Below are 57,671 nucleotides of genomic sequence, written 5' to 3'. Positions count from 1 at the left end.
CACAGAGTTTGTAAAGCTTGTGGTTCATACAATAAAAAGGAAATCATTTCTGTTGAGTAATTAGCAGATTATAGAGAAACCATCATGTGCTGGATTTGCACATGGTGGTTTTTTTATTTGACAGGAAAGTCCTCTGCGAGTCCTTCCCTATCAAATAAAAAGTGCCCTGAAAAAGAAGGGCACAGAATGCACACAGATGGGTAAGGAAGATAGTCGCTAAAATGCAGCGACAGCGAAAAGACAGCGACACCCGTCTGGCGTGGCAAAGCCTGCGTTCCTTCGAGTACATTCCAGTCGTGAGAGTCTGAGGAACTCACACTTTGTTCTTTCCCAATTAAATTTTTTTAATTGTATGCAGCAGATGCTGTAATAATATAAAAGCATACTGACAACATAAGCCTGAATCAGAAAGAAAACGTTCGCTTGCTTGGATATAGCTTTGCTTATCCTTATAATCGGCTCGAAATGCAGGTTCTAAGTTTCCATGAAATTGTGGCAAAAAAAAGCCGGTTTTTCTGGTATAACAGTTTGAAGCTTTTGCTTTCTCACGAAATTTTTTATCTACGAACTCAGCTACGCTTTTATGCATAGCGGTATCTTCCGATGGAAGATAATAATAGTCTTTGTAGTTTGCATAATAATATTTTAATTCGCCTTGTATAAAGGAAACTGTTATTTGTGCATTATTTTCAAAAGCGTGAAAGCCAATTTGCGGGATTTGTAAATGGATTGGTTTTAATAGTGTATTCCGGAGTGGAATTTCAAATGTTACACTGTTTTTGCAAGCAGTCACTTTGCAGGAGTCTGGCTTTTTTTCGAATAAATCCGTATATGCCATTAGTGATGTTAACCAAATTAAGCCGGTAACGTCCTCTTCGTTATGAAGAAGGAGTTTATTCTGTTCAATTTCTGTATCCTCTTTATGGCCAAATTTATCTTTCATATAAGCTGCATAAACGTCAATCAGTTCTCTTCCAGTGTAGGAGTCTATACGAGGCAGGCTAAGAAAACCTTCCACAGTTTTCTGTTTTAAATCTGGCAGTCCTAAAATCTTTTTGTAAGGATGAATTTTTTTATATAAATCAATTTGCAGGAAAGAATCAAAGGAAAACGTCATATTGTAATGTATAAGCTTTTTTTGCAGATAGGGTATGTCGAATCTGCTTCCATTAAAATGAATCATTGTTTTATAGTCAGTGGCGAAATCGCAAAAGCTTTGCAAAAGCACCGGTTCACTTATATAGTCATCGGCAAAAAACTGAATAAGATTCCAGCAGTTATTTTTATTATAACAGCATCCAATTAGGTAAATACTTGAGATATCAGGCAAAAAGCCAGTGGTTTCAATATCGAAAAACAGTACTTCAGTTTCTTTGATTGACTTGTCAGAGGAAAACTGATAAGGTATGGATATTGAAAGATTTTTTTGAAAGATTTGCATAAGGTACCTCCTGTAATATATGTATTATAGCATAAATGAGGTAAGATGGCATGTTAAAAAGGAGTGCTTCATGAGAGATAGAGAAAGTAGGATAGCTGGTTCAAAAGAATATCATAATAAAATTAGAGAAGAACTTACAGGACGTTTTAAGAGTAACCTAAGCGGTTTTTTCAGTGTGTGCCTTGTAGGATTTCTGGTTCTGTTCCAGATAGGAATTATCATACTGCTTCCTTTTGTGCTGCAGAATATTACGGTATATTTCTATGTTGTTTTAGAGATTTTTAGTATTGTACTGATTCTGAATCTGGTAAATGACAATAGAAGTCCATCCTATAAAATTTCGTGGATCTGCATTGCATTAGTACTTCCCATATCGGGGCATATTATGTATCTTTTGTGGGGTGGACGGGATTCTACAAAACGCTTAGATGATAATATTAAGCATATTATGCGGCATGGACAGATGTTTTTAGAACATGACAATGGCCTGGCTGAGGAATTTTATAATAAGAAACCGCTGGAGGCAAGGGTATCAAAATATATGACTTCGCAGAATTTTCCCTTGTATGCTAATAACCAGATAGCATATTATTCTATGGGAGAGGATGCATTTGAAGCAATTTTTAATGAGCTGGAAAAAGCAGAAAAGTTTATTTTAATTAATTTTTTTATTGTGGCAGAAGGTGCAATATGGGATACCCTTCATGAAATTCTGTTAAAGAAGATTAAAGAAGGCGTAGAAGTGAAATTTATGTACGATGATTTTGGGGCGAAAATCCGGACGGATAAACATTTTCGAAAAAAGCTGGAACAGGAAGGATTCCAGGTTCAGATATTTAATCCAATTCATAAGTACACAGATAAATTATATATGAACTACCGTAGCCATCAGAAAATTGTTGTAGTAGATGGAAATGTGGGCTTTACAGGTGGATATAATATTGCAGATGAATATGCGAATCTGATTAACCGGTTTGGTACATGGAAGGATAATGGAATTCGAGTAGAAGGCGACGCTGTATGGGGAATGACGGTGACGTTTTTACAGATGTGGGAAGTGTGTCAGGGAACGGCACAAATAGATTATGAGAAATACAGGCCGTCCAGAGCATTTCCAAAAAGCGATACATTTTGCCATGTAGTTTCGGATGGCCCCGCCTATAACCGCTCCAATCCTATTGAAAATATATACCAGCAGATGATACAGTATTCGGAACAATACCTGGTGATTACGACCCCTTATTTGATTATTGAGGATGATATGAAGAGAGCTTTGATTACGGCTGTTCAAAGTGGCGTTGATGTGCGGATTATAACACCGTACATTCCAGACAAAAAGCATGTGAAACTGCTTACCAATTATAATTATGGGTATTTACTGAAACATGGTGTCCGTATATACGAATATAAACCAGGCTTTATTCATGCCAAGACCATTTTGAACGAGAAAAATGTAATAGTAGGAACTATAAATATGGATTATAGAAGTTTTTATCTTCATTATGAAAATGGAGTCTGGATATCGGATAAGACTGTAGTGGGAAAAATCAAAGCAGATATGGATAAAACCTTAGAACAGTGCGAGGAAGTTAGTTATGAAGAGTGGCTGCAGCGGCCATTGTTCATGAAAATGAAGCAAGTATTTCTGAATATGTTTTCTACGCTTATGTAGAAAAGCTGATTTCCCTTTATATGGGGGTTTTTGAAGGGTTAGGAAATGATGTGTTGAAAACATTTGTTTGACACATATGATAAAATAGAGAAAAAAAGGAAATGTGAGGCGGCATTATGCATAATGAATTAACCCAGAGTGATATTGACAAAATGAAAGAGGAAATTGAATATAGAAAACTAGTGGTGAGGAAAGAGGCACTAGAAGCAGTAAAAGAAGCAAGGGCCCATGGTGATTTAAGTGAAAACTTTGAATATCATGCAGCCAAAAAAGATAAAAACCAGAATGAGAGCCGTATTCGTTATTTGGAAAGAATGATTAAGACAGCAGTAGTGATTTCTGACGATTCTAAAGATGATGAAATAGGGGTAAATAATACGGTTACTCTTTATTTTGAAGAGGATGGCGAGGAAGAAACTTTCAAGTTAGTAACCACTGTGAGAGGAAATACATTGAAAGGTCTTGTAAGTATAGAATCACCTGTTGGAAAAGCCATTTTGGGCCATAAAGAAGGCGAACGTGTTTATGTTAAGATAAATGAGCAGGCAGGATATTATGTTACCATTCGAAAGATTGATAAGACTTCAGATGGCAATGATCAGATTCGGAGGTTCTAATGAAAACGGAGATTCGCAGTGGATGGGTATATAAGGAAGATGGAGGGTTTTGTAAAGGAAATTTAACTATAAAAGGTGAAAAGATTGTTTCTTTTGAGGCTGAAAGGAAGAATCAAGAGGCAGACCAGATAATTGATGCGAATGGATGCTATGTGATTCCAGGGCTGACAGATTTGCACCTTCATGGGTGCAATGGTGTGGATTTTAGTGATGGAACAGTAGAGTCCATTGAAAAAATGGTGGATTATGAAAGAAGGCATGGAGTCACAGCCATTTGCCCAGCGGCCATGACGTTGCCAAGAGAAAACCTGCTTAAAATTGCAGGTGCAGTAAAAAAGTATCAGCAAAAAAATCCAGATGTATTAGGTGGAATGAATCTGGAGGGGCCATTTATTCATCCGGAAAGGTGTGGTGCCCAATCGGAGGAGAACTGCCTTTTGCCTTCTTTATCTTTGTTCCATGAATTGCAGAAGGTGTCTGGAAATGCAGTTAAAATGATTACGATTGCTCCAGAACTGGAGGGAGCTGAAAAATTTATCCGTGAAGCATCAAAGGAAATAGAGGTATCCATTGGGCATTCTATAGCCAATTATCAAGAGGCATGCAGTGGGTTCTTAGCGGGTGCTTCTTGCGTTACTCATCTTTACAATGGAATGAATCCGTGGAATCATAGAGAACCAGGGATTCCAGGAGCTGCTGCAGACAATCCGTCTGTAATGGTAGAATTAATCTGTGATGGGAATCATCTTCATCCTTCTGTTATTCGGGGGGCATGGAAACAGTATGGACGGGAACGGATTGTACTGATTAGTGACAGTACAATGGCAACAGGGCTGGCAGATGGAGAATATACGTTAGGTGGACAGAGTGTCTATTGTAAAGGAAAGAAAGTGACGTTGCGGAGTGGAACATTGGCAGGTTCAGCTTCGAATCTTATGGACTGCGTAAAATATTTATGTAAGGAACTGAATTTTCCATTAGAAGATATTCTGCCTTGTGCGACGATTAATCCTGCAAAAGTGTTAGGTTTAGAGAAAAAATATGGCAGTCTTGCAAATGGGAAGTATGCCAATGTATTGGTAATCGATCAGGATTTTTCACTGCGAGACGTATTTTATAAAGGGAACAGGGTATGAAAGATTCCCATGATATAGTATTGAAATAGTATAAATTATTAAGGAATTATTGCATTGTATTTGCAAGGTTTAGAACAGTATGCTATAATTTCAATATTTAAAAGTGAGAAGAATAGGCAGGTGCCAAAAAGAAAAGCAATGATACGATTGATTACATAATTGGAGTGATGTAATAATGGATGAAAAATCATGTGAACATATTGGTATGGAAGAACTGACTATCTGGAAGAATGAGAACACGTTAATTAAACCAGATAACTATATGGAACCTGAGGAACTGTATACATGCCTGATAGAATGTATCAGGAAATATCATCCCTCTTCCGATCTGACTATGATTGAGCGGGCTTATGCTGTTGCGAAAAAGGCTCATCAGGGACAGGTAAGAAAATCCGGAGAACCTTATATCATTCATCCTCTTTGCGTAGGATTAATTCTGACGGATTTAAAGCTGGATAAGGAATCCATTAGTGCAGGGCTTTTGCATGATGTAGTAGAAGATACAGACATGACGATTGAGGAGGTAAAGGAAATCTTTGGAGAGGAGGTTGCTTTTCTTGTAGATGGCGTGACAAAACTGGGCCAGATTTCTGATTTTTCTGATAAAACAGAAGAACAGGCTGAGAATCTGAAGAAAATGTTTATTGCTATGGCAAAAGATATCCGTGTACTGCTGATTAAATTAGCGGACCGCCTGCATAATATTCGGACGTTGAATTTCAGGAAGCCTGAAAAACAGGTTAAAGTTGCGAGGGAGACCATTGATATTTATGCCCCTCTTGCCCAGAGGCTTGGGATATCAAAGGTGAAAATGGAGCTGGATGATTTATCCTTAATGTATCTTAAGCCAGCTGAGTATCAGGAGTTAGTACGCAGGTTAAATGAAACAAAACAAGAGAGGGACTTATTTATTAAAACGGTTGTGGGAGAGGTAAAAGAGACTTTGGAACAGAATGGCGTAAAAGGTCAGGTTTCAGGCCATTTAAAACATTTGTTCAGCATTTACCGGAAAATGGTAAACCAAAATGATGAACATATTTTAGATGCCTTTTCCATTCAGGTAATCGTGCCGACGGTACGAGAATGCTATCAGGCATTAGGTGTCCTTCACGAAATGTTTACGCCAGTGCCAGGAAAATTTAAAGATTTTATTGCTATGCCAAAACCAAATATGTATCAGTCCTTACACACAACCCTGGTGTCCAGACGTGGAAGGGTATTTAAGGTGCAGATCCGTACGGAGAAGATGCACATGGTGTCTCAATATGGAATTACAGCACTTTGGAAATACCGGGAAGGCAAGGATCAGGCAGGAGAAGAACGCAGAAGCGAAGAAAAGCTTATCTGGTTAAAGCAGATTTTAGAATGGCAGAATCAGATGTCCGATAATAAGGAGTTCATGAGTTCTATAAAAAGTGATTTTGATCTGCTTTCGGAACAGATTTACTGCTTTACTCCGGCAGGAGATGTTAAAAACCTGCCAAGTGGTGCAAATGTCATTGATTTTGCGTATAGCATTCATTCGGCAGTTGGGAATAAAATGGTAGGCGCAAGGGTTAATAATGAGGTTGTGCCAATAGATTATATTATTAAGAATGGAGATAGGGTAGAGATTATTACTTCCCAGAACTCCAGAGGACCTAGTTATGAGTGGACACGGATTGTAAAAACCACACAGGCCAAAAACCGCATTCATCAATGGTATCATGATGTACAGAGGGAAAGTAACATTGAGCGGGGCAAAGAATTGCTAAAGGCTTATTGCAAAGCACGTGGAATTGCAAGAGCGGAAATCTGGGAAGAGCAGTATAAGCGGAAGATTGTACAGAAGTATGGGGTGAAAGACTGGGATTCCATACTGGCATCTATAGGACACGGCGGTTTAAAGGAAGGGCAGATTGTTAATAAACTGATTGAGGAATACGAAAAAGAACACCAGAAAATTCACTTTACGACCTGTGCTGGTGGAGTAGTAGTGAAAAATGTAGGCGGTGCACAAGTCCGTTTCGCAAAATGCTGCTGTCCGGTTCCTTTTGACGAAATTATTGGTTATCAGACTAATGAAAGAGGTGTTACGATTCACAGAACAGACTGTGATAATATTCTGTCATTGCCTGAGGCGGAGAGAAGACGTCTTGTGTCTGTAGAGTGGAAAGAAGGATACAAAGGAGAAAAGGGAAAGTTTTATGCAGCGGATATAACCATGACTGCTAAGAACCGTACTGGCATTCTGGCAGATGTAACGGAGATACTATATAAAAACCGTATAGATGTACAGCTTTTAAACAGTAAAACCAGTTCGGAAGGGGTTGCGACAATACAGCTGTCCTTTCAGGTTGAGAGCAGAGAACAGCTTAATGGAATTATGCAGCAGCTTTCTAAAGTAAACAATATTGTGAAAATTGAGCGAAATTAAAGACTTGTCATGCGCTTCCTTTGTATGCATTTTTGGATTTACATTAAAAAAAAAAGTGATATAATAGTAATGCTGTGCATAGAAAACATTATAAAGGAGTGTAAAAGAAGTGAGTAGGAAAGCGACAAACATGCAGAAAGTCTGGATAGGTATATTGGGCATATTGATGATAGGTACCATTTGTTACTATGCTGCAGTTTTAGAGAAGAACACATTGAATACATGCAATGTAATTATTTCATGCATTATGCTTTTGGCAGCCGTAGAACTGATATACAGACAGATTTCAATAGAGGATGCAAGAAAAAGAATCCGTACGGTTCTTTCTTTTGCGGTTTTTTTGATAGCACCTCTATTAATGGTTGGATTTATATGGAATTATACATATACTTTATATAACTCCATTACGTTTATTCAGAATGCGTTGCTGATTTATATTCTGGAAGGAGTTTTATTTGTTATCCTGTTCCGGATTAAACCAGTGATGTACATTAGCATTTTTCTTAACTGGTTTCTCTTTTTGGGAGATGAAGTTGTACTGGTACTTCGGAAAACGCCACTAGTGCCTAATGATATTTTAGGAATTAATACAGCTATGTCTGTTGCCGGCAACTATAAGTTTACCGTAACATCAAGGCTGATGCTCGCTACAGCATTTAGCATTTTTCTTGTTGTTCTGATTCATAAGCTTCCCTTATGGAACAATCTGATTCAGAAGAAGAAACTAAGTGAAATGATAGGATTTCGAGTAATTATTCTTATTATAACTGCAGTAATCGTATGTTATGTTTCTTCTTTTCAAAGGGATCAGTTCCAAAAAGATAATTTCGATGTGGAGCGTATGAATGAGAATGTCGGAATTTTGCTTACTTTCTATCTGAATTCCAAGGAAGTAATGCTGAAAGAACCTGAAAATTACAGTAAAAAGAAAGCGAAAGAATATTTGAATCAGTACGTGGATGATACGGAGTCAGAGGCAGCAAGTACTCCTGAACCATCTAAGGAAAATCCGAATGTGATTATTATCATGGATGAAGCATTTTCTGATTTGGGTGTTCTGGGGGAACTGAAATTGAATCAGGATCCTTTGAAATTCTGTCATAGCTTAGAAAAAGACCCTAATACCATTTCTGGTAAATTAAATGTATCGGTTTGGGGTGGAAGTACTTGTAATTCGGAATTTGAAGTGCTGACAGGAAATACTTTGGAATTTCTTCCATATGGTTCGATTCCATATATGCAGTATGTTACAAAGAATACAGATTCTATTTGTGACTACTTCCACAAGCTTGGCTATACCAACGTGGCAGTGCATCCGTATTGGGGACAATGCTGGAGACGTGATACCATTTATAAACAGATTGGTTTTGATAAATTTATCGATGCAGAACAGTTTGACCAGGAACATGATACTAAAAGAACGAAAAACATCGCAATTCATAAAGGATGTGATTTCGGAGATCTGGATTATATCCGTGAGTATATTAGTGACAAGCAGTCTTTTAAACAGATTATCCATCAGTTTGAAATTAAGGAAAAGGGAGAAAAACTGTTTCTGTTTAATGTAACCATGCAGAATCATGGCGGTTATTTGTATGATGGAGACAATATTGAATATACTACTAGATCAAAAGTCTATCCTTATCGTACGTTAAGCCAGTATTTAAGTCTGATTGATAAAACGGATGAAGCATTGGAATACCTTGTGAATTATTTTAAACAGGTAGAGGAACCAACGGTAATTATGTTTTATGGAGATCACCAGCCAGGACTGGAAACTGATTTATATGAGAAGATGTTTGGCAGAAGCTATGACTGTTTTACAATAGGTGATTATCAGAAACGGTATACCGTACCATATTATATTTGGGCCAATTATCCATTAAAAGATGTACCATCCCATGAACAGGTAAGTACCAATTATTTATCTGCTATTATGAAGGAAGCAGCAGGAATGCCGATGGATTCCTGGGATAACTTTAGAAAAGCAGTCAGAGCGAAGTATCCTGTTCTGACCTCAAGATTAATTGTCAACGCCAATGGGGAACGTTTTAGCAGAGGTACAGTTGAGGATGAAATATTTGGCCAGTATGCAACGATACAGTATTACCGAATGAAAGAATAATACATGATTTTATATTAAGACCGAGAAAAAGAGACATTCCAGAGATGATAAGATTGGGGGATGTCTCTTTTTTCATTGCACAAGGAAAGTGGTTTTTAGCTGTTTTTTTAGATAAGTTTAGATAGCTTCTTTGGCAGGCATCTCCATTGGACAGTCTACAGTAGTACTATCAGGTGAAGGCTGCCTGATTTCCGGAACCCTGATTACATCTGGAGCAGAAAGTGGCGGGGATGCTGGCTGTTTAGCAGGTGCTGTCATAAAATATACTCCTTTCAAACATAACTCGTTTTTGTAAATACAGTTTTATTAATATAGTTATATTAATATAATTTTATTATGTGAAAGGCAGAGGAAAATATGTATACATAAGGGGGATAACAATTGATTTACATAAGAAAAGCAGAGACACAAGATGCGTCTTTATTAACCGGAATTAAGGTGCGGGCTTTAGGAGAACAATTGAAAAAGTGGTATGGGAAGAGTTACAAAGAAGAAGTTTTATATGAGTTTATGGAAAATGAATTAACACTTATGAAGCAATATGATGTCTATAAGATTCTTTTGAATCATGAAATTATAGGTGGCTTTTTGCTGGATTATTTTGAAAACAATAAAGCAAGAATTGAAGATTTTGTAATAGATCCTATGTTTCAAGGGAATGGTTACGGATTACGGGTGGTTCAAATGATGGAAAAAGCCCATTCTGATATTAAAGAATGGTCCTTATCTACGTTATATACCAGTGAGGATAGCCAGCGGTTTTATGAAAGGGCTGGATATATAGAAGAGAAAAGAGATGCGGAAGAAGTCTGGTATCGGAAAGTCATGAAGAAAGAATAGGAGAAAGTAAAAAGCTTGCCTTGATATGAAAAGGCAAGCTTTTTAAAAGTGAAACGGTAACACAAAAACAGCCTGACAAACAGGCTGTTTTAATAATGCGGATGGCGGGACTTGAACCCGCACGAAGTCACCCCCGTCAGATTTTGAGTCTGATGCGTCTGCCATTCCGCCACATCCGCATGTGGAAAAATAAATCAAAGTTTTTTGATTTTTTATTTCTTAAGGCGAGACTTATTCTAACACATGTGTTAGAATAATGCAAGAGGTTTTTGAAAAAAATATGAATGGAGGGTATTTATGACATGTTATGAAGCACAATGTCTAATTACACCGTTTATAAATGAAGAACTTGACGAGGAACAGATAAAAGGGTTTCTTGAACACATCAAGCATTGTTCAGACTGTAAAGAGGATTTAGAAGTCTATTTTACTTTACTCAATGGTATGAAACAGCTTGACGAAAATAAAAATATCGCTAATAATTTTCATATTGATATGGAAGGCTTTCTACATAAACAAGAAGAGAAGCTGTTATTGGAGCGGTCAAAAAAAATACAAAAGAGAATTATTTTATGTTTGTTTATGTTATTATTAGGATTATGGTTTGCATAAAGGATTGGAGATAATAAGAAAGTATGAGTAAAAAAATAGTTTTAATTGATGGACACAGTATTTTGAATAGAGCTTTTTATGGAATTCCTGAACTCACCAATTCAAAAGGACTTCATACCAATGCGGTCTATGGATTTTTAAATATCCTGTTTAAATTGCTCGATGAAGAAAAAGCGGACTATCTTACTGTTGCATTTGATGTAAAGCATCCAACCTTTCGTCATGAAATGTTCCCAGAGTACAAAGGGACAAGAAAGGGAATGCCAGAAGAATTAAGAGAACAGGTGCCTCTTATGAAAGAGGTTCTCAAAGCAATGAACATACGAATTGTAGAAAAGCCTGGTTTTGAAGCAGATGATATTTTAGGGACAATTGCAAAGAAGAGCGAGGCAGAAGGCTATGAAGTTTCAGTGGTTTCGGGGGATCGAGATTTACTGCAGCTAGCAAGTGACCATATTAAAATCCGTATTCCAAAAACAAAACGGACTGGTACGGAAATTGAAGATTACAATACCAAAGATGTAATTGAGAAAATGGGAATCGAACCATGGCAAGTAATTGAAATGAAGGCCCTAATGGGGGATACAGCAGATAATATTCCAGGGGTTCCAGGCATTGGAGAAAAAACAGCCTTAAAAATACTGGATGCATTTAAGACCTTAGAAAATGCATATGAGCATATCGAAGAGGTTATGCCAAACCGTGCCAGAGAAGCACTTCGTAACAACTATGATTTAGCCAAAATGAGTAAAGCTCTTGCTACTATTAAAACGGATTGTGAATTAGAGTATAAAGTAGAGGAAAGCAAGATTGAAAATATATACAATGAAACAGCATTTCAAATCATGAAGGATTTGGAATTTAAAAGTATTCTAAGGCGTTTTGGCTGTGAGACAGTATCACTGTCCAATGACACCATAGAAGAGAACTTTGTGAAAATAACAAAGCAGGCAGATGCAAAACAGATATGGGACAAGATAACCGGCAGCCAGGGAAAAAAAGACTTTGTGCTTGGATTCTGGTTATTTCAGGAGGATAAGAAAAAAGCATTTTCCATAGCAGAAGATGGCCAGTTTTCTTTTGCTGGTTTAGAAGAAAAAACGGAAGAGACTATTTATGGTGTGGCACTTTCCTTTGAAGGGGATAATGGAATCCAGACCTGCTATATTTCTACAGAAGGAGATATTACGAGTCAAGAGATTACTGCACAGCTTGCCGCTTTGTCATTGGAAGGGGTAGCAGCAGTTCTTGACCTGAAAGAGCTATTATTTAAAATGCCAGAATCTTGTCTTAGCAGTGAAGAACAGGATCCGTTCTTTGACTGCAAAGTAGCTGCATATCTTTTAAATCCATTGAAAGACACTTACGAGTGTGATGATATTGCAAGAGACTACGTGTCTTTGACAATACCATCCTATGCAGATTATTTTGGCAAGGCAGATTTAGGACAGGCGGCAACTATGCCGGATTTTTATAAATATGCCTGTTATAATGCGTATATAGCGAAAATGGCATATGTCACATTGGAACAGGAATTAGAACAGGCTGAAATGACATCCCTTTACTATGACATTGAACTGCCATTAATAACGACTTTATATGATATGGAAGTACGTGGTGTTCATGTAAATAAAGAAGAACTGACACAGTATGGACAAAGGCTTGGGGAGCGCATTGTTACCCTGGAAAGTGAAATATATGAAATGGCAGGAGAGAAGTTTAATATTAACTCCCCAAAACAGCTAGGTGTCATTTTGTTCGAAAAGATGAATATGCCATTTGCTAAAAAAACCAAGACAGGATATTCAACCTCAGCAGATATTCTGGATAAATTGCGCTGCGAACATCCGGTGATTGGAAAGATTTTGGAGTACAGACAGCTTACTAAGTTAAAATCCACCTATGCAGATGGTTTAACAGCCTATATTCAGGAAGATGGCCGTATTCATGGAAAATTCAATCAAACCATAACGGCCACAGGAAGAATCAGCAGTACCGAACCGAATCTTCAGAATATTCCAATTCGGATGGAACTTGGGAAAGAAATCCGGAAGGTATTTGTTCCCAAAGAAGGGTATGTATTTTTAGATGCGGATTATTCCCAGATAGAATTACGTGTCTTAGCTCATATGTGTGGAGATGAAACTTTAATCGAAGCTTATCGTGAAGGAAAGGATATACACCGTATCACAGCGTCACAGGTGTTCCACATTCCATTTGAGGAAGTTACATCGAGAGACAGAAGTAATGCAAAAGCAGTTAATTTTGGTATTGTGTATGGAAGTACAGCATTTGGTTTAAGCCAGAACTTAAACATTTCCAAAAAGGAAGCAGATGAATATATAAAAAAATATTTTGCTACCTACCCGAGGATTAAGGAATTTATGGATGGGTTAATTGAAACTGGAAAAGAGAAAGGGTATGTGGAGACCTTATATCACCGTATTCGTCCAGTTCCAGAATTAAAGTCTTCTAATTTTATGCAAAAGGCAGCAGGAGAACGTATTGCCATGAATTCACCGATACAGGGAACAGCAGCAGATATTATAAAGATTGCCATGGTTCGTGTGAATGAAAAGTTAAAGAATTTAAAAATGAAATCTCAGCTGATTCTGCAGGTTCATGATGAACTTCTTGTGGAAACTCATAAAGATGAGATTGAAACTGTGAAAAAGATTCTAAAGGAGGAAATGTTTCATGCGGCACAAATGGAAGTGCCACTTGAAGTAGATGTGCAAATGGGTGAGAACTGGTTCGAGGCACATTAAGGAACCAAAGAAAATATAAGGGGAGGCAACAGATGAAAGTAATTGGATTGACAGGTGGGGTTGGTTGTGGAAAATCAACCGTTGCCAATATAATAAAAGAAAATTTCCAAGCGTCTGTATTAATTGCAGACGATATTGGAGCTATGTTAATGCAGCCAGGCCAAAGCTGCTACAAGGAAATTGTAGCAGCTTTTGGTGAAAAGGCAGTTTTGGAAAATGGGCAATTAGATCGGAAGGGAATTGCTGCTATGGTGTTTGCGGATGATGTACAATTATCGGTATTAAATGGAATCATACATCCGAAAGTGAAAGAGTATATTAAAAAAGAGGTATTAAAAATTCAGAATGAAAAACTGCACCAGTATGTTTTTATTGAATCTGCCATAATCTTAGAATGCGGTTATGAAGATGTCTGTGATGAGTTCTGGTACGTCAGTGCTCCGTATGAGGAAAGAGTCAGACGTTTGAAAGTGTCAAGGGGATATTCTGATGCAAAGATTCAGGCAATTATGAGTAACCAGAAAGAGGAAAAGCAGTTCCAGCAGCTTTGCAGTGTTGTTTTGGAAAATGATGGTGACCTCGAAAAAATCTATTCTCAGCTAAAAATACTACTAGTTTAGATGGAAATCATATGTTATAATGATAATGTTATGGAATATCGTAACAATTGACAGGAAAAATGGGGGAATCCAGATGCCAAGTAATATAAAATATCCTGAACACCTGGTCTTTGGATTGGATATTGGTACCCGAAGCATAGTAGGTACAGTTGGTTACAAAGACGGCAGTGTGTTTAAGGTTGTAGCACAGGTTTCTCGTTTTCATGAAACTAGAGCTATGCTTGATGGGCAAATTCATGATATTATAAAAGTTTCAGAAACAATTAAAGATATTAAAGATGATTTGGAACATAGAATAGGCAGGCCATTAACAGATGTATGCATTGCGGCAGCCGGCCGTATGCTGAAAACTGTAACGGTACGTGCAGATTGTGAGTTTGGTACAGAAACTGTCATGGAAGACGAACATGTGCAGTCGTTAAATCTTCTCGGGGTAGAAAAAGCATATGATGCTTTGCGGGAGGAAACGAAAGAAGAAGATTTGAAGTTTTACTGTGTAGGCTATTCAGTAATCCGTTATTATCTTAATGACTTTTCCATTACAAGTCTATTAGGTCATAAAGCATCAAAAGCTGGTACAGAACTGATTGCTACATTTCTTCCAGAGGAAGTAATTGACGGCTTATATGCAGCGATTCAAAAAGCAGGGCTTTTTGTAGCAAACCTGACTTTGGAGCCTATTGCAGCAATTAATGTAGCGATTCCTGAAAATTACCGTCTGCTTAATATTGCACTAGTAGATGTAGGTGCGGGTACATCCGATATATCAATTACGAAAGATGGAAGTATTGTGGCATACGGAATGATACCATTTGCAGGAGATGAGATAACAGAGCAGATTGCAAAATCATATCTGGTTGATTTTGCTACAGCAGAAACTATTAAAACTGCCTGTCTGAAAAAGAAAACCGTTTCTTATAAAGATATTTTAGGGATACCCCATAAGCTGGATACGAAGGACATAATCCAGAATGTTTCTGAGACGGTGGATATGATTACGAAAAATGTTGCGGATAAAATCATTGGATTAAATGGTGAAAAAAGTGTCAGTGCAGTTTTTGTAGTAGGTGGCGGTGGAAAAATACCTAGTTTTGTAGAGATGCTGGCACAGCATCTTGGACTTCCCAAAGAACGTGTTGCCCTTCGGGGGCAGGAAGTACTGCAGAATGTCGTGTATTTAGAAGAAGAAGTGAAAAAAGATTCTACGCTGGTAACACCAATTGGTATCTGCCTGAATTTTTACGAACAGAAAAATAACTTTATTTTTATACAGGTAAATGGACAGCGGGTGAAACTATATGATAATAATCATATGTCTATTGCGGATGTTGCTGTGCAGATAGGTTTTCCTAATGAGCAGTTATTTCCGCAGCGGGGAAAAGCTCTTTTTTATTATGTGGGCGAAGAAAAGAGAATGGTCCGTGGAGAGGCAGGAGAATCTGCAGTTGTAAAGCTGAATGGAAAACGTGTTGGAATATCAGCTCAGGTTGAGCAAAATGATAAAATTGAAATTGAGTCTTCCACTGTAGGTAAGGATGCCGTATTGGAAGTACGCAGCCTTCCTGAGTACAAAGAGACCATTTCATTTCAATTCAATAATAAAACAGTGGTGTGTCCAAAGTTTATTAAAGCAAATGATGAACTGGTATCGGGCTATTACGAGATACAAGATGGAGACCGCTTGGAAATTCTTAATTATTATACGCTTGAACAGGTACTGGCTTTTATGGATTTAGAAGTTACAGATGAAATCTATATAAATAACGAGTTAGCTGATTTGGAAGACAAAGTGTATGAAAATTTTTCAATTCGATATATAGTTAATTTATCCAGTGTATCAAATGAAGATAATGAAGATGAAGAAGAAATCAAGGACTCCCAAATTCTGGAGATTACAAAAGAAGAACAAAAAGAACATGAAATTACAGTAATGATAAATGGTGAAGAGGCTGTTCTAAAGGGAAAGAAAGCTTATATTTTTGTGGATATATTAGATGTTTATCCATTTGATATGAGTGCTGCAGCAACTTCACATTTAAGAACAAAGGTAAATGGAAAAGTAGCGGATTTTACTACAAGTCTATCAGATAACGATAACATAGACATGTATTGGGAGGAATAATAATCTTGGATTACGATCAGATTCTATTACTTCAAAGAAAATTTATAGATTTTCATAAGGTATTAACAGTAATTCTTGTCTGTTTTAACCTCCATTTTGCGTTGACAGTTACAGGTTATAATTGTTTTTACCCTGCTTTAGCAATGCTGGCTATCCTAATTATGGAAAATGTTGTAATTAAGATGACACCAGTCCGGCTTAAAGTCCTTATGGGCTTAAAATATCTATATGTTTTTTTTATGGTTATGTTTATAGTAGCCGCCAGCAGTGTGTATGCTTTTGGCATAGGTTTATTGTGCCTGATGCTTTATAATATTGAGTTTTACTTTACGTTGGATTTTAGTGAAAGTTTTGTACGTAAAATTTATGTTGTACTGGTAAGTATTCCAGTACTTGTGGGAATTATCATTGTGTTAATTAAAAGCCATTCTGGAGACTGGATGAAACATTTTGAGATGTTTTGCATTGTCATTTTGTACATAGGGCTTGTATGGTTTTTTTCGGAGATGATTGCACAGGTAATCGGGGAGAATGACCGGAAATTATTTGCTCAGACCAGGCTTATTGAGCGAATTAATGAAACGAACGAGGAGTTAAGGATTCAGCAGCAGAAGGTAAAAAGCACCAATGAACTACTAGGTGTTCAGAAAATAGAACTGCAGGCGACATATGAAAAAATTAATAATGTAAATGAAGAAATGCAGATTCAGAATGATATTCTGAAATATATTTCTTCTTCTCTTGAAATCAGCAAGCTTATGGCACTTATTACAGAGTCTTTTGTAAGCCGGATAGGGGCGGATTTCTGTGCCATTGTATTAAAACCAGGAACTGCTAATAATAAAAAACTTACATATAAGATTCAGGATAATTTAGGCAATGATTTTAAAGAGCATTTAAGTGAGTGCATCCAGAAAAACTGTTTTGAAGAAATTATGGAACAGGAAGAAATCATTGTGGATAATGATGTAGACTTCCGGAAGTATGAATTTCTTGCATGTGATTCTGTAGGTTCTATATTGCTGATACCTTTAGTAAAACAGGAACAGCAGATAGGGCTGCTTTTTGTTGGAACGAAAAGAAAAAATTATTTTGTAGATAATATTGATTTCTTTGAAGGCATTGTTGCACAGTTTTTAATTGCCTTAAATAATGCAAACCTTTATGCAGAAATGCAATCTATGGCTATTTTAGATGGTCTGACGGGAATTTATAACCGCCGTCACCTTACGAAGCTTTTTAATGAATATATGTACGAATCCATTAACAACAGGACGCCAATGTCGGTAGCTCTTTTTGACATTGATTTCTTTAAGCGGATTAATGATACATATGGGCATTTGTTTGGCGATTTGGTAATTCGTACCATTGCAAGCCTGGCAAAAAACATAGCAGATGAAAACGATGGTATTGTTTCCAGATATGGTGGAGAGGAGTTTGTTATTATCTTCCCAAATAAAGGGTTAGATGAAGCATATCCAGCAGTAGAGAGGCTTCATAAGGATGTAAAAGAACTGGGGATTGAACATCATGGCAAACAGGTCAAGGTTAATGTGAGCATAGGGTTTACTTCATTTCCTAAGACTTGTAAAGATCCAAGAGAACTGCTTAACAGGGCAGACTGGTCAATGTATTATTCCAAACAGCATGGTCGTGACCAGATAACAATTGATAGTGATGAGATTCGCAAAGAGGTTTCTTTGGAATAAAAACAAGCAAGCATTGTGCTTGCTGTTTTTATGTTATTCTGTTTGTTATCAATAGGGGTATAGATTAATTGTACAGAGTGTGTTATAATGGGGAAGATTTTATGAAAACAATGCTGGAAAAGGGGAAAACAAATGGAATTATGCAGTATAGCCAGCGGAAGCAGCGGCAATTGTATTTATGTAGGAAATGACAACACAAAACTTTTAGTGGATGCGGGAATCAGTTGCAAAAGAATAGAGAGTGGTTTGGCACAAATTGATATTAATCCAGAAAAAATAAACGGTATTTTTGTAACTCACGAGCATTCCGATCATGTACAAGGTATAGGGATAATGGCCAGAAGATATAAAATGCCTATTTTTGCTACTGCCGAGACATTTAGTGCTATGAACCGCATAAAAAGTTTAGGAAAAATAGATCCATCACTGTTTCAAGTAATTGAGCCTGATGAGTCTTTTGAAATACAAGATATAAAAGTACATCCATTTTCAATTCCTCATGATGCTGCGAATCCAGTCGCATATACTTTTGAACATGATAACCATAAGGTAGGAATTGCAACGGATTTGGGAAAATATAATGAATATATTGTGGAAAATTTAAAAGGTTCAGAACTCTTATTGTTAGAAGCCAATCATGATATTAATATGTTACAGGTAGGAAAGTATCCTTATGTATTAAAAAGAAGAATTTTAGGTGATTTGGGGCATTTGTCCAATGATAATTGTGGAAGATTAATCAATCGTTTGTTACATGGAAGATTAAAACAGATATTTTTAGGGCATTTGAGTAAGGAAAATAATTATCCGGATCTGGCATTTGAAACGGTAAGGTATGAACTGCAGCAATTTGACAGCCCATATAAACAGGTAAAGATTGAAGTTGCCAATAGGGAAGAGCCATCTGCATTCTGCAGATGTTAAGAATATATAGGAGGATTAATTATGAAAAAAACAGTTATTACAGTGGTAGGAAAAGACAGTGTTGGTATTATTGCAAAGGTATGTACTTATTTAGCAAACAACAATATTAATATTTTGGATATTTCTCAGACTATTGTTCAAGGTTTCTTCAACATGATGATGATTGCAGATACCAATGAATCTTTAAAAGATTTTGATGTAATTGCCAGTGAATTAGAGCAGATTGGACAAGAATTAAGCTGTGATATTAAAGTACAGCGTGAAGAGATTTTTGACAAAATGCACCGCATTTAGTTAAAGATTATGGATAGTGCTCGCATAAAGGGAAGGATGTTAGAAAATGATTAATATTAATGAAGTTATTGAAACTAACAGCATGATTGAGCAGATGAACTTAGATGTCAGAACCATTACATTAGGTATCAGTTTACTAGATTGTGCAGATGAAAATTTGGAAAAACTAAATGAAAAGATTTATAACAAGATAACTAAAGTTGCTGGGGATTTGGTTAAGACAGGGAAAGAAATTGAACGTGATTTTGGAATTCCTATTGTAAACAAAAGAATTTCCATTACTCCTGTTTCTTTAGTTGGTGCAGCTGCATGTAAGACTCCAGAGGATTATGTAACCATTGCAAAAACTTTGGATCGTGCTGCAAAAGAAGTTGGCGTAAACTTTATTGGAGGCTATTCCGCTTTGGTTAGCAAGGGAATGACCAAGAGTGATGAATTGCTTATCCGCAGTATTCCAGAAGCAATGAAAGCAACTGACTTTATCTGCAGTTCTGTAAATGTAGGTTCAACCAAAACAGGCATTAATATGGATGCTGTAAAGCTTGTTGGTGAAATGATTTTAAAGACATCAGAGATTACAGATTCACAAGGCTGTGCGAAACTGGTAATTTTGTGTAACGCTCCTGATGATAATCCTTTTATGGCAGGTGCATTCCATGGAGTAACAGAAGCGGATGCGATTATTAATGTTGGTGTAAGCGGTCCTGGTGTTGTAAAAGTTGCTTTAGAAAGTGTTCGTGGAAAAGACTTTGGTACTTTATGCGAAACGATTAAAAGGACAGCATTTAAGATTACACGTGTTGGCCAGTTAGTTGCACAGGAAGCATCAAAACGTCTGGGAATTCCTTTTGGTATCATTGATTTATCATTAGCACCTACACCTGCAATTGGTGACAGTATCGCAGAAATCTTTGAAGTTATGGGATTAGAGCGTGCTGGTGCCCCAGGTACAACAGCAGCCTTAGCCATGTTAAATGATCAGGTGAAAAAAGGTGGTGTTATGGCATCTTCCTATGTTGGTGGGCTTAGTGGTGCCTTTATCCCAGTCAGTGAAGACCAGGGAATGATAGATGCAGTAAAAGACGGTGCATTAACGATTGAAAAATTAGAAGCTATGACATGTGTATGTTCTGTTGGGTTAGATATGATTGCAATACCAGGTGATACAAAAGCAACGACTATTTCAGGAATCATTGCAGATGAAATGGCAATTGGCATGGTAAATCAGAAAACAACAGCAGTTCGTATTATTCCAGTAATGGGAAAAGAAGTAGGGGAAATGGTTGAGTTTGGTGGTTTGTTAGGGTATGCTCCTGTAATGAAAGTAAATCCGTTTTCATGTGATGACTTCATTAACCGTGGAGGAAGAATTCCAGCGCCAATCCACAGCTTTAAAAATTAATTGCAATTAATAAATTAGGTGATAAGGGAGGTTTGTCATGAAGGCAGCCTCCTTTTGCATAATAAAGATATAGAAAGAAAATACTAACGTTATATGATAGGAGGAAATTTGTATGGTATTAGATAAGATTGATTATAAAAAAGTGTTTTCCTATTTTGAGGAAATCAGTAATATTCCTAGGGGGTCAAAAAACAATCGGGAAATCAGTGACTTTCTGTTGGCATTTGGAAAAGAAAATGGATTAGAGTGTTATCAGGATGAAGCACTTAATGTTATTTTGATCAAAGAAGCAACACCAGGTTTGGAAAATGTTCCAGCCATTATGATCCAAGGCCATATGGATATGGTATGTGAAAAAGAGAGTGAAACAGAACACGATTTCTTTAAAGAAGGTTTAGAACTTGCGGTTGAAGGAGACTATGTATATGCAAAAGGAACTACATTAGGTGGAGATGATGGAATTGCACTTGCTATGGCCATGTCTATCTTGACAGATAAGGAACTGGCACATCCTCGTTTAGAGGCAGTATTTACAACTGACGAAGAAATCGGTATGGATGGAGCAGCTGTACTAGATACAAGCAAATTAAGAAGTAAATATTTAATTAACATTGATTCGGAAGTAGAAGGAATTCTTACGGTTGGATGTGCAGGTGGCATGACATCTACACTTACATTGCCGTTGGAAAGAAGCAGTGCAAGTGGTGTAAGAGCGAAAATTTCGATTAAAGGGTTACAGGGTGGCCATTCAGGAATCGAGGTTACCAAGAACCGCACCAATGGAAATATGTTACTAGGCAGACTTTTAAGCACTTTGAAAAAGAAAGTGGATTTTCAAGTGATTACACTCTGGGGTGGTTTGAAGGATAATGCGATTCCAAGAGAATCCTTTGGAGAACTGTTATTAGACAGTGCCAATGTAGAAGTATTTAAAGCGGCAGTGAAAGAACTGGCAGCTGTTTATGGAAAGGAACTGGCATCTAGTGAACCTATGTTAGCTATTGAGTTAGAGCTAGACAAAGATGTGAAAGAATACCCTGTTTTAACAAAGAACACATTCGATAAGGTGCTTGCTATTCTTTTATTTACACCAAATGGTATTCAGGCAATGAGCAGCGATATTGATGGTCTGGTAGAAAGTTCTTTAAACTTAGGAATCTTTAAAATGGGTGATGATGAGGCTGTTTTCTCCTATTCTGTGAGAAGTTCCAAATCTGCTTATAAAGATTTCATGAGTGACAAATTAGAAATACTGGTTACAATGCTAGGGGGAACGTATAATGTTCATGGTGTTTATCCAGCATGGGAACTTATGAGAGAATCCAAATTGACGGAGATTTGTAAGAAAGTTTATAGAGAACAGTATGGAGAAGAAATGGTAGTGGAAGTGATTCACGCAGGATTAGAGTGTGGTATTCTTTCTAGCAAAATGAAAGAACTTGACATTGTATCCATCGGACCAAATATGTTAGATATTCATACACCAAGTGAAAGAATGTCCATTTCTTCTGTAAAACGTGTATATGACTATGTGCTAGGAGTTATTGCTGAGATTAACAGACAGTAGGCTCATAAGAGAAAGGCTGATATGGAAGAGAAAAATACAGAACCGATAGCAGAGGAAACAAAAACCACAGGACAAAAGAAAAAGAAGATCTGGAAAAAGCCAGTTAGGATTGTTTTAATACTACTTCTTTTTTTGGCAGCAGGAGCTTTTATTTACTCAGATTATTTGTTAGATAAGATTCATTATGATAAGGATAATGAACGCAGGGAAGAGTATTTTGATGAGGATGAACATGCCAAAGACTTGGATGAAGTAGATCCTAGTGATGTGCACTGGCAGCAGAATCTTCTTGCCAGACACGAAGATGATGTTATTAATATCCTGCTAGTAGGGGAAGAGGCAATTCTTGATAAAGGCCGAGGCAGAACGGATTCTATTATGATTGCAACGATTAATGTGAAGGAAAAATCATTAAAACTGACTTCCATTATGAGAGATCTGTATCTGCAGATTCCAGGTTATAGTGATAATAAAATCAATGCTGCATTTAACATTGGTGGAATGGATTTGTTAGTGCAGGCTTTGAATCAGGATTTTGCACTTAAGTTAGATGGATATGTAAAGGTGGACTTTGACTCCTTCGAAGATGTAATTGATGCACTGGGAGGTGTTGAGATTACCCTATCAGCAAAAGAAGCTGATTATCTGAACCGGACCAATTATATTTCCAATCCAGCGTACCGTAATGTAAGAGAGGGTACGCAGACGCTCAATGGCAATCAGGCACTAGGGTATTCTCGTGTCCGTTACGTTGCCCATGGTGACCAGGCAAATGATTTTGGCAGAACCCAGAGACAGCGAAATGTGCTCAATGCTATTTTCCAGAAGTACAAGTCAAAGAGTGCTGTGGAACTGATCGCATTGCTGCCTGATATCTTATCTTTTGTTACTACAGATTTGAATCGTACTGCTATCCTGGAGTATTTGTATCTGGCAGTTACGCTGCATCCGCAAGAATTAGAGACTATGCGGATTCCAGTGGAAGAAAAGTATTATTCTGCCCGCATACGTGGTATGGCGGTGCTAGTACCAGATACATTGCAGGATAATATAGATGCATTGCAGGCGTTTATCTTTGGAGATGAGAATGCGGATAATAGGAGTGATGGGAGCCAGAATAGTACAACAGGGGAATAGGATAGAGTGAAAATGGGGAAATTATGGTATGCCATTGAACTTAATAGTAAAAAAGCGTATGTAAAGATTTTAATCTTATGCATACGCTTTTTAAATAAAAACTGTTATTGGCCAACTCAGAGTATCAGCTATATCTGAAAATAAGAAACAAGTTCTTTTAGTTCTTCAGAAACTTCTTTGGTATCCAGTACCTGTTTGTGAATATCCGTCGTGCTTGCACTCATTTCCTCTATGGAAGCATTCGTTTTATCGCAGCTTGAAGCATTTTGCTGGGAAATGGATGTTAAGGTAGATATTTCATCAATTATCACAGCTTTTTGCTGTTCTAGAACCTTTACACGATTATCAATTGAAAAAATTACCTCTGTGGTATCTGAAATTTTGGAACTGACAGTTTCAAAACTTTTATTTACCTGATTTAATACAGAACCTTCTTGATCCGTAGCATTTTTAATCTCTGTTGCAAGTTTTACATTGTTCTCGGATATGTGAAGGATGGTTTCTATAATATTTTGAATTTCCTTTGCTGAATTAGCAGAATCGGTGGCTAAGTTAGAAATATTAGAAGCAACCACAGAAAATCCCCGTCCAGCTTCTCCTGCATGTGCGGCTTCGATAGAAGCATTTAAAGATAGTAAATTAGTCTGATTGGCAATATCAGAGATGGCATTGGTAACTTGTCGGATTTTTTCGGCAGCCTCATTAGCATGAAAAATTCCATTTACAACGTCTTCGGATATGGAAATTGTGTGTGAGTTGGCTTTTATCAGTTCATTTAACATATTTTTAGCATCTTCACTGACTGTTCGTACCGCAACAGAATTTTCATTGGCATCTTCAGTAAGACCACTGATATCAGTTATTTTCTCGTCCATATTTTCAATGGATGTGGAGCATTTTGTTACAGAATGTTCCATGGAGAATGCTCCTTGTGCCAGTTCGTCTACAACTAGCAAGATATCTTTCGATGCCTGGTTATAAAAATTTACGCCATCTGTAACATTGCCCATGTTTGCTTCTAAGGTAATCAGGTTTCGGTTTATATTGGCCGCAATATTTTTCAGATTGGATTGTAAAGTGGCCGCCGAAGTAATTAATGTATGGATTTCTCGGATGCTGCTTTTAATAGATGGTTCTTTTCCTACATTTCCCTTAGCGAATTCATTTATGCAGGTACAGATGGAGGCGATAGGAGTACGGATTTTCATTGCGACTCCGATAACAAGTCCAATCATGAGCAGTATCATGGTGGCCGTCAGTATTAAGAGTACAGAAGAGGAACTGCGGATCTGAGCTCTCACGATTGCTTGAGGTTCTCCAGCAAATGCCATACCGATAACATTATGATTGCCATCAAATACTGGAGTATAGTAAACATAGTATTTCTGGCCTCCAAGCATAACATTATCAGACTGATAATCCTTTCCGCTGAAAACGGTTTTATAAATTGTTTTATCTGCTTTTATCCCTTCATCACGTTTGCCTGTGGAAATGTTTTTTATAGAAGTTATGTAGGAAGTGTCATTTAAGAAAAGTGTCTGTTCAATGCCTTGCTCTAATAAGTTATCTACATAATTATGTTCATATGCTGCTTTTCCAGTATGAATCACATCCCAAGAATAATACATGTCAAGACCTTCTGCAGCAACTTTCAGTTTGTTATAGACATCCCTTTCTAGATTATTGGATAGTTTGTTCATGGAAACAGAACATAGTGTTATGCCTGCTATCAGAAGTGGAAGCACACCAATCAGAATAAGTGTCATTAATAGATTTATTCCCTTTTTCATCTGCAAATCCTCCTTAAAATAATCAAATGATAATGATACTTTTTATTACAAGCAATCATACATGTATTTTCATCTGGTATTGTAAGTTATTCTGGATAAGCCATTTGTGCCTGAGGGGTCAGTCTGCTAATAGAATTGTTATATTATAGCATAATTGATGCAATTTTGCTATATTTTCATGAAAAGCAGATCATAAAAAGTTCTATTTTTCTGAATGTCTGCATATATATTATAGTTCATACTTTGGGAGTGTTAAAGAATGTGGGGATTAATGAAAATCAATAAGAACAAATGGAAGCAAGGAATGCGATTTGCCTGTATTCTTTTTATCAATATTGTGGTCTGTATTATGGAGATTGCCATGATTCAAACTGGTCAGAAAATCAGCAACATAGATAACTTTAGAAACTTTCAGATAGAAAGCAGTTTGTGGTCAAGCTTAGAAAAGGAGTATGGCAGAAAAACCCCAGAATTTTATGACAAACTCACGATTTGTATGTTACAGTCTAATTTCAATCCAGAAAATCACAAAAAGGCAATGCCAGGGTTTATGTACAAAATAGGTCTGCTTGGCAGGTATTATAAGAAATATAGAAATATGTACCGTACTATTTTAGACGATATCGAGTGTTTTCCAGTTGCAGAAGATAGGAAAGGTGGAGAGAAAACAGCATTTGATGACTCTTGGGGTGGCACTAGGACATTTGGGGGGAAAAGGAAACACGAAGGTACGGATATTATGACAAGCAATAACAAACGTGGCTATTTTCCTATTGTCAGTGTGTCTGATGGTGTTGTAGAAAAAAAAGGATGGCTGCCACAAGGTGGATACCGGTTAGGCATCCGAAGCCCAAAAGGAGCATATTTTTATTATGCACATCTTGATTCTTATGCAGAGGGCATAGAAGAAGGAACAAAAGTCAGAAAAGGAGACTATATTGGTCTTATGGGTGATACTGGATATAGCGAAATAGAAGGAACAGTTGGCAATTTTGATGTACATCTGCATATGGGGGTTTATCTGGATTATAAGGGAAAAGAAATGAGTGTAAATCCGTACTATATTTTGAAATATTACGAAAATAAGAAACTGAAATTTTGTTTCAAAAATGAGTAAACTATGGTATAATGCACATGTATGCTTAAATTTAAGGAGAGGTAATAATGGAGATATTATTATGGAGGGAAATCTTAGATCCCTATGTTTTAGCTGTAGACGAACTAGTGGTAAAATTTAATCATATCATTAACGAATACAGAAACGCTGGAGAATACTCTCCGATTGAGCAGGTAAATGGAAGAGTAAAAACAATATCCAGTATTCTGGAAAAGGCACAGAAAAAAGAGATTCCTTTAGAAGAAATCGAAGAGAGAATAGAAGATATCGCTGGAATTCGAATTATATGCCAGTTTGTTGAGGATATAGATAAAGTAGTGGAGTTAATCCGTAACCGTAATGATATGGCAGTAACAAGCGAAAAAGACTACATTCTGCACAAAAAAGAAAGCGGTTACCGGAGTTATCATTTAATTGTGGAATATACCGTACAGACACTGCATGGGCCAAAGCAGTTAAAGGCGGAGATACAGATTCGTACTCTGGCAATGAATTTCTGGGCAACCATTGAACATTCACTGCAGTATAAATATAAACAGAATATGCCAGCTCATATTCGTGAAAGGTTAAGTAATGCAGCAGAAGCGATTATTGTATTGGATCAGGAAATGTCTAGTGTCCGCGGGGAAATTATGGATGCGCAGAACTCATTCCGGATTAAAGCCAATATTGTTGCAGATATTTTAACCAACATCCAGAATCTGTATCGTGTTGCCAATCAGCGTGAAGTTGTGAAGATTCAGACAGAATTCTTTAAAATATACGAAGAAGGTGATTTGGAACAGTTAGAACGATTCAACAAAGAATTAGATATTATTGCAGAAGGTTACCGTGCACAAAGCTTAAAGTAAGCAGGTTGCCAGATTGTGCAGCCAAGAGAGGACGACAAAAAGTGAATTTACCAGAGATTTATTTAAAGAGAATGAAACAGTTATTAGGAGATGAGTTCCCGCAATATAAGGCAAGCTTTGCAGAAACGCCTTTTGCGGGACTTCGTGTGAATACCCTGAAAACTTCACCGGAGGAATTTGAGAAACTGAGTCCATTTGCATTGGAAAGAGTTCCTTGGACAAATAATGGATTTTATTATAATAAACAGGATTCTAATAACTCCAAAGAACAGCCGGGAAAGCACCCATACTATTTCGCTGGATTATACTACATTCAGGAACCGAGTGCTATGACTCCGGCTGCCTTATTGCCAGTAGAACCAGGGGACTGTGTGCTGGATATGTGTGCGGCACCAGGTGGAAAAAGTACAGAACTTGCAGCAAAACTAGCAGGAAAAGGCGTGCTGGTTACCAATGATATCAGTGCTTCCAGAGCAAAAGCACTTTTAAAGAACGTGGAGGTGTTCGGGGTAGCTAACGGGGCAGTCCTTAGTGAAGTGCCAGAGCATTTAACAGAGTATTTTCCAGAGTATTTTGATAAAATTTTAATTGATGCTCCTTGTTCTGGAGAGGGGATGTTCCGTAAAGACAACGCCATTATTAAAAGCTGGGATGAAGAAAGACCAGAGTTTTTTCACAAAATTCAGCTTTCTATTCTGGATGCAGCAGTGAAAATGTTAAAACCGGGCGGCTATATGGTTTACTCAACCTGTACCTTCGCCCCAGTTGAAAATGAAGGAAGCATTCAGTATTTATTAGATCACTATCCAGAATTCGAGGCAGTAGAGGTGAAAGATGCCTATGAAGGATTTGCACCAGGACATCCAGAGTGGATAGAGAATGGTTCTGAACAATTAAAACACACATTCCGTTTATGGCCACAAAACATCAAAGGAGAAGGGCATTTTGTTGCACTTCTGCATAAAAAAGGTGAGCCAGAGCCAGTGAAGGAAACAGGAAAGAAAAAGCTTCCCCAATACCCAAAAGGAACAGAAGAATTTTTGGAACAGGTAAACTTAGATTTAGAAGGCAAGCATTTTGAAGAGTTTGGAGAAAAGGTATATCTGGTACCAGACTTATTGCCAAATCTGAGAGGACTGCGTATTCTAAGAACGGGATTGTATTTGGGAGAAAAGAAAAAGAACCGTTTTGAGCCAAGCCAGTCATTGGCAATGGCACTAAAAGCAGGCGATTATCCGAATACAATCAACTACCCTTGTGATTCTTTGGATTTAAAGAAATATCTAAAGGGAGAGACGGTAGAATTAGAAAATGGTAAATTAAGCGGCTGGCAGTTAGTGCTTGTAGACGGCTACCCGCTTGGATGGGGAAAAGCATCTAATGGAAGGCTGAAGAATAAATATCTTCCAGGCTGGAGGTTATTCTAATGGCAATGCTTCGTTTGGACAAATATCTGGCGGATATGGGACTTGGAACCAGAACAGAGGTAAAACAGTTTATTAAAAAAGGACAGGTTCTTGTAAATGAAGAAATAGTAAAGAAACCAGAATACAAGGTTTCTGCTGTGGAAGATGAAATTGTATGTTGTGGGAAGAAAGTTGGATATACGGAATTTGAGTATATTATGCTGAATAAACCACAGGGAGTGGTATCGGCCACCCAAGATGAGCGGGATAAAACAGTTTTAGATTTAATCACGGAGCATGACAGGAAAGACCTGTTTCCTGTTGGAAGATTGGATAAAGACACAGAAGGCCTGCTTCTGCTAACGAATGACGGAAAATTAGCACATGAACTTCTCTCACCAAAAAAACATGTGCCGAAGACGTACTTTGTTATTGTGGATGGAGTAGTAACCAAAGAAGATGTGGACCTGTTTGCAGAAGGATTCCAAGTAGATGCTGAGCTGTTTTCCAAGCCAGCACAGTTAAAGATCCTTGAAGCAAAAGAACAGTCAGAAGTGTACCTTACCATTACAGAGGGAAAATTTCATCAGGTAAAGAGAATGTTCCAGTCAGTAAACAAACCAGTATTGTACTTAAAGAGAGTACAGATGGGGAGACTTAAACTGGACGAAACATTAAAATTAGGACAATACCGCCAGCTGACAGAAGAAGAACTGGCACTGCTTCGTTAGAGGAAGCATTGGAATGGAGGATATATGTTAGATACAATACAGGCAGTTATATTTGACATGGATGGCACATTAATTGATTCCATGTGGATATGGCGTAATATAGATATCGAATACTTGGGACGTTTTCAGATCCCATTGCCAGAAGATCTGCAGGGACAGATTGAGGGAATGAGCTTTTCGGAAACAGCAGCCTATGTTAAGGAGCGTTTCAGCATTTCTCATTCAGTGGATAAAATCAAACAGGACTGGAACCAGATGGCATGGGACAAATATGAAAATGAAGTACCTGTAAAAGATGGCGTAATTCCATTTTTGAAGTATTTAAAGGAGCGAGGAGTTAAAATGGGCGTTGCAACAAGCAATTCCGTAGAGCTTGCAAAAATGGTATTAGAAAAAAGAGGTCTGGCACCTTATTTTGATGCCATCCATACTTCTTGCGAAGTAGCCCATGGAAAGCCATACCCAGACATTTACGAATTCGTGGCAGAAAAATTAGGAGCAACGCCAGAACACTGTCTTGTATTCGAAGATGTAATTCAAGGTATTATGGCTGGAAAATCGGCAAATATGAAAGTATGTGCAGTGTATGATTCCTACTCAGAAGCACAGGATGAAGAAAAAAAACGACTAGCAGATTATTATATCAATAGTTTTGAAGAATTAAAACCATTGATGCAGTCAGGCAGATAGAAACAGAGGAAAATATGATACAGGATTTTTTACCAATATCCCGTGAGGATATGAAAAAAAGAGGCTGGGATCAATGTGATTTTGTGTATGTCATTGGTGATGCATATGTGGATCACACTTCTTTTGGACCAGCAATTATTAGTCGTGTACTAGAGTCACATGGCTATCGTGTAGGAATCATTGCACAGCCAGACTGGAAAGACGAAAATTCCATTCAGATTTTAGGTACACCAAGATTAGGATTTTTAGTTTCCGGTGGGAATATGGATACTATGGTGAACCATTATACGGTGAATAAGAAAAAACGTCATCAGGATGCTTATACCCCAGGTGGCGTGATTGGAAAACGTCCAGACAGGGCAACCATTGTATACGGTAACCTGATTCGTAAAGTATACAAAAAAGCACCAGTTATTATTGGAGGAATCGAAGCAAGCCTTCGCCGTCTGGCACATTACGATTACTGGAGTGACAAAGTCAAACGTTCAATTTTACTGGATTCAGGAGCAGATATCATTTCATATGGAATGGGAGAACATTCAATTGTGGAGATTGCAGATGCCCTGAATTCCGGAATTGACGTAAAAGATATTACGTTTGTCAAAGGAACGGTGTACAAGGCAAAGGACTATGACAATGTGTACCAGCCCGTTGTGCTGCCTTCCTTTGATGAGATTTGCCAGAGCAAAGAAACTTATGCGAAAAGCTTTTACGAGCAGTATCTGAATACTGACCCATTTACTGCTAAGTGTTTAGTGGAACCTTATAAGGAAAAGGAATATGTAATTCAGAATCCGCCTGCTTTTCCTCTTACAGAACAGGAAATGGATGATGTTTACGCACTTCCTTATATGAGAACGTATCATCCGGTATATGAAAAGGATGGCGGAATTCCTGCAATTCAGGAATTGAAATTCAGCATTACTTCGAATCGTGGATGTTTTGGAGGCTGTAATTTCTGTGCATTAACATTCCATCAGGGAAGAATGATCCAGGTACGAAGCCATGATTCTATAATTGAAGAAGCTAAGGCAATGACTGAGGATAAGGATTTCAAGGGATATATCAACGATGTTGGCGGACCTACGGCTAACTTTAGACATACTTCCTGTACCAAGCAGCAGACCAGAGGGGTATGTGCTAAGAAGCAGTGTTTAGTGCCAACGCCTTGTAAAAATCTGAAAGTGGATCATAAAGATTATGTTACACTCCTTCGTAAACTTCGAAAAATCCCGAAAGTAAAGAAAGTATTTATCCGTTCTGGAATCCGCTTTGATTACTTGATGGAGGATTCAGATAATACCTTTATCAAAGAATTGTGTGAAAACCACATCAGTGGCCAGTTAAGAGTAGCACCAGAGCATATCAGTGATCCCGTTCTGGAACTTATGGGCAAACCAGAAAACAGTGTTTACGAAGCATTTCGCAAAAGATATAAAAAGGTAAATGATTCCGTAGATAAAAAGCAGTTTATCGTGCCGTATTTAATGTCCTCTCATCCAGGTTCTTCTATGAAAGAGGCCGTAGAGCTGGCTGAATATGTTAGGGATTTAGGCTACATGCCAGAGCAGGTGCAGGATTTCTATCCGACGCCATCCACGCTTTCTACTTGCATGTATTATACTGGCTATGACCCACGTACGATGAAAAAAGTATATGTGCCGAAAAAGCCACATGAGAAAAACATGCAGAGAGCGTTGATTCAGTACCGTAATCCAGAAAATTATGATTTGGTAGTAGAAGCCTTAAGGCTGGCACACCGTACGGATTTAATTGGATTTGATGAAAAATGTCTGGTTCGTCCAAGGCAGTTTAAAAAAGAGAAAGCAAACCAAGGAAAGTCTGGAAGCAAGAGTGGAAAGAAAAAAACGCTTCGCAATGTGCATAAGGGGAAAAACAAGCGCTAGGCAGAGACAGCAGAAAAAGGAGGATACCGTATGAAAATAAAACCAGGGCAATATGGATTTTTAAAAAAACAGAAGATGATGTATGTTGTGAAAATGGCAGTTTGCGTAGTGGCTGGACTTTCAATCTTTTTAATTGGTCTTTGGGTAAATAAGGGAAACTATAAAAATATCGGCAGTGTAATCGCCATGCTTTCCGTGCTGCCATTTGCAAAATCTTTGACAGAATTAGTGGTGGTATTTCCATTTCGGGATGTTGCTAAGGAACGATATGAGAAAATAGCAGCTCTTTGCGGTGAGGATGCAAAACTTATGGCAAGTCTGGTTATTACGTCTGATAAGAAAGTGATGTTCCTGGATTTCGCAGTGGTATGGGAAGGAAATGTAATCGTACTGGCTGGGAAACGAGAAACCGATATTCCTTATATCAGTGAGTATTTAACCAAAGGGGTAAGAAACTGGGGATTTGATTATCGTGTTAGAATTGTCAAAGAAGAGAAGGCATTTATACATGCCATAGAAGACAGAAAACCCGTACAGGTTTCAGAAGAAGAGAGAAAACATGTAATCTGTTATCTGGAATCATTAATTGTGAAATAGGTAGGATGGTGTCTGTGAGAGAAATAGAGATTAATAAAAACGAGGCAGGACAGCGTTTAGACAAGCTTCTTGCAAAATATATGAATAAGGCACCAAAAAGCTTTATTTATAAAATGCTCCGAAAGAAGAATATTACCTTAAATAGAAAGAAAGCAGACGGTTCAGAAAAACTAGAACTCAATGACCATGTACAGCTCTTTTTATCGGATGAAACCATAGAAAAGTTTACAGAACTGGATGTAGTAGCCAATGAGGTGGATTTGCAAGTGGTTTATGAGGATGAAAATATTCTAGTGATTAATAAACCAGCTGGAATGCTGTCTCAAAAAGCGAAACCAGAAGATGAATCTTTAACAGAATATGTCATTGCGTATCTGTTAAAAACAAGACAGCTTACAAAGGAAGAATTAATCAGTTTCCATCCAGGCCTTTGCAACCGCTTAGACCGCAACACAAGTGGCATTATCCTTGCAGGAAAATCCCTGACAGGTCTTCAGCAGATGGGGATTCTTCTAAAAGAGAGAAACATCGGAAAATACTATCAGACCATAGTAAAGGGGGTTATCAAAGAGCCTACTTGTATTGAAGGGTATTTGACGAAAGATAAAAGCCATAATAAAGTGGCCATTTCCAAAGAACCAGTGGAAGGTGCTGATTTTATCAAAACCCAGTATGAGCCTTTAAAAACCAACGGAGAGTATACGTTTTTGCGAGTAAAACTTCTGACAGGAAGAAGCCACCAGATCCGTGCCCACCTGCAGAGTATAGGCCATCCTGTTATCGGAGACGGAAAATATGGCGATGTACAGGTAAATAAGTATTTCAGACGGAACTTTAATTTAAGATTTCATTTGCTTCATTCATATGAACTTGATTTTCCAGTCATTCAGGGAGAACTTGGAAACTTGTCTGAAAAACAGTTTAGAGCACCATTGCCAAGCTATTTTGAAGCTATTGTATCTCGTATTTTTAAATAAATGGAGGAAGGAATATGCCAGCATGGAATTCACGAGGCCTTAGAGGGCAGACATTAGAAGAACTGATTAATCTTACCAATCAGAAATATATGGAGAATAAACTGGCGTTGATTCAGAAAATACCGACACCAATTAAACCTATGCGGATTGACTCGCAGACAAGGCAGATAACTCTGGCATTTTTTGAACAGAGAAGTACGGTGGATTATATTGGGGCAGTGCAGGGAATTCCAGTATGTTTTGATGCAAAGGAATGTACACAAGATACTTTTCCGCTTCAGAATATACATGAACACCAGATTGGGTTTATGCAGCAGTTTGAAGAACAGGGAGGCATTTCCTTTCTTCTGATTTACTATTCCTGTAAAGATATTTTTTACTATTTAACATACAAAGACTTAATGAAATTCTGGAAACGGGCAAAAAATGGTGGCAGGAAGAGTTTCTGTTATAATGAACTGGATGCCAGATACCAGCTGTCTACGTATAATGGAGTCTGTGTCCACTATTTAGAAGGAATCCAAAGGGATTTGGAAGAACGGTAAGAAAAGACGATATCCTGATTGAGGATATCGTCTTTTCCTGCAGATCACTTTATTCATGGAACTGTTCTACAATAGTATGGAGCGAGTCTGCATTGTTCTGATTAGAACGTGCCACATCATTGATTGTTTCAGCTGTTAAGTTGGTACGTTCAATCTTTGTAACAATGTCATCTACACTGTTTTCGTTTTCATTGGAAGCGTACTGTACTTTGTCTACCTGTGTCTGGATACCAGTCAAGGACTGGCTGAATTCAGATGTAATTTTATAGATTTCATTAATGGTAATATTTATTTGTTCTACTCCTTCATTGGACTGCTCTGAGATTTTTACGAATTCATGGAATTTTTTCATAACATCCTGTTCCATAAAGGAAAGAATATCATAAAAGCAGTTTCTGATTTGTTCCACATTCTGATTGGTTTCCTTGCAGACCAGCTGGATTTCAGAAGCTGTACGAGAAGAACTTAATGCTAAATTGCCGATTTCGCTGGCAACTACTGCGAATCCTTTTCCAGCGTCTCCAGCTCTGGCAGCCTCAATAGAGGCATTTAAAGAAAGCAGATTAGTCTGTTCCGTAATATCTAAGATCTGGTTTACCATATCATTGATTTTAGAAAGTACACCCAGATTCACTAACGCATTTTCGATATTTTTCTTATTTTCTGAAATCTTTATTTCGGATGCTTCCAAAGAATCATAGGCCAGATTTTTCATGGAATTGGATGTTGCAATAAGCTGCTGGCTTTTGGCATTGCAGTTTTCGGTTTTGCTTAGGAAATGCTGTATAATATTAGTCTGCTGGGTAATCTCATTACAAACTTTTTCAATTGCGAAATTGGTAACATTAATACTTGAAGCTAAAGCCTCTGTTGTAGCAGAATTGTCTTCTACACAAGTAGTTAAGGTTTGGGAAGCATTGCTCATAACATTAGCGGAATTATTTAAAGAATCGGAACACTGGTTTAAAGTGGATACAATGCCGCCAAAAGTCTCATATAGGAAACGAATGGCCTTTGCCATGCTGCTTATTTCATTTTTGCCATTTGCGTATATTTCCAGCTGCTCGGAAGGATGTAAATTCAGTTCTCTTAAGTTAATGATTTCCTTTTCTAAAATATGCAGGGGTTTAATCATTTTGCTGATAAGAAACCAGATGAAAGAAACAATGATAAGAGAACAAAGAAAGCAGAGGATTCCTATTTGGTTAATACTAGAAGATAAAGTGGCAAATACTTCACTTTCCGTATCTGTTAGTACAATTGCCCAGTTTCGTTCCTTTAATATTTTATAAGAAGCAATATAATTCTTTTTATCCGTAGAGGTAAAAGAGAAACAGTGGCAGCCGGAACTGCTGTTTTTTTCTATTCGGTTCAGAATTTTTAAATTATCTTTGTCCTTAATTTCGGTACCAAGAAGAGAAGAATTTTCATTAAAAATGTAAGACTTAGTCTGTAGATTCATTAAAGAAAATTTTGCATTAGGCAATCCTTTGATCTGCAAAGAATCTAGTACCATTTTTAATGTGTCTGCAACAGGACCGCCTCCAACAAAACCTAAAGGTGTTTTGCCGTCTTCATCAAAAACTGGATAGTACATAGAGAGTATCAGCTTTCCTGAAGAGGGAGATGTGATAATTCCAGTATTATAGATTCCGTTTTTTTCAATCATAAGATCTTGAAGTTCCTTTAATTTGGTTCCCTCCCGAAAACGTATGCCGACCGTTTTTTCATTGGAGTGGGCTAGTACATGCGTATCCCATTCTGAAAGATATAGTCCTTCCCATTGATTCAGGTTTTGGAAGAAACTTTTCGTATAAGCTTCTGCCTTTTTCTGTAATACAGGATCATTGGGATTTTTTAAGAGTTCTTTAATACAAGGGGCTTCGCTGTAAGAAATAAGCTGAGATTCTGAATTCGATATGTATTCCTGAATAATGCATTCTTTTGCTTCAAGAGAAGTTTTCATGTTGCTTGTTGCGGAATCTTCAATGATATCGCTTAAGCTGATGCGAGTGAAACCAAACAATAAAATCATGCAGAAAATTACAGCCGACGAAGTTGTAACTGCGATAGCAAAACTTAGTTTACAATTTTTAAACATAATCGTTTTCCTCCGTTTTTATTCACTTGTATCTCTTTTATTATAACAAATATATTAGAAAAGTAAATCATTAAGTGAAAAAAATGTATTTGTAAAACAGACCTGTGAAAACCTGGTTTCTATAGGCAGAAGTAGACACGCCCTAAAAAGTAAGGTAAAATAGAAAACACGAATTACCATGAATGTTTTCTGGTTGACAGCAAAAACGAATTTATATATAATAGCCTTAGATTTTTGATTAGTAGCAAATTATCAAATTAATGTTTTAATGTGATAAAGCGATAAAATGTACTGCATGAATGGAGGTAGCTATGAGCTATAAATTTTCAGAACATAAAATTGAGCAAAGCGTATTACACATTCCGGAAGGTGTTCGAGATATTTATAACGGAGAATGCAAACAGAAACTTTCTATTGAACAGAAAATGCATCAGGTGCTTCACTCTTACGGATTTACAGATATTCAGACTCCAATGTTTGAGTTTTTTGATGTATTCAGCAAAGAAAGAGGTACTATTGCATCCAGGGAAATGTACAAGTTTTTTGACCGTGGCAATAACACTCTTGTACTGCGCCCCGATATGACACCAGCAATTGCCAGATGTGTAGGAAAATATTTCAAAGAAGAAGAACTGCCGCTGCACCTTTGTTATAAAGGAAGCACATTTATTAATACAACCAGTTACCAGGGAAAACTGAAAGAAACTACACAGCTTGGTGCAGAGTTAATTAATGACGGTTCTGTAGACGCAGATGCGGAAATGATTGCATTAACTATCGAGTGTCTAAGAAACGCAGGATTAGAAGAATTTCAGGTGGAAATCGGTCATGCACAGTTTTTAAATGGAATTATTGAAGAAGCCGATTTTGATGAAATGGAAACGGAACAGTTAAAAGAACTGATTCAAAAGAAAAATGTATTTGGTGTAGAAGAATTAGCAGAAGGAAAGAAACTTCCTGAGAACCTGAAAGAACTATTCTTTAAGATTACAGATATGTATGGCAATATCGAAAATATTTCAAATGCAAAGACATTAACTTCCAATGAACTAGCCATTAAGGCAATTGAGCGTCTGGAAGAATTATATGCCATTTTAGACAGTTATGGTGTAAGCGATTACATAACCTTTGATTTAGGGCTTTTAAGCAAGTACAACTACTATACCGGAATCATTTTTAAAGCTTATACCTATGGAACAGGAGAACCAATCGTTAAGGGTGGACGTTACGATAATTTAATGAAACAATTTGGAAAAGAAGCTCCAGCTATTGGACTTGCCATTGTAGTGGACCAGTTAATGACAGCCGTAGATAAGCTTAATGAGAAGGATGCAGTGAAGGAAGAATCCTATCTGGTTCTTTATGAAAATGAGTGCAGAAAGAAAGCAATTGATTATGCGAAAAACTGCCGTTTAGAAGGAAAAGAAATTCAGCTGACCCATAAAGATCCAAACTTTACACTAGAAGATTACAAAGCACATGCAAAACGTATGGGCATTGCGCACATTCTGTATATGAAAAATGAAAGTTCAATGGAACAAATGTAGCAAGAAATGAAAAAACAGAGGTAAAGAACAGGCTGGCAGCCATCAGAAAGGATTGTATTATGGATAGATATTTGACATTTGCCCTGGCAAAAGGACGTATAGCAAAGCAGACAATGGGTTTTTTAGAGCAGGTGGGCATTACTTGCGAAGAAATGAAAGATCCATCTTCAAGAAAACTTATTTTCTGTAATGAGGAGTTGAAATTAAAGTTTTTCCTTGCAAAAGCCACAGATGTTCCAACATACGTAGAATACGGTGCAGCGGATATTGGCGTAGTAGGGAAAGACACTATTTTGGAAGAAGGACGCAAAATGTATGAAGTGCTGGATTTAGGCCTTGGAAAATGCAGAATGTGCGTTGCAGGACCTAAGGAAGCAGAAAAACTGTTACATAGCGGAGAGTTAATCCGTGTAGCAACCAAATATCCTCACATTGCCAAGGATTATTTTTATAACAAAAAGCATCAGACAGTGGAAATCATCAAATTAAACGGTTCCATCGAATTAGCTCCAATCGTTGGATTATCAGAAGTAATCGTAGATATCGTGGAGACAGGTTCCACTTTAAAAGAAAATGGACTTGTAGTTTTAGAAGAAGTCTGCCCATTATCAGCAAGAATGGTAGTAAATGAAGTCAGCATGAAGATGGAACATGACCGGATCAAAGATTTAGTAAATGGTTTAAAACGTGTTATTGACGGACAATAGAAAGGGTGTTAAACATGCGTATCGTTGAATTGACAAAAGAAGCCAAAGAAAATATTCTTGAAAATTTATTAAAGAGAAGTCCTAACAATTATGGACAATATGAAGAAACAGTAAAAGACATTTTAGCAGATGTGAAAGAAAAGAAAGACAAAGCAGTTTTTGAGTATACGAAAAAGTTTGATAAAGCGGATATTACTGCACAGAATATCCGTGTAACAGAAGAAGAAATAGAAGAAGCTTATGCACTAGTAGATGACAGTCTGGTAGAGGTTATCCGCAAGGCACTGGCAAATATCCGTGATTACCACATGAAGCAGAAACAGTACAGCTGGTTTGACACAACACCGCAAGGAACCATGCTTGGCCAGAAAGTAACACCGCTTGAAAAAGTCGGTGTATACGTTCCAGGGGGAAAGGCCGTTTATCCTTCCTCCGTATTAATGAACATTGTTCCTGCAGCAGTTGCTGGTGTAGACAAAATCGTTATGACAACACCTCCAGATGCAGAAGGAAAAGTAAGTCCTAATACCTTAGTAGCAGCAAAAGAAGCTGGTGTTCAGGAAATCTATAAAGTAGGTGGTGCCCAGGCAATCGCAGCATTAGCTTATGGTACAGAATCTGTTCCGAAAGTAGATAAAATCGTAGGACCAGGCAACATTTTCGTTGCACTTGCCAAAAAAGCAGTATATGGCCACGTAAGCATTGATTCTATTGCCGGACCAAGTGAAATTCTTGTAATTGCAGATGAAACAGCCAATCCAAGATTTGTGGCAGCAGATCTGTTATCCCAGGCGGAACATGATGAAATGGCATCTGCAATCCTGATTACCACAAGCAAAGAACTTGCAAAGAAAGTATCTGACGAAGTAGATGGATTCTTAAAGGTTCTTTCCAGAAAAGAAATTATGGAAAAATCTTTAGAAAATTATGGATACATTTTATTAGTAAAAGATTTAGAAGAAGCAGTTGAAGCTGCCAATGAAATTGCTTCTGAACATTTAGAAATCGTTACAAAAGATCCATATAACCTGATGATGAAGATTCGTAATGCAGGAGCTATTTTCTTAGGGGAATACAGCAGTGAACCATTAGGAGATTATTTTGCAGGACCAAACCATGTACTGCCAACCAACGGAACAGCGAAATTCTTTTCACCTTTAAGTGTGGATGATTTTATTAAGAAATCCAGTATCATTTCGTATTCCAGAGAAGCCTTAGAACCAGTCCATAAAGATATTGTTCAGTTTGCAACGTCAGAAAAACTGACAGCTCACGCAAATTCTATTGCTGTCAGGTTTGAATAATGCTATTCTATAAGCATAGTGTTAGAGAATTTTCCGTGAGAAAGGATTTTGGGCATGAACGCAAGATATGCAAAAGTTGTTCGTACAACAAAGGAGACAGATATTTCCCTTGAGTTAAAAATAGACGGTTCCGGTATCGCTGACATAGATACCGGAATTGGTTTTTTTGATCATATGTTAAATAGTTTTGTAAGACATGGTTTCTTTGATATGAACCTGACAGTAAAAGGAGATCTGGAAGTGGATTCCCATCATACGGTAGAGGATACTGGAATTGTTTTAGGACAGGCCATCAAAGAGGCTATTGGAGACAAAGCAGGTATTAAAAGGTTCGGGTCTTTTTTGCTTCCAATGGATGAAAGCCTGGTTATGTGTGCATTGGATTTGTCAGGAAGGCCATTTTTGGTATACGATTTAGATTTGACAGTTGAACGTCTTGGAACAATGGACACAGAACTGGTGAAAGAGTTTTTCTATGCGGTTTCCTATGGCTGCGGAATGAATCTGCACATCAAGCAGATTCATGGCTCTAATAACCACCATATTGTAGAAGCCGCTTTTAAAGCATTTGCAAAAGCGTTAGACGAGGCTACAAAATATGATGACAGGATTGATGGAGTTTTATCAACCAAGGGGGCACTATAGGAGGTAGACTATGAGAGTTATTCCAGAAATCAGCATCATGAATGGACACTGCGTAAAACCGTTAAAGGGCAGTTTTCAATATTCGGAGATTATATCCCATTCCCCACGAAAGGTTGCAAAGATGTTGGAAGAACAAGGGGCAGCTTATATACATATACGGGATCTGGATGGTATTCTGGCAGGCCATATTATGAACCAGGAAGCCATAAGAAAATTAATACAGCAGGTATCCATTCCAGCAGAGTTACATGGTGGAATATCTTCTTTAAAGGAAGTTGAGAATGCAATAAACCTCGGAGCCAGAAAAGCAGTGCTAGAGCTTAACAATGGCAAAATGAATTTTATAAAAGAAGCAGTAAACTGTTTCGGGGCAGACAAGATAGTCGTGGCAATTCCAAATAGGCAGGGAGTGGCAAACAGTCATTCCGTAGAAAAAAACAGCATTGGCCAACTGGAAGAAACTGTGAAAAGGCTTGATGAAATTGGTGTCAGGACCTTAGAGTGTGAAGGTCTGCTGGGAGATGTATATACATTTGCAGCAAATCTTGAATATTTAAGCAGCATCGTGAAAAATTCCCAGCTGAAGGTAGTAGTCAGCGGGGCAATTGGTACTATAAAGGATCTGGAATCGGTACACAATGCAGGATTAAACGGTGTCATTTTAGATGATGTATTATATGAACGGAAAATTGATTTAAAATATGCAATGGAACTATTTGATAGAGGAGCTGGACAAGATGAATAATAAAAAAATAATCCCTTTTATAAATGCAGAAAATGAAATGGAAAGCAGTGTAGTAGAATTAGCATCCCAATATGCATTAAATGGAGCAGATGAACTTTTTATTTATAATTATGCGAAAGATGAAGCAACAAGAGAAGAATTTATCGCAACATTAAAAAAAGCCGGGAAGAATATTGATATTCCATTTATCGCAGGATGCTATGTAGAAAGATTTGAGGATGTGAAAAAAGCACTGTATACAGGTGCATGTGCGGTAGTGGTGAAAAAAGAAATTTTAAAATCACAGGAAGCGGTACTGGAAGCTTCTAAGCGTTTTGGAAAAAACAAACTGTTCTTAGAATTGTCTGAAGAGGAATTCTATGATACTGACGTAAAACAGGATTTAGAAAAAATGGAGATTGGCGGACTTGTATTAAAACATGTAAATACAGGCGATAAGTTAGAGAATGCACTTATGAAACTTGACACACAGGTTATAATAAGAGATAGCTTAGTTCGTAATGATCTGCTTACATTATGCTCCTATGAACAGGTGAAGGGAATATCTACCAATCATTTTGAAAATAAGAGCATTATGAAAGTAAAACGTTCTCTTTTGGCAGAGGGTGTGCCTGTAAATGCCTTTGAAAGTGCCGTTCCTTTTAGCGAATTCAAATTAAACAAGGATGGAATGATTCCAGTCGTTGCACAGGATTATAAGACAAATGAAGTTTTAATGGTTGCATATATGAACGAGGAAGCTTATAATAAAACAGTTGAGACAGGAAAAATGACATACTGGAGCCGAAGCCGTAATGAGCTTTGGTGTAAAGGTGACACTTCTGGCCATTATCAATATGTAATGGAACTGAAGCTGGATTGTGATAAAGACACCATTCTGGCCAAAGTCCACCAGATAGGTGCAGCTTGCCATACAGGCAATCGTACCTGTTTCTTTACAGACCTGGTAAAGAAAGAATTTGATAATGTCAATCCATTGATGGTCTTAAATGAAGAATATGACATTATAGCAGATCGTAAGAAAAATCCAAAAGAAGGTTCTTATACGAACTATTTATTTGACAAAGGTATTGATAAAATCTTGAAAAAATGCGGCGAAGAAGCAACAGAGATTGTAATTGCTGCAAAAAATCCTGAGGCAGAAGAATTAAAATATGAAATTTCAGATTTTCTATATCATATGATGGTTCTTATGGTAGAATGTGGTGTAGACTGGAATGATATTATGAAGGAGTTAGCAAATCGCAGATAGGAGGTATTTGTATGGCGGTTTTAAAAGCAATAACTGGTTTTTTTATGGATTTTAGATACTTATTAACAGCAACAGGTTACTTTGTGCTTAAATTCCTTTTCTTCGGAGGAGTTGCATTCATTGGTACAATGCTTGGCATTCTGTATCGTAAAAAGAAAAATGTCGAAGAACAGGCTTAATAAAAGAAAACCGTTCTTTGTAAAAACAAAATAGAGAAATTGTCCGGGAGGATTCACATGAAGAAATACGGTGTAAACGAATTACGTAAAATGTATTTAGACTTTTTTGAAAGCAAGGGACACTTGGTTTTAAAAAGCTTTTCCCTTGTTCCGCAAAATGATAATAGTTTATTATTAATCAATGCTGGGATGGCTCCGCTAAAGCCTTACTTTACAGGCCAGGAAATTCCGCCTAGAACCCGTGTTGCTACCTGCCAGAAATGTATCCGTACAGGAGATATTGAAAATGTAGGCAAGACAGCACGTCACGGTACATTCTTTGAAATGTTAGGGAACTTCTCATTTGGTGATTACTTCAAAACAGAAGCAATCCACTGGTCTTGGGAATTTTTGACAGAAGTAGTCGGGTTAGATGCCAGCAGGCTATATCCATCTGTATATGAAACAGATGATGAAGCATTCCGTATCTGGAACGAAGAAATCGGGATTGCAAAAGACCGCATTTTCCGTTTCGGCAAAGAAGATAATTTCTGGGAACATGGTGCAGGCCCTTGTGGTCCATGTTCGGAAATCTACTATGACCGTGGAGAAGCCTACGGCTGTGGAAATGAAGGCTGTACAGTAGGCTGTGACTGTGACCGTTACATGGAAGTATGGAATAATGTATTTACTCAGTTTGAAAACGATGGAAAAGGCAATTACACAGAACTGACTAACAAAAATATTGATACAGGTATGGGTCTGGAAAGACTTGCAGTTGTTGTGCAGGATGTAGATTCTATTTTTGCTGTCGATACCATTAAAGCTTTGCTTGATAAAGTCTGTGAGCTTGCAGGCTGCAGATACAAAGAAAATGAGACAAAAGATATTTCCCTACGTCTTATTACAGACCATATCCGTTCCGTAACCTTTATGATTTCAGATGGCATTATGCCTTCTAACGAAGGAAGAGGATACGTTTTGCGAAGATTATTACGCCGTGCTGCACGTCATGGAAGGCTTCTTGGAATCCAGGGCAAGTTCCTTGCAAAATTAAGTGAAACAGTAATTAACATGTCCAAAGACGGTTATCCGGAACTGGAAGAAAAGAAAGCAATGATCTTTACTGTTTTAACAGAAGAAGAAGACAAATTTAATAAGACAATTGACCAGGGCCTTGCAATCCTTGCTGACTTAGAAGCAAAATTAACAAAAGAAGGAAAGAAAGTATTAGACGGTCAGGATGCCTTTAAATTGTATGATACTTATGGATTTCCTCTGGACTTAACAAAAGAAATTCTAGAAGAAAAGAATTTCCAGGTAGACGAAGAAGGCTTCCAGAAAGCCATGAAAGAACAGAAAGACATGGCAAGAAATGCTCGTAAAACTACAAACTATATGGGTGCAGACGTTACGGTATACCAGTCAATTGATGCTGCTATTACATCTAAGTTTGTAGGTTATGACAGATTCACACATGATTCCAGAATCTCTGTTTTAACAACAGAAGATGCATTAGTGGAAGAATTAACAGAAGGAAGTACAGGAACGATTATCGTAGAGGAAACTCCTTTCTATGCTACTATGGGTGGCCAGAAAGCGGATATCGGTGTGATTACCAATGGAAACAGTGCATTTGAAGTAGAAGATACTATTAAATTGCAAGGTGGCAAAATCGGACATGTAGGAACTGTAAAAGCTGGTTCATTCAAAGTAGGGGAAACAGTTACTCTTACAATTGATGAAGCCAACAGACAGGACACCTGTAAAAACCACAGTGCAACTCATTTATTGCAGAAAGCACTGCGTATGGTTCTTGGCGAGCATGTAGAACAGGCTGGTTCTCTGGTAACAAAAGACAGGTTACGTTTTGACTTTACACACTTCCAGGCTTTAACCAAAGAGCAGATCCAGCAGGCAGAAGCAATCGTAAATGCAGAAATTGCTAAGAACGTAGATGTGGTTACACAGGAAATGTCGATTGAAGAAGCGAAGAAAACAGGTGCTATGGCATTGTTCGGTGAAAAATACGGCGATGTAGTACGGGTTGTAAAAATGGGGGATTTCAGTATTGAATTATGTGGTGGTACACACGTGCCAAATACAGGCGTTATCTCCAGCTTCAAGATTGTATCCGAAGCAGGTATTGCAGCTGGTGTTAGAAGAATTGAAGCTTTAACAGGCAAGGGTGTAATTGCCCATTTCGAGGAAATGGAAAGAGAATTACATGAAGCAGCCAAAGCAGCCAAAGCAGAACCGGCGAACCTGACTAAGAAAATTGAAGCGATGTTAGAGGAAATCAAACAGTTACAGGCTGAAAATGCAAAATTGAAAAACAGGCTTGCAAAAGAAGCTTTAGGTGACGTTTTAGATCAGGCTGTAGAAGTAAAAGGCGTAAAAGTCCTTGCTGCAAGTGTTCCCGATGTAGATATGAATGGACTTCGTAATTTAGGAGATCAGTTAAAAGAAAAATTAGGAAGCGGTGTTGTTGTATTAGCATCCTCTCTAAATGGCAAAGTCAGCGTATTAGCTATGGTTACGGATGATGTAATGAAGAAAGGTGCCCATGCAGGCAACCTGATTAAGGCAATTGCATCTTGTGTAGGCGGTGGCGGCGGTGGCCGTCCTAATATGGCACAGGCTGGCGGCAAGAACCCGGCAGGCATACCAGAAGCAATGGAAAGCGTTGCGAGGGTATTGGAAGGACAACTACAGTAATTTATATATAAATGCTGCATGTGGGTAATAACTGGTGTTTAAACGGGGGAATAGCACACGGCATAAGCACCAGTCTATAACATGATTTATTAAAAGTTCGGAAAAGTTATAAAAAGCAGTTGACGAATACAAAAATTGTGTTATAATCTTAATAGTGCTATTTAAAATTACCCAAACAGTTGTAAAAGCACAATACACAACTGGAGGGAGGTTAGGTGTGAGACTATGTCAAATGTTGTCGTAAAAGAAAACGAAACGTTAGATAGCGCTCTACGCAGATTCAAAAGAAACTGTGCTAAAGCAGGTATCCAACAAGAAATCCGTAAAAGAGAGCATTATGAAAAGCCAAGCGTAAGACGCAAGAAGAAATCAGAGGCTGCTCGTAAACGTAAATTTCAATAATTGAATTATAGAAGAATAGCAGAAACCCTTTGAAGGGCAGGTTTATGGATCTGTTTTTTAAAGGGTTTTTTCGTTTGCCATAAAAAAGACGTGTGATATTTTATAATGAAAGGTATTTGTATTGACATTAAACACGCAATGCGTGTATAATGATTTAGAGATATTATGATTTCATAAATAAAAAATGGAGCAGAAGGAATGGAGAAGAATGAATACCTTTGTGAGTTGCGAAAAGCAACGAAAATGAATCGAAGAGAATTCGCAGATTATTTTGGAATTCCATATAGAACAGTTCAAGACTGGGAATTATGTAAAAGAAGCATACCGGAATATCTGCTTCGCTTAATAGAGTATAAGTTGAAAACAGAGAATATGATAAAAAAAAGCATTGTGGAAAAAAATGAGGAAAGGTGAGAAAGTGTTAAATATAATTAGAGGTGTTAGTAGTAAAATTGAAGTGGCAGAAAATGTAATAAAGATACTGAAACAAGTAGTAGAGGAAGGGTATGTTTACATTGGATATCCTGTTCTTGGAAGTTTTGAGGGGAAACTTAAAGTTGATGTTATGCTTGTGAGCAGAGCTCATGGATTAGTGATATTTGATATTGAAATGGGCAATCAAGAGTATAATAAAGAAGAGGAACAAGATATATTGTATAACAATATGGAATCAAGATTAAAAAGATACCATTCACTAGTAGAACGAAGAAAATTGAAGGTGGACATAAATATAATAACTTTTGCACCTAGATGGAAAGAGGCATCTGAGTTTGTCTGTACAAATGACCAGCAGTTAAGACAATGTATAGAAAATATTTCATGGGAATCGCCAGAGTATTATTATAAATTATTAGAGTCTATTCAGTTGATTTCGCAAATTAAGAAAAGAGGAGGAAGAACGTATGTACAAAGAGAGGACTCTAAAGGGGGAAAACTACGTAAGATTGAAGATCAGATTTCTTGTTTAGACAAAAGCCAGAGCAGTGCAGTAATCGAAACGGTGGAAGATGTTCAAAGAATTAGAGGATTAGCTGGCTCAGGAAAAACAATCGTCCTTGCGTTAAAAGTTGCCTATTTATATACAGTTTATGATAATAAGGTTATAGCGGTTACATTTAATAGTCGATCACTAAAACAGCAATTTAAAGAGCTAGTTACAAATTTTGTTATTGAAAATACAAATGAAGAACCTGACTGGAGTAGAATTAAGATTATACATGCGTGGGGAAGTTCCTATTCAGAGGGCATTTATTATGATTTTTGTAAAAAGAATAATCTGAAGTATTATGATTATAATGAGGCAGCACAAAAGTTTGGAAGGAACAATGCATTTCATGCTGTATGTAAAGAGGCGTTTTGTAGTGTAGAGGATCCGGTTAAGCTATATGATGTTATTTTAGTAGATGAGGCACAGGATTTATCGGATTATTTTCTTCAAATGTGCTATAAATCATTGCCAAAGGATAAGAAAATGCTTATATACGCATATGATGAGCTGCAAAGTCTTGATGGAAATAATTTGGAGTCGCCAGAAGTGATTTTTGGAGAAACAAATGGAAGACCAAATGTTGTATTAGATAATGTGGATGGAAAATATCAAGATTTGGTGTTGTCAAAATGTTATCGAAATTCTAAACCTATATTAACTACAGCACATGCATTGGGATTTGGAATATATAGGAAAGAATGTGGTGATGAAACGAAACTTGTACAGCTGTTTGAAGATGTGCGCTTATGGGAGGATATAGGCTATAAAGTTGAAGAGGGAGTATTATCAGCAGACCAAGATGTTGTATTAACGAGAACGGAAGAAAGTAGTCCAAAGTTTCTGGAAGAGCATTCAGATATAGACGATTTAATTATTTTCAAAAAATTTTCTGATGTAAAACAAGAGAGTCAGTGGATTGCAGATGACATTGTAAAAAATATTAAAGAAGATGAGCTGAGATATAAGGATATTATGATTATTCATCCAAGACCTCTTGGAATGAAAGAATATGTTTCTGATATCAGAATTCTGCTTTTAAATAAAGGCATAAAGTCTCATATAGTTGGTTTGAATACAAGTCCAGATAATTTTTTCCAAGACGATTCCATTGCAATATCTCAAATATATCGTGCAAAAGGAAACGAAGCTGCAATGGTATATTTAGTGAATGCAGATTTGTGCTTCGATGGAATAAATCTAGCAAGTAAAAGAAATATCATATTTACAGCAATGACACGTTCAAAGGGATGGGTTCGGGTTACTGGAGTTGGTGAAAAAATGAAAGGTCTAATAGAAGAATATGAGAAAGTGAAAAATGCTGGTTTTAAACTTTCATTTAAGTATCCGAATGAAAATGAATTAAAAAAGATGCGTATTATTCATAGGGATAAAACACGAAGCGAAATACAGAGTATTTCTGATTCAAATGCTAATATTGGTGAATTTTTGAAAAAGCTAGAGAATGAAGAAATACGTCTTGAAGATATAGATCCTGCTATATTACAAGCGCTTAGAGAGGTCATAAAATGAAAATAATGAATCAGTTAAAGGGGGAAATACAAGGTATTACCCTTGAGTTAATTAAATGTGGTTTAGCAATGGAATTCAATATGCCCATAATTCAAAAGAATGAAATTCTTTGGGAAAAGCATACTGACATTTCGCGATATTTAAAAAATTATAAATATCCTGACATTTATAAAGAAATAAATAATTTGAAAAATTATAATTTTATGTTGCCTGATGGTGGAATATTTCAATTAATGTATAGAATCGAAGGAAATGAAGTTGCATCTCATAGGTTAGCATATTATCCGTCACCTGATTTTGAGATGTATCAAAACGATCCTTCAATTTATGAAGAAGATGAAATATACGGAGATATTCTAAATCGCAGTGTGCTTCCTGTTATTATTAGGGCAGACTACAATAAGGATGATGTAATAAGCAAAGTTCATCATCCTTATTCGCATATTACATTGGGGGAGTATAAGAATTGCAGAATTCCAGTTAATAAACCAATTTCACCTTTGTCCTTTGTGAATTTTGTATTAGAGCATTTTTATGCTGTACCTACACAGATGTGGGAATATAATTATACACAAAAGGCACAGGTAAAATTCAAAGAGCATATACATAATCGTGATATGGAAAGAAGCAGGTTTCAATTTTAATATATTATAAAACGCATGAAAACAACCTCAATCTTCATACAATAGAAGTAGTATATCTGCCGAAACCCTCGGAAGGTATCAGTATGACAGAGTGAGGTTTTTGTTATGGAACAAAAAATCAAATCCAACCATAAACGATTTAAGAAGAAACAGGAAAAAGCAATTTACTCCAAGTTTGAAAATAAATCAAAAGACCGGATAGAACTAGAAAAACAAAGTTATCTGGAAAGCCTTTCAGAAAACTTAAAGCTGCCAGCGGACTTGTTAATGGGCGTACCAGTTCTGACCGTTACGGGAAGCAGTCAGCTCTGTCTGGAGAATTATAAAGGGATTATTGAATATACAGGAGAAATCATTCGAATCCAGACCAAGAAATGCCGGATTCATATTGAAGGCAAAAATCTGAACATTGATTATTTTACAGACGATGAAATGAGAATATCAGGTAAGATTATGCGTATTGAATATTGCTAAGGAGGTCTTTGCATGCTTATCCGTTTCTTTAAGTGGTTTCGGGGATATCTGCTGGTGCAGTTAAATGGATATTCACCAGAACGATTTATCAATTTATGCAGAAATCGAAATATCCTAATCTGGGATATGCACAAAGCAGAAGATGGTTACCAGTGTTATATGACACTGAAAGGATTTCGAAGCATTCGTCCCATCGCCAAGAAAACCAGAACGAAGGTGCGGATTCTTAGAAGGTTTGGAAGGCCATTTCTGTTTCATAAGATGTTTTGCCACAAAGGTTTTTTGCTTGGAATATGTATCTTTGGTGCCATTTTGTATGGCCTGTCACTATTTGTATGGGATATTACGCTGGAGGGAAACTATAGTTATACGGAGGATGTTATTTTCCGTTATTTAAAAGAAATATCAGTAGAACCTGGAGTTATGAAGCGACATCTAAGCTGTCAGGAAATAGAGGAATCTATACGGAAGAAATATCCAGACATTGGCTGGGTGTCTGCTGAAATAAAAGGAACCAAACTGAATCTGAAAATTGTGGAAACTAATATGCCAGTACCATATGAAACATCGGATGAACCGTGTCACCTGGTTGCAAGTCATGATGGGGTGGTGTATAGTATTATCACAAGACAAGGAACTCCAGTATTCAAAAAAGGAGATCCTGTCAAGAAAGGTGATATTATCGTATCAGGGGTAATAGACGTAATTTTAGATAACAGCGAAGTCATTAACAAAGAACCTGTTGTTGCCGATGCTGATGTTTTGATTGAAACTGCATACCAGTATAAAAAGGTTGTTCCAGTTGAATATACCGAACATACTTATACTGGCAGGAAGAAAAAAGTATATTCCATTTTCCTGTTTGGCCATACACTGAATATACAAAATCCTTTGAAAAAATTACATTCTGGGAAAAAGTATGATATAATAACGTGGGAGAAAAACCTGAATCTGACCCATGCCTTTGTATTGCCATTAGGTATAACCAGCAAGACTTATAAAGAGTATAAAGGTACACCAGCTGCTTATACTAAAGAACAGCTTATAGAAAAGCAGAACGCATATTTTTCATTATATGTAGAGAAGCTTAAAAAAGCAGGCGTGCAGATAAAGGAAAACCATGTATCAATCAGGATGGATAAAAAGAACTGCGTTACGTCAGGAACTCTAACGGTGTTAGAACCTGTATACGAAACGAAAAAAATAAATGAAACCGAGTGGAGGATCACAAAACCAGATGAGCATAGTGGAAACGATAATTGATATTCCAGCAGAACACGAGAAAAATGTATTTGGGCAGTTCGATGCCTACATTAAAATGATCGAAAGGAATTTAAATGTCACCACAGTCTCCAGAAATGGGGAATTAAAGCTAATTGGAGATGCAAAAAAGGTGGCAAAAGCCAAAAGCGTATTTTTAAAACTGGCAGAACTGTCTGAACGGGGCAACACCATTACAGAACAGCTGGTAGCCTATGCACTTTCTTTATGCGTAGAAGATAAAGAAGGGGCAATTGTAGAAATTGATTCTGACTTAATCTGTAATACGATTCAGGGAAAACCCATCAAGCCAAAAACATTAGGCCAGAAAAGCTATGTAGACCAGATCCGCAACAAGATGATTGTATTCGGCGTTGGGCCTGCAGGAACAGGAAAAACCTATCTGGCTATGGCAATGGGAATTACCGCATTTAAAAATGACGAAGTCAGCCGTATTATTCTGACACGTCCAGCCATTGAAGCAGGAGAAAAGCTGGGATTCCTTCCAGGAGATTTACAAAGCAAGGTTGATCCGTATTTAAGGCCGCTGTATGATGCCTTATATCAGATTATGGGGCCAGACAGTTATGCAAAAAATATGGAAAAGGGACTGATAGAAGTGGCTCCTTTGGCATATATGAGAGGACGTACTTTGGATAATGCCTTTATTATTCTGGATGAAGCACAGAATACAACACCAGCCCAGATGAAAATGTTCCTGACACGTATTGGATTTGGTTCCAAAGTGGTTATCACAGGAGATTTATCCCAGAAGGATTTACCACAGGGCCAGGTATCCGGTCTGGACCATGCTTTAAAAGTATTGTCAAGAGTAGACGAAATCGGGGTTTCACAGCTTACAAGCCAGGATGTTGTAAGACATCCGCTGGTGCAAAAGATTGTAAAAGCTTACGATGCATATGAAGAAAGAACCAGTCAACGAAAAAAACAAAGAGCAAAAAGAGGAAAATATGAAGAAAAGAAATAAAATCTTGAGCACGGTTTTAACGCCGTGCTTACAATTTGTATTAATGAACAGCCTGCTTATCATAGGGATTTCCATTCTGGCGGGCGGCCTGTTAGGGGTTACATATGGAAACATTGGAAAAATGATATTCTGGAACATAGAGTATATGTTTGTACTTGCGTTATTTTTAGAAGTATTTGAGTGGGGAAAACGGCTCCCTGCCAAAAAGATGGTACTGGCAAGCGTACTTTATGCCGCATCCTTTTGTGCGGTCTGGTTCTCTGCTAACTGTCAGCTATTAAATTTCTGGATGCTTGGTGTCCTGCTTGCAGGTTTTTTCATTCCGAAAGAATTAGCCATTGCATTGCAGATTATCTTAACCATTTCTTATTGCATGATCAACGAACTGCCAGTGGAGACATTTATCTGTTACTTCACATTTGGAACATTGATCTTATTGCTGGAAGAATTTCTGGACAGACTGCAGAATACAATCGCCATTCTAATAATTGGTGTTACAACAAATATCGCATTTTTAATTCTGCTTCAGGATTTTGAACTGGCAATGTCAGCAGACGTAGTGCTGGAGCTGGTTAGTACAGCAGTAACGATTCTTTGTCTTTGGGGCATTCATATATATTTTGATCCAGTGAAGAAAATGAAAAAGAAATCAGCCAGCCTGCTGGAAGAATCTTTAATGGATCAGTTGAATGAGTATTCCAAAACTATTTACCGGCACAGCTTATATGTAGGAGAGGTTTCCAGAGAAGCGGCAAAACAGATTGGTGCAAATGAGGAAATAGCCTATAAGGGTGGCTGTTATCACGAAATTGGGCGGATGAGAGGAAAAGATTACATTGCCTGTGGAGTGGAAATCCTGACAGAAGCAGGGGTTTCCAAAGAAGTAGTTGACGTGGTGAAAGAACATAACATCCACAAGGACAAGCCAACTTCCAAGGAAGCAGCAATTGTAATGCTGGCAGACAGTATTATTACTACTATCCGTTATTTAAGAACAAAGGAACCAGATAATAAAGTAACAATGGAAGTGGTGGTAAAATCCATTTTCAAGAAGCGCAGGGAGATGGAAATGTTCACGCAGACGGGATTGCCGGAGCAGGAGTTAGAACAGTTACAGCAGTATTTTATTGAAACGTTCAAAGAAAAATAGAAAATTTTGCTTTTCTTGTATGAAAGTTCTGGTATAATAAACCTGATAAATGTACAGAATACAAGGGAAAGCAGGATATGAAGAATTATCCTGTATTTGAAAGGTTTGGGAATCATGACAGTAAACATTGAATACGAAACAGAAAAAGAGTTAAATATTCCTTACGAGGAAATCATCAATAAGGTAATTAACGAAGCGGCTGATTATGCAGAGCTGCCTTATGAAGCGGAGCTGAATGTATTACTAACCGATAATGAAAGCATTCATCAGATAAATCTGGAGACAAGAGAGATGGACCGTCCTACGGATGTGCTTTCTTTTCCGGCATTAGAGTACAATGAACCGGGAGACTTTTCGATAATTTCAGAAGATTCCTATGATTTTAACCCAGATACTGGTGAGCTTATGCTTGGTGATATTGTGATTTCCGTAGAGAAAGTCATAGAACAGGCCAATGCTTATGGACATAGTGAGGAAAGGGAACTTGGATTCCTTGTTGCACACAGCATGTTGCATTTGTTCGGATATGACCATATGGAAGAGGATGAAAGAATCGTTATGGAAAAGAAACAGGAAGAGATTCTTGCAAGATGTAATATTCTTCGAGGATAGAATCATGTGAATATAAAAAACAATTGAGGTAGATGTATGAAGAAAAAAATAAGACTGGTTTACATGGTGCTGCTGGCAGTTTTGTGTCTGTCAGGCTGTAGGAAAAGCAAAACAGCTGATAAAGACGCAATTGTTCCAGTTGAGAAAGTAACGAAGATACCCGACATGGCTTCGCCATCCCCAGCTGTGAAAGCCGATAAACACAAAGGCCAAGTCAGAAGCTGGCTGACAGGAGAATGGGTAAGCAAAAAACTTGCAGGCAAAAGGCCTTATGCCATTATGATTAATAATATTAAGGCTGCCAGTCCCCAATGGGGTACTTCACAAGCGTCTATACTGTATGAAGCAGTTGTGGAAGGCGGAATTACAAGAATGATGGGCATTTTCCAGAACTTTGATTCCAGAAGGATCGGATCTACAAGAAGTGCAAGACATTATTTTGTAAGCTTTGCAGATGAGTATGATGCCATTTACGTGCATTTTGGACAGACCAAATATGCTGCTGCCAAGATAAAAGAATTAGGTGTAAACAATTTAAGTGGATTATCCTCACTTGGAGATACGGTATTTTACCGTGACCCTAGCATAAAAGCACCACACAATGCATTTACAAGTGCAAAGGGTGTGAAGGATGGAACCAAAGCGGCGGGTTACCGTACAAAGCTTCGGGACAAGGTGAACAAGTTCCAGTTCCATGCAAGAGATACAGGTATTGAGGGTACATCAGCTAAGAAAGTAACCTTAGGCTACTCAAGCTACACACAGCCTTATTTCACGTACAATGAAAAGACCAAAAAGTACGAACGTTATCAGTTTGGCGAGAAACACATTGATAAATCCACAGGCAAGCAGCTTGCATTTAAAAATATAATCATTCAGGTTGTAGAGGAATGGGATATTGATAAAAATGGATACCAGACCATGGATATTAATAATACGACTGGCGAAGGGTATTATATAACCGATGGAAAGGCTGCAAAGATTACCTGGAAGAAAAACGAAAAGAACAAAGAGCGTGTCTATTATGATGAAGACGGCAAGGAACTTAAGTTAAATACCGGAAAAACATTTATTTCTATCTTTCCGAAAAAACGACTAAGTACTTTATTAATTGCATAAAAAAATATGTATAAAAGTGGCATATTTGGTTATCCTTTTAATGAATAAGAACAGGAATGGAGGTTCGTAACATGAAAAAGGCAGCTATATATGCCATTTCTTTTCTTAGTTTGTGCGTGCTGCTTACTACGTGCTATTTCGTAAGTTATCGTTATGCTTTACACAAATTTGAACGGAATGGGACTAAGGAGGATACTGTAAAGGCGCAGTCGGACACAGGTGTCCGTAATGTATCATCCAGCCAAAGCTCGGCAGTTTTGCCAGATGCGTCTTATGTAGAACAGGTTTATGATATGGCAACTGATAAACTAAAGGAAAAGAATGAAAATATTCCAAATGATTTTGTAGGACTTACAAGGGAACAGATTATCACCCGCCTGAATGTATATATGCAGAACAAGTCTCTTGAGGAGTATAATAAAGGGCTGGTTTCCTGGACGCTAGAAAGCTTTTCTCCTAGTAAAGTAGTCGTTAAGAAAACTTATAATAGCCAGGGGATTTTATATAAATATTATATGGTTCTTGAGGATGATCAGGTAGTGGTGTATTATAGTGATAAAAAAACGGTCTATGATAATGAGACAGGCCTGGATGCTGGCAGCCTGTTAGAAGATGAAAAAAGAGAATTGATGTACGGAATCTGGATTAAAGATGAAGATGAACTGTATAGCGTGCTGGAAAGCTATACCAGTTAAATGGAATAAGAGGCTTTGCTAGACAAATAAGCTTGCTTAATGGAAAAGGAGTTCCTGTTTGAAGCAGGAACTCCTTTTAGACTGCTTTGGTCCATAACTGGATAATATATAGATGGTTCGTTGTGCTGTCAGGTGGCTATGAAAGGAACAAAGAAAAGTTGTGCAAAAATTTTAAGGAATAAGCAAGAAAGAATCCCTATCTTTGGAATACTTGTACCATTTATGGAATATATTTGGTTGCGAGAGGGTGCTTTGTCTGCTAAAATAGTTGATAACCCATACTTTGTGTGGGAGGAACAAAAATACTGCTAGAAGCAGTTGAAAGGAAACCGTACAGTGGATGGTGTAAATCAGAATTTGGCGGAGAGAATCGTACATAACAGGATTAAGGAAATGCGATGGATAAAACTTATAAATAAGGAGACAGAAGGATGAGGAAGATGATATGTAAACAGTGTGGTAAAGAATTTACACTAGAAGAACCGGAGATTACGTTTTATCAGGATAAGGGGCTGGATTTGCCAAGGAGATGTAAGGAATGCCGCAAGCAGAATAAGCAGCAGAGCAGGAGAAAGCCAGGGGGAAGACCTGGAGCAGGAAAGAATGGCTATAAAAATGGATATAAGGGCGGCTACAAGACTGGATATGGAAATACATACAGAAATAAAAATAATGGAGGGTACCGTCCGCAAGGAAATAATACTTCTTACAAGGCAGAGCAGGAGACAAAGAGTTCAGAAAACAAGGCATATGCTAAGACAGAGAGAATAGCCAGTGTACATAAAGCAGAGGCAGAACAGACAAAGCCAGTTATGGAAAACAGCGGAAAAGGATACTATCTGTTCGGGGTTATTCTGGCTGCTTTGGTTTTGTGTGGAATTTTAGCGTGGCGTTTGTTATGATAGCTGCAGAAAGGAAGTATACAGTCTAGTAAATTTTTTTTATTTTCCAGTTATATAAACCTTCCAACTTGCCCATACTCCAACTATCAAAACTAAGGGAGGCAGCTATGAGCTATCTGTATATCAACGAGAACGGTTCCACCGTAAGCATGGAAGCGGGTTATTTCATTGTGAAAACACAAGATGATCAAATCAAGAAAATACCCAAAGAAACACTGGAAGCAATCGGGCTATTTGGAAATGTCAGTTTGACAACACCCTGCGTAAAAGAATGTCTTAACCGTAAAATTCCCATTTGTTATTTTTCATCGAGCGGTTATTATTTTGGAAAATTGGAATCTACAAGAAACTGGAACATTTTTCGGCTGAAGCAGCAGATCCACATGTCTGAAAATCCAGAATTTACGCTGGGGTTTTCCAAGAAAATCATAGGTGCTAAGATTCAGAACCAGATTACCATTTTGAAACGTTATAACCGTAGCGTAAAGGCTGTGATTGACAATGAAATTATTCGGATGAAAAATTCCAGCCAGAAATTGAAGATTTGCCAGTCTATAGAACAGGTACTTGGTCATGAGGGAAATGCGTCACGAAGTTATTTTCAGGCAATTGCAAAAATGATAGAGCCAGAATTTGCGTTTGATGGGAGAAATCGAAAGCCACCCCAAGACCCGTTTAACGCTATGATAAGTTTTGGTTACACCATTTTGATGAATGAGATTTATGGAGAGCTGGAGAACAGAGGACTGACACCGTATGGAGGATTTATGCACCAAGACAGGGAGAGGCATCCGACACTTGCCAGTGATTTGCTAGAAGAATGGCGTGCGGTCATTGTGGATTCCACGGTGCTGTCCATGATTCAAGGTCATGAGGTATCAGCAGATGATTTTGAGAAAGAAGAAAATGGTGGCATCATTTTAAAAAAGAGGGCAAGGCAGCAGTTTTTGAAGAATCTGGAAGCAAAAATGCATGGGGAAATGAGTTATCTTTCATATGTTTCAGAGCGAACCAGTTTCCGTAAGGCTATCTGGCTCCAAGTAGGTGAGCTGGTCAAGGCAGTTGAGAAGGGTGACTATCAGCTGTATGAGCCGATTCGGGTAAGGTAGGGTGATGGAAAATGTTGACTGAGGAAGAAGAGGCACTGTTTGATGTGGGGCAGGAGGAGCGCAGTATCAAATACCGGGTACTTGTGATTTATGATATAGTAGAGGACAAGCGTCGCAATAAATTCGTAAAGTTTGTTTCTGGCTTCGGATTCCGTGTGCAGAAATCGGCTTTCGAAGGAAAACTGGACAAGCTGCTTTACCGCAGGCTGCTTGAAGGAATACCGCTTAGAATCACCAGTGAAGACAACGTGCGGGTTTACAAGCTGAGTAATAACGGTGAGGTTATGAGCTGGGGTGGTGTAAATGATGTTAGCTTGGAGGATGTCATTATCATGTAGTGTTTGAGCAAGGTGCTATGGATTTTTATGATTATACAAGAAGAAAATGATTTTACTATTGAAATATTTCTTTATTATGTATAAAATAGATATGAATTAGTAAGTAGGAATATTGAAAAAAAGTTTAGATAGATAAAAATGACAGATTATTCCATTTTTGCTCCGCATAAGAAATGACAAGGGATTGACCTATATTGTTAGTGGAAAATGCGGTTTAGAAAACGGAATAATCATTTTGCCCCGCAAACCACATTTTGAAGTCAGTAATAG

General features: G+C 37.6%; 52 protein-coding genes and 1 tRNA gene (1 of these 53 running past the window's edge). 48 read left to right on the top strand and 5 right to left on the bottom strand.

The window, feature by feature from the left end:
- Window positions 1–60: the 3' portion of a 50S ribosomal protein L32 gene (gene rpmF, locus BMY85_RS05655; protein WP_092477294.1), read on the top strand. Its footprint begins 120 nt before the window's first position; 60 of the gene's 180 nt are visible here — the last part of the coding sequence; its start codon lies beyond the left edge, outside the window; its stop codon occupies window positions 58–60.
- 274 nt (window positions 61–334) lie between these two features.
- Here the strand turns inward: rpmF and BMY85_RS05650 are convergent, their stop codons facing one another.
- Window positions 335–1,441: a ribonuclease H-like domain-containing protein gene (locus BMY85_RS05650; RefSeq protein ID WP_092477293.1), complete on the bottom strand. Its 1,107-nt coding sequence runs from the start codon at window positions 1,439–1,441 to the stop codon at window positions 335–337.
- A 70-nt stretch (window positions 1,442–1,511) separates the two neighbouring features.
- Here BMY85_RS05650 and cls point away from each other — a divergent pair, with 70 nt between their 5' ends.
- The 5 genes from cls (at window position 1,512) to BMY85_RS05625 (ending at window position 9,407) form a co-directional block, all read left to right on the top strand.
- Window positions 1,512–3,113 carry a cardiolipin synthase gene (gene cls, locus BMY85_RS05645; RefSeq protein ID WP_177180656.1) on the top strand — a complete coding sequence of 534 codons (1,602 nt, stop codon included), beginning with the start codon at window positions 1,512–1,514 and terminating at the stop codon, window positions 3,111–3,113.
- 116 nt (window positions 3,114–3,229) lie between these two features.
- Window positions 3,230–3,730: a GreA/GreB family elongation factor gene (locus BMY85_RS05640; protein ID WP_092477291.1), complete on the top strand. Its 501-nt coding sequence runs from the start codon at window positions 3,230–3,232 to the stop codon at window positions 3,728–3,730.
- The gene (gene nagA / locus BMY85_RS05635; protein WP_092477290.1) at window positions 3,730–4,866 is read left to right on the top strand and encodes an N-acetylglucosamine-6-phosphate deacetylase; all 1,137 of its coding nucleotides are present in this window, start codon (window positions 3,730–3,732) and stop codon (window positions 4,864–4,866) included. The genes BMY85_RS05640 and nagA overlap by 1 nt, the downstream gene beginning before the upstream one ends.
- Window positions 4,867–5,041: 175 nt before the next feature.
- A complete protein-coding gene (locus BMY85_RS05630) occupies window positions 5,042–7,282 on the top strand; it encodes a RelA/SpoT family protein (protein ID WP_092477289.1) in 2,241 nt (746 codons plus the stop codon).
- A gap of 109 nt (window positions 7,283–7,391) precedes the next feature.
- Window positions 7,392–9,407 carry an LTA synthase family protein gene (locus BMY85_RS05625; protein ID WP_143066330.1) on the top strand — a complete coding sequence of 672 codons (2,016 nt, stop codon included), beginning with the start codon at window positions 7,392–7,394 and terminating at the stop codon, window positions 9,405–9,407.
- Between the two features lie 117 nt (window positions 9,408–9,524).
- Here BMY85_RS05625 and BMY85_RS15540 read toward each other — a convergent pair whose 3' ends face one another.
- The gene (locus BMY85_RS15540) at window positions 9,525–9,665 is read right to left on the bottom strand and encodes a hypothetical protein (RefSeq protein WP_177180655.1); all 141 of its coding nucleotides are present in this window, start codon (window positions 9,663–9,665) and stop codon (window positions 9,525–9,527) included.
- Window positions 9,666–9,788: 123 nt separating this feature from the next.
- Here BMY85_RS15540 and BMY85_RS05620 point away from each other — a divergent pair, with 123 nt between their 5' ends.
- Window positions 9,789–10,247 (top strand): GNAT family N-acetyltransferase, encoded by a 459-nt coding sequence (locus BMY85_RS05620; protein ID WP_092477287.1) that lies wholly within the window; start codon window positions 9,789–9,791, stop codon window positions 10,245–10,247.
- 96 nt (window positions 10,248–10,343) lie between these two features.
- Here the strand turns inward: BMY85_RS05620 and BMY85_RS05615 are convergent.
- Window positions 10,344–10,426 (bottom strand) — tRNA-Leu (locus tag BMY85_RS05615).
- Between the two features lie 118 nt (window positions 10,427–10,544).
- Here BMY85_RS05615 and BMY85_RS05610 point away from each other — a divergent pair.
- From BMY85_RS05610 to BMY85_RS05565, 10 genes are all read left to right on the top strand, one after another.
- Complete coding sequence (locus BMY85_RS05610) at window positions 10,545–10,859, top strand: anti-sigma factor family protein (protein ID WP_092477286.1); 315 nt, start codon at window positions 10,545–10,547, stop codon at window positions 10,857–10,859.
- Window positions 10,860–10,882: 23 nt separating this feature from the next.
- Entirely contained in the window at window positions 10,883–13,627 is a 2,745-nt protein-coding gene (gene polA, locus BMY85_RS05605; RefSeq protein ID WP_092477285.1) for a DNA polymerase I, read from the top strand.
- A 32-nt stretch (window positions 13,628–13,659) separates the two neighbouring features.
- Complete coding sequence (gene coaE / locus BMY85_RS05600; RefSeq protein ID WP_092477284.1) at window positions 13,660–14,247, top strand: dephospho-CoA kinase; 588 nt, start codon at window positions 13,660–13,662, stop codon at window positions 14,245–14,247.
- A 73-nt stretch (window positions 14,248–14,320) separates the two neighbouring features.
- Window positions 14,321–16,369, top strand: a complete 2,049-nt coding sequence (locus tag BMY85_RS05595; protein ID WP_092477354.1) for a cell division FtsA domain-containing protein — start codon at window positions 14,321–14,323, stop codon at window positions 16,367–16,369.
- Window positions 16,370–16,374: 5 nt separating this feature from the next.
- Entirely contained in the window at window positions 16,375–18,078 is a 1,704-nt protein-coding gene (locus tag BMY85_RS05590; protein WP_092477283.1) for a sensor domain-containing diguanylate cyclase, read from the top strand.
- 132 nt (window positions 18,079–18,210) lie between these two features.
- The gene (locus BMY85_RS05585) at window positions 18,211–19,002 is read left to right on the top strand and encodes an MBL fold metallo-hydrolase (protein WP_092477282.1); all 792 of its coding nucleotides are present in this window, start codon (window positions 18,211–18,213) and stop codon (window positions 19,000–19,002) included.
- A gap of 21 nt (window positions 19,003–19,023) precedes the next feature.
- Window positions 19,024–19,296, top strand: coding sequence for an ACT domain-containing protein (locus tag BMY85_RS05580; RefSeq protein ID WP_092477281.1), 273 nt, complete (start codon window positions 19,024–19,026; stop codon window positions 19,294–19,296).
- 46 nt (window positions 19,297–19,342) lie between these two features.
- Window positions 19,343–20,698, top strand: coding sequence for a PFL family protein (locus BMY85_RS05575; RefSeq protein WP_092477280.1), 1,356 nt, complete (start codon window positions 19,343–19,345; stop codon window positions 20,696–20,698).
- A 112-nt stretch (window positions 20,699–20,810) separates the two neighbouring features.
- Window positions 20,811–22,265: an aminoacyl-histidine dipeptidase gene (locus tag BMY85_RS05570; RefSeq protein WP_092477279.1), complete on the top strand. Its 1,455-nt coding sequence runs from the start codon at window positions 20,811–20,813 to the stop codon at window positions 22,263–22,265.
- 21 nt (window positions 22,266–22,286) lie between these two features.
- On the top strand, window positions 22,287–23,402 hold the full coding sequence (locus BMY85_RS05565; protein WP_092477278.1) for an LCP family protein: 1,116 nt from the start codon (window positions 22,287–22,289) through the stop codon (window positions 23,400–23,402).
- A 128-nt stretch (window positions 23,403–23,530) separates the two neighbouring features.
- Here BMY85_RS05565 and BMY85_RS05560 read toward each other — a convergent pair whose 3' ends face one another.
- Complete coding sequence (locus BMY85_RS05560; RefSeq protein WP_092477277.1) at window positions 23,531–25,192, bottom strand: methyl-accepting chemotaxis protein; 1,662 nt, start codon at window positions 25,190–25,192, stop codon at window positions 23,531–23,533.
- Between the two features lie 259 nt (window positions 25,193–25,451).
- Here BMY85_RS05560 and BMY85_RS05555 point away from each other — a divergent pair, with 259 nt between their 5' ends.
- Genes BMY85_RS05555 through BMY85_RS05515 form a run of 9 tightly spaced genes read left to right on the top strand, consistent with a single transcriptional unit; the run spans window position 25,452 to window position 34,013 of the window.
- Window positions 25,452–26,309: a M23 family metallopeptidase gene (locus BMY85_RS05555; protein WP_092477276.1), complete on the top strand. Its 858-nt coding sequence runs from the start codon at window positions 25,452–25,454 to the stop codon at window positions 26,307–26,309.
- 47 nt (window positions 26,310–26,356) lie between these two features.
- Window positions 26,357–27,160, top strand: a complete 804-nt coding sequence (locus BMY85_RS05550) for a GTP pyrophosphokinase (RefSeq protein ID WP_092477275.1) — start codon at window positions 26,357–26,359, stop codon at window positions 27,158–27,160.
- A gap of 41 nt (window positions 27,161–27,201) precedes the next feature.
- Window positions 27,202–28,587: an RsmF rRNA methyltransferase first C-terminal domain-containing protein gene (locus BMY85_RS05545; RefSeq protein WP_092477353.1), complete on the top strand. Its 1,386-nt coding sequence runs from the start codon at window positions 27,202–27,204 to the stop codon at window positions 28,585–28,587.
- Window positions 28,588–28,592: 5 nt separating this feature from the next.
- Entirely contained in the window at window positions 28,593–29,297 is a 705-nt protein-coding gene (locus BMY85_RS05540; RefSeq protein WP_092477352.1) for a pseudouridine synthase, read from the top strand.
- 24 nt (window positions 29,298–29,321) lie between these two features.
- Window positions 29,322–29,987 carry an HAD family hydrolase gene (locus tag BMY85_RS05535; protein WP_092477274.1) on the top strand — a complete coding sequence of 222 codons (666 nt, stop codon included), beginning with the start codon at window positions 29,322–29,324 and terminating at the stop codon, window positions 29,985–29,987.
- 14 nt (window positions 29,988–30,001) lie between these two features.
- Window positions 30,002–31,894, top strand: a complete 1,893-nt coding sequence (locus BMY85_RS05530) for a YgiQ family radical SAM protein (protein ID WP_092477273.1) — start codon at window positions 30,002–30,004, stop codon at window positions 31,892–31,894.
- 30 nt (window positions 31,895–31,924) lie between these two features.
- Complete coding sequence (locus tag BMY85_RS05525) at window positions 31,925–32,491, top strand: hypothetical protein (RefSeq protein WP_092477272.1); 567 nt, start codon at window positions 31,925–31,927, stop codon at window positions 32,489–32,491.
- A gap of 14 nt (window positions 32,492–32,505) precedes the next feature.
- On the top strand, window positions 32,506–33,468 hold the full coding sequence (locus tag BMY85_RS05520; protein WP_092477271.1) for an RluA family pseudouridine synthase: 963 nt from the start codon (window positions 32,506–32,508) through the stop codon (window positions 33,466–33,468).
- Window positions 33,469–33,482: 14 nt separating this feature from the next.
- Window positions 33,483–34,013 (top strand): Holliday junction resolvase RecU, encoded by a 531-nt coding sequence (locus BMY85_RS05515; RefSeq protein WP_092477270.1) that lies wholly within the window; start codon window positions 33,483–33,485, stop codon window positions 34,011–34,013.
- A gap of 49 nt (window positions 34,014–34,062) precedes the next feature.
- Here the strand turns inward: BMY85_RS05515 and BMY85_RS05510 are convergent, their stop codons facing one another.
- Window positions 34,063–36,114: a methyl-accepting chemotaxis protein gene (locus BMY85_RS05510; RefSeq protein ID WP_092477269.1), complete on the bottom strand. Its 2,052-nt coding sequence runs from the start codon at window positions 36,112–36,114 to the stop codon at window positions 34,063–34,065.
- A gap of 311 nt (window positions 36,115–36,425) precedes the next feature.
- Here BMY85_RS05510 and hisZ point away from each other — a divergent pair, with 311 nt between their 5' ends.
- From hisZ to cas2, 22 genes are all read left to right on the top strand, one after another.
- Complete coding sequence (hisZ, locus tag BMY85_RS05505) at window positions 36,426–37,661, top strand: ATP phosphoribosyltransferase regulatory subunit (RefSeq protein WP_177180654.1); 1,236 nt, start codon at window positions 36,426–36,428, stop codon at window positions 37,659–37,661.
- 59 nt (window positions 37,662–37,720) lie between these two features.
- Window positions 37,721–38,368 carry an ATP phosphoribosyltransferase gene (gene hisG / locus BMY85_RS05500; protein WP_092477267.1) on the top strand — a complete coding sequence of 216 codons (648 nt, stop codon included), beginning with the start codon at window positions 37,721–37,723 and terminating at the stop codon, window positions 38,366–38,368.
- Window positions 38,369–38,382: 14 nt separating this feature from the next.
- Window positions 38,383–39,672 carry a histidinol dehydrogenase gene (hisD, locus tag BMY85_RS05495; protein ID WP_092477266.1) on the top strand — a complete coding sequence of 430 codons (1,290 nt, stop codon included), beginning with the start codon at window positions 38,383–38,385 and terminating at the stop codon, window positions 39,670–39,672.
- A gap of 54 nt (window positions 39,673–39,726) precedes the next feature.
- Window positions 39,727–40,317 (top strand): imidazoleglycerol-phosphate dehydratase HisB, encoded by a 591-nt coding sequence (gene hisB, locus BMY85_RS05490; RefSeq protein ID WP_092477265.1) that lies wholly within the window; start codon window positions 39,727–39,729, stop codon window positions 40,315–40,317.
- 10 nt (window positions 40,318–40,327) lie between these two features.
- Entirely contained in the window at window positions 40,328–41,062 is a 735-nt protein-coding gene (locus tag BMY85_RS05485; RefSeq protein WP_092477264.1) for a HisA/HisF-related TIM barrel protein, read from the top strand.
- On the top strand, window positions 41,055–42,314 hold the full coding sequence (hisIE, locus tag BMY85_RS05480; protein ID WP_092477263.1) for a bifunctional phosphoribosyl-AMP cyclohydrolase/phosphoribosyl-ATP diphosphatase HisIE: 1,260 nt from the start codon (window positions 41,055–41,057) through the stop codon (window positions 42,312–42,314). Before BMY85_RS05485 ends, hisIE begins: the two co-directional genes overlap by 8 nt.
- An 11-nt stretch (window positions 42,315–42,325) precedes the next feature.
- Complete coding sequence (locus BMY85_RS15535; protein ID WP_177180653.1) at window positions 42,326–42,493, top strand: hypothetical protein; 168 nt, start codon at window positions 42,326–42,328, stop codon at window positions 42,491–42,493.
- A gap of 57 nt (window positions 42,494–42,550) precedes the next feature.
- Entirely contained in the window at window positions 42,551–45,190 is a 2,640-nt protein-coding gene (gene alaS / locus BMY85_RS05475) for an alanine--tRNA ligase (RefSeq protein ID WP_092477262.1), read from the top strand.
- A 225-nt stretch (window positions 45,191–45,415) separates the two neighbouring features.
- Window positions 45,416–45,592, top strand: coding sequence for a 30S ribosomal protein S21 (gene rpsU / locus BMY85_RS05470; RefSeq protein ID WP_092477261.1), 177 nt, complete (start codon window positions 45,416–45,418; stop codon window positions 45,590–45,592).
- Window positions 45,593–45,790: 198 nt separating this feature from the next.
- Window positions 45,791–46,006 carry a helix-turn-helix domain-containing protein gene (locus tag BMY85_RS05465; protein ID WP_092477260.1) on the top strand — a complete coding sequence of 72 codons (216 nt, stop codon included), beginning with the start codon at window positions 45,791–45,793 and terminating at the stop codon, window positions 46,004–46,006.
- Between the two features lie 4 nt (window positions 46,007–46,010).
- Window positions 46,011–48,110: a DEAD/DEAH box helicase gene (locus tag BMY85_RS05460; RefSeq protein WP_092477351.1), complete on the top strand. Its 2,100-nt coding sequence runs from the start codon at window positions 46,011–46,013 to the stop codon at window positions 48,108–48,110.
- A complete protein-coding gene (locus tag BMY85_RS05455; RefSeq protein WP_092477259.1) occupies window positions 48,107–48,754 on the top strand; it encodes a DUF2290 domain-containing protein in 648 nt (215 codons plus the stop codon). The genes BMY85_RS05460 and BMY85_RS05455 overlap by 4 nt, the downstream gene beginning before the upstream one ends.
- Window positions 48,755–48,859: 105 nt before the next feature.
- A complete protein-coding gene (locus tag BMY85_RS05450; protein ID WP_092477258.1) occupies window positions 48,860–49,228 on the top strand; it encodes a YabP/YqfC family sporulation protein in 369 nt (122 codons plus the stop codon).
- A 12-nt stretch (window positions 49,229–49,240) separates the two neighbouring features.
- Complete coding sequence (yqfD, locus tag BMY85_RS05445) at window positions 49,241–50,491, top strand: sporulation protein YqfD (protein WP_092477257.1); 1,251 nt, start codon at window positions 49,241–49,243, stop codon at window positions 50,489–50,491.
- The gene (locus BMY85_RS05440; RefSeq protein ID WP_092477256.1) at window positions 50,466–51,476 is read left to right on the top strand and encodes a PhoH family protein; all 1,011 of its coding nucleotides are present in this window, start codon (window positions 50,466–50,468) and stop codon (window positions 51,474–51,476) included. Before yqfD ends, BMY85_RS05440 begins: the two co-directional genes overlap by 26 nt.
- Entirely contained in the window at window positions 51,460–52,626 is a 1,167-nt protein-coding gene (locus BMY85_RS05435) for an HDIG domain-containing metalloprotein (RefSeq protein WP_177180652.1), read from the top strand. Before BMY85_RS05440 ends, BMY85_RS05435 begins: the two co-directional genes overlap by 17 nt.
- A 114-nt stretch (window positions 52,627–52,740) precedes the next feature.
- Window positions 52,741–53,238, top strand: a complete 498-nt coding sequence (gene ybeY, locus BMY85_RS05430) for an rRNA maturation RNase YbeY (protein ID WP_092477350.1) — start codon at window positions 52,741–52,743, stop codon at window positions 53,236–53,238.
- A gap of 36 nt (window positions 53,239–53,274) precedes the next feature.
- A complete protein-coding gene (locus tag BMY85_RS05425; RefSeq protein ID WP_092477254.1) occupies window positions 53,275–54,357 on the top strand; it encodes a DUF3048 domain-containing protein in 1,083 nt (360 codons plus the stop codon).
- Between the two features lie 71 nt (window positions 54,358–54,428).
- Complete coding sequence (locus BMY85_RS05420) at window positions 54,429–55,052, top strand: BofC C-terminal domain-containing protein (RefSeq protein WP_092477253.1); 624 nt, start codon at window positions 54,429–54,431, stop codon at window positions 55,050–55,052.
- A gap of 431 nt (window positions 55,053–55,483) precedes the next feature.
- Window positions 55,484–55,954 (top strand): zinc-ribbon domain containing protein, encoded by a 471-nt coding sequence (locus BMY85_RS16170; RefSeq protein WP_092477252.1) that lies wholly within the window; start codon window positions 55,484–55,486, stop codon window positions 55,952–55,954.
- A 107-nt stretch (window positions 55,955–56,061) separates the two neighbouring features.
- Window positions 56,062–57,063 (top strand): CRISPR-associated endonuclease Cas1, encoded by a 1,002-nt coding sequence (gene cas1 / locus BMY85_RS05410; protein WP_092477251.1) that lies wholly within the window; start codon window positions 56,062–56,064, stop codon window positions 57,061–57,063.
- Window positions 57,064–57,074: 11 nt separating this feature from the next.
- A complete protein-coding gene (cas2, locus tag BMY85_RS05405) occupies window positions 57,075–57,401 on the top strand; it encodes a CRISPR-associated endonuclease Cas2 (RefSeq protein ID WP_092477250.1) in 327 nt (108 codons plus the stop codon).
- The last annotated feature ends 270 nt before the right edge of the window (window positions 57,402–57,671 follow it).

Source organism: [Clostridium] polysaccharolyticum (genome assembly GCF_900111595.1).
Taxonomy (GTDB): domain Bacteria; phylum Bacillota; class Clostridia; order Lachnospirales; family Lachnospiraceae; genus Clostridium_AI; species Clostridium_AI polysaccharolyticum.
The sequence above is the reverse complement of the archived record's forward strand: the minus strand, read 5'-3'. Positions and strand labels throughout refer to the sequence as shown.

Coding starts and splice junctions, on each gene's coding strand:
- BMY85_RS05595 (WP_092477354.1), top strand. CDS start 14,321: ATGCCAAGTAATATAAAATATCCTGAACACCTGGTCTTTGGATTGGAT.
- BMY85_RS05610 (WP_092477286.1), top strand. CDS start 10,545: ATGACATGTTATGAAGCACAATGTCTAATTACACCGTTTATAAATGAA.
- BMY85_RS05465 (WP_092477260.1), top strand. CDS start 45,791: ATGGAGAAGAATGAATACCTTTGTGAGTTGCGAAAAGCAACGAAAATG.
- nagA (WP_092477290.1), top strand. CDS start 3,730: ATGAAAACGGAGATTCGCAGTGGATGGGTATATAAGGAAGATGGAGGG.
- hisB (WP_092477265.1), top strand. CDS start 39,727: ATGAACGCAAGATATGCAAAAGTTGTTCGTACAACAAAGGAGACAGAT.
- cls (WP_177180656.1), top strand. CDS start 1,512: ATGAGAGATAGAGAAAGTAGGATAGCTGGTTCAAAAGAATATCATAAT.
- BMY85_RS05570 (WP_092477279.1), top strand. CDS start 20,811: ATGGTATTAGATAAGATTGATTATAAAAAAGTGTTTTCCTATTTTGAG.
- hisG (WP_092477267.1), top strand. CDS start 37,721: ATGGATAGATATTTGACATTTGCCCTGGCAAAAGGACGTATAGCAAAG.
- BMY85_RS05580 (WP_092477281.1), top strand. CDS start 19,024: ATGAAAAAAACAGTTATTACAGTGGTAGGAAAAGACAGTGTTGGTATT.
- BMY85_RS15535 (WP_177180653.1), top strand. CDS start 42,326: ATGGCGGTTTTAAAAGCAATAACTGGTTTTTTTATGGATTTTAGATAC.
- BMY85_RS05565 (WP_092477278.1), top strand. CDS start 22,287: ATGGAAGAGAAAAATACAGAACCGATAGCAGAGGAAACAAAAACCACA.
- BMY85_RS05420 (WP_092477253.1), top strand. CDS start 54,429: ATGAAAAAGGCAGCTATATATGCCATTTCTTTTCTTAGTTTGTGCGTG.
- polA (WP_092477285.1), top strand. CDS start 10,883: ATGAGTAAAAAAATAGTTTTAATTGATGGACACAGTATTTTGAATAGA.
- BMY85_RS05560 (WP_092477277.1), bottom strand. CDS start 25,192: ATGAAAAAGGGAATAAATCTATTAATGACACTTATTCTGATTGGTGTG.
- BMY85_RS05485 (WP_092477264.1), top strand. CDS start 40,328: ATGAGAGTTATTCCAGAAATCAGCATCATGAATGGACACTGCGTAAAA.
- cas2 (WP_092477250.1), top strand. CDS start 57,075: ATGTTGACTGAGGAAGAAGAGGCACTGTTTGATGTGGGGCAGGAGGAG.
- BMY85_RS05510 (WP_092477269.1), bottom strand. CDS start 36,114: ATGTTTAAAAATTGTAAACTAAGTTTTGCTATCGCAGTTACAACTTCG.
- BMY85_RS16170 (WP_092477252.1), top strand. CDS start 55,484: ATGAGGAAGATGATATGTAAACAGTGTGGTAAAGAATTTACACTAGAA.
- hisZ (WP_177180654.1), top strand. CDS start 36,426: ATGAGCTATAAATTTTCAGAACATAAAATTGAGCAAAGCGTATTACAC.
- BMY85_RS05585 (WP_092477282.1), top strand. CDS start 18,211: ATGGAATTATGCAGTATAGCCAGCGGAAGCAGCGGCAATTGTATTTAT.
- BMY85_RS05530 (WP_092477273.1), top strand. CDS start 30,002: ATGATACAGGATTTTTTACCAATATCCCGTGAGGATATGAAAAAAAGA.
- BMY85_RS05555 (WP_092477276.1), top strand. CDS start 25,452: ATGTGGGGATTAATGAAAATCAATAAGAACAAATGGAAGCAAGGAATG.
- BMY85_RS15540 (WP_177180655.1), bottom strand. CDS start 9,665: ATGACAGCACCTGCTAAACAGCCAGCATCCCCGCCACTTTCTGCTCCA.
- rpsU (WP_092477261.1), top strand. CDS start 45,416: ATGTCAAATGTTGTCGTAAAAGAAAACGAAACGTTAGATAGCGCTCTA.
- ybeY (WP_092477350.1), top strand. CDS start 52,741: ATGACAGTAAACATTGAATACGAAACAGAAAAAGAGTTAAATATTCCT.
- BMY85_RS05650 (WP_092477293.1), bottom strand. CDS start 1,441: ATGCAAATCTTTCAAAAAAATCTTTCAATATCCATACCTTATCAGTTT.
- BMY85_RS05630 (WP_092477289.1), top strand. CDS start 5,042: ATGGATGAAAAATCATGTGAACATATTGGTATGGAAGAACTGACTATC.
- BMY85_RS05455 (WP_092477259.1), top strand. CDS start 48,107: ATGAAAATAATGAATCAGTTAAAGGGGGAAATACAAGGTATTACCCTT.
- BMY85_RS05535 (WP_092477274.1), top strand. CDS start 29,322: ATGTTAGATACAATACAGGCAGTTATATTTGACATGGATGGCACATTA.
- BMY85_RS05640 (WP_092477291.1), top strand. CDS start 3,230: ATGCATAATGAATTAACCCAGAGTGATATTGACAAAATGAAAGAGGAA.
- BMY85_RS05450 (WP_092477258.1), top strand. CDS start 48,860: ATGGAACAAAAAATCAAATCCAACCATAAACGATTTAAGAAGAAACAG.
- BMY85_RS05440 (WP_092477256.1), top strand. CDS start 50,466: ATGAGCATAGTGGAAACGATAATTGATATTCCAGCAGAACACGAGAAA.
- hisIE (WP_092477263.1), top strand. CDS start 41,055: ATGAATAATAAAAAAATAATCCCTTTTATAAATGCAGAAAATGAAATG.
- BMY85_RS05525 (WP_092477272.1), top strand. CDS start 31,925: ATGAAAATAAAACCAGGGCAATATGGATTTTTAAAAAAACAGAAGATG.
- coaE (WP_092477284.1), top strand. CDS start 13,660: ATGAAAGTAATTGGATTGACAGGTGGGGTTGGTTGTGGAAAATCAACC.
- BMY85_RS05435 (WP_177180652.1), top strand. CDS start 51,460: ATGAAGAAAAGAAATAAAATCTTGAGCACGGTTTTAACGCCGTGCTTA.
- hisD (WP_092477266.1), top strand. CDS start 38,383: ATGCGTATCGTTGAATTGACAAAAGAAGCCAAAGAAAATATTCTTGAA.
- yqfD (WP_092477257.1), top strand. CDS start 49,241: ATGCTTATCCGTTTCTTTAAGTGGTTTCGGGGATATCTGCTGGTGCAG.
- BMY85_RS05515 (WP_092477270.1), top strand. CDS start 33,483: ATGCCAGCATGGAATTCACGAGGCCTTAGAGGGCAGACATTAGAAGAA.
- BMY85_RS05425 (WP_092477254.1), top strand. CDS start 53,275: ATGAAGAAAAAAATAAGACTGGTTTACATGGTGCTGCTGGCAGTTTTG.
- BMY85_RS05540 (WP_092477352.1), top strand. CDS start 28,593: ATGCTTCGTTTGGACAAATATCTGGCGGATATGGGACTTGGAACCAGA.
- BMY85_RS05575 (WP_092477280.1), top strand. CDS start 19,343: ATGATTAATATTAATGAAGTTATTGAAACTAACAGCATGATTGAGCAG.
- BMY85_RS05550 (WP_092477275.1), top strand. CDS start 26,357: ATGGAGATATTATTATGGAGGGAAATCTTAGATCCCTATGTTTTAGCT.
- alaS (WP_092477262.1), top strand. CDS start 42,551: ATGAAGAAATACGGTGTAAACGAATTACGTAAAATGTATTTAGACTTT.
- cas1 (WP_092477251.1), top strand. CDS start 56,062: ATGAGCTATCTGTATATCAACGAGAACGGTTCCACCGTAAGCATGGAA.